Raw genomic sequence first — 56,996 nt, forward strand, 5'->3', positions numbered from 1 at the left:
GAGGTGGAAGCGTGGCGACACGTGGAGCTGACGAATACTAATCGATCGAGGACTTAACCAAAACGCCGTATGGCGTAAAGCAACAAACCATGGCACGGTATTGCCGGTTACTGACACATATTATCCAGTTTTGAAAGAACAAAAAAAGCTTGCCAAACAAGAATTTTTTGTTATAATAGTAAATGTCTTGAATAGTCTGGTGGCGATAGCGAAGAGGTCACACCCGTTCCCATCCCGAACACGGAAGTTAAGCTCTTCAGCGCCGATGGTAGTGAGGGGCTTCCCCTTGTGAGAGTAGGACGCTGCCAGGCGAATCAAAACATTTATTTTTTAATGAATAAGTTGTATATCTGCAGCTAGAATAATTATTCCGCAGTAGCTCAGTGGTAGAGCAATCGGCTGTTAACCGATCGGTCGCAAGTTCGAATCTTGCCTGCGGAGCCATGCTTCCATAGCTCAGCAGGTAGAGCACTTCCATGGTAAGGAAGAGGTCACCGGTTCGAGCCCGGTTGGAAGCTTACTATTTTTCAAGAATGGCCCCTTGGTCAAGCGGTTAAGACACCGCCCTTTCACGGCGGTAACACGGGTTCGAATCCCGTAGGGGTCACCATCATATGGAGGATTAGCTCAGCTGGGAGAGCACCTGCCTTACAAGCAGGGGGTCGGCGGTTCGATCCCGTCATCCTCCACCATTATTGATATATGCCGGTGTAGCTCAATTGGTAGAGCAACTGACTTGTAATCAGTAGGTTGGGGGTTCAAGTCCTCTTGCCGGCACCAGTTTCATATGGAGGGGTAGCGAAGTGGCTAAACGCGGCGGACTGTAAATCCGCTCCCTCTGGGTTCGGCGGTTCGAATCCGTCCCCCTCCACCAGTTTTATGAATAAAACCAATGAAAGCCGGACATATTAAAAATGTCCTTTTTATTTCGTTGACACCTACATTGGGCTATAGCCAAGCGGTAAGGCAACGGACTTTGACTCCGTCATGCGCTGGTTCGAATCCAGCTAGCCCAGCCACAACGAGCCATTAGCTCAGTTGGTAGAGCATCTGACTTTTAATCAGAGGGTCGAAGGTTCGAGTCCTTCATGGCTCACTCTTTAAAAAAGCTGAATTCATTTAATGGACACGCCATTAAATGAATTCAGCTTTTTTTACGTTTGTTCTTCTGTAAGAGCGCACAATTTTGTATAAATCCTTTCTTTTTAGAAAACTGTGAATAATTATCCACAAAAGTGTCCAGTTGAGTCAACTTCTTTCTTTCGGGTAAAATAAGGCGAGCAACATGAAAGGGGAATTCTTATGACGAATGAAAAGAAAATAGCTATTATCGGAGTACCGATGGATTTAGGACAATTACGACGCGGGGTAGATATGGGACCCAGCGCGATCCGCTATGCAGGCATAACTGACCGCCTTGAAGCTTTGCATTATGAGGTAGAGGACTGCGGCGATGTTGAAATCAATAAAAAGCATGCTGTTCATAGCGAAAATACAAATTTAAAGAACTTGAAAGCGGTTGCTGAAGCAAGCCATAAACTTGCAGAAAAAGTGGACAACGTCATTGAAGCGGGCAGCTTTCCGCTCGTGCTTGGCGGTGATCACAGCATCGCCATTGGAACATTGGCAGGCGTAGCTAAGCACTACAGCAACTTGGGTGTCATTTGGTATGATGCGCACGGTGACTTAAATACTGCTGAAACTTCTCCTACAGGCAATATCCATGGCATGCCTTTAGCTGTCAGCCTTGGTCTTGGCCATGAAGAGCTTACAGGCATTTACGGCAAGTCTCCAAAAGTGAAGCCGGAAAACATTGTAATTATCGGGGCACGCGACCTTGATGAAGGAGAAAAAGCGCTTATTAAAGAAAAAGGAATCAAAGTATATACCATGCATGAAGTGGACCGCTTGGGCATGACAAAGGTCATTGAAGAAACCATTGAATACTTGCAAGAAAAAACGGACGGTGTTCACTTATCTTTAGACCTTGACGGATTAGATCCAAATGATGCGCCGGGAGTCGGTACGCCTGTTATTGGCGGAATTAGCTATCGGGAAAGCCATTTGGCCATGGAGATGCTGGCGGAAAGCGGACTGATTACATCAGCGGAATTTGTTGAAGTTAACCCGATTCTTGATGAGAAGAATAAGACGGCTTCGGTAGCAGTCGCATTAATGGCCTCTTTATTCGGAAGCAAGCTGTTATAGGATTGAGTTTGTCTATACAGAAGCCAAGCCTTTTTATTTGCACTCTTACAAATTTGCCTTCATAAAAAATAACCGGAATTCCTGGCTCTCAGCCAGCTTCCGGTTATTTTAATTGCTCCAGTTGATTCAATAATTGATCAAGCTGCACGCTGATTTCGACGACTTTTTGATCAGAAAAAGACGTTTGCATGGCTAATGCCACCATTGTGTTCCGGTGATTTTCAATCTCTTCTAGCAGATGTGCTGCAGCCATCATCAATCTCAACTCCCACCATCGTATCATTTATATTCACCTTACCCTTTTACAAAAATCTGTAAACATGTTTACGTAATTTGGTATGATAGAATTGTGCTTTTTTTTTGAAACCTTTTAAGCGGACAATCGTATGAAAAGATACCTGCTAGGGCAGGAGGTAAAAATGATGGAGTTAATTATCCAAAGAAGGATAAAGCAAGTTTTAAAGGGTGACCAAAATGCTTTTGGTGAAATTGTAGAGATTTACAAGGACAAAGTGTACCAAATATGTTTCCGGATGCTGTGGGATCGCCATGAGGCGGAAGACGCAGCTCAGGAGGCTTTTATTAAAGCGTTTGTTAATATTCATACGTACGACCCAGAAAAGAAATTTGCCACCTGGCTATATAGGATTGCAACCAACCTTTGTATTGACCGGATTCGCAAAAAAAAGCCGGATTATCATTTGGATGCTGAAATTTCCGGTACAGAAGGCTTGAATATGTACTCGCAAATTGCATCCGCGGAAGAGCTTCCAGAAGAAGCGGTGGAAAATTCAGAGCTGCAGGAGATTATCCAGTCAGCGATCTTTAAGCTTCCGGAAAAGTATCGGTCAGTCATTATCTTAAAGTACCTCGAAGAGCTGCAGCTGCAAGAAATTGCGGATATTTTGGAACTGCCCCTTGGGACGGTAAAAACACGTGTACATAGAGGGCGGGAAGCACTTCGTAAGTATTTGCGGAATATGTGAGAAGGGATGTGTGAAATGATGGCTTCTTGTCAAAAAGAGATCGTTCGCTTGATGCATAATTATTTAGATGGGGAGCTTATTTCAGGAGAACAGCGCAAACTAAAAGCACATCTGCAGAAATGTGAGAATTGCCGTCAGCACTTTTTCGAATTGAAAAAAACGATTGCGCTTGTGCAAAGCATGTCCCAAGTAAGAGCTCCTGAAGGATTCACGGAAAAAGTTTTGTTCTCTCTGCCGAAGGAAGCAAGAATGAGCAGCATTCAGCGCTGGATACGGAAACATCCGTTTTTTATGGCCGCTTCCTTGTTTCTCGTTTTAACAACGGGCGGTTTTTTATCCTCATGGCAGCAGGAAACAGATCACTTTGCTTTTACGAAGCATGAAAATCTGCATGTGGAAAATGACACGGTGGTCGTTCCGGCCGGAGAGAGGGTGAAAGGAGACATCGTTGTAAGGAACGGCGATATTCGGATTGAAGGGGAAGTAGAAGGTGACGTGACGGTTATCAATGGGGAGAAGTATATGGCCTCAGCCGGAAATGTTACAGGTGATATCGAAGAAATTGATGAGGCATTCGGCTGGTTATGGTATAAATTGAAAAAAACCGTAGCGGGAGTGTTTGATTAACAGCCGGAAACACGCTGTTTTCTTAAACCATCTTTCCTTTCTCCCTTTTAGTTCTGACTTTTCGGTAGACTATGTTATAATATGCTGGTTAAGTAAAAATAAAGCCTCTGTGCGGCTGGAGTCATTACATTATTGGAGGATGTAATATGCCGTTTTCAAACTACTTCGCACATTTTACAGTACTGGATTACTTATCCAATGCTCTTGATATATTGCTTGTTTGGTTTGTTGTTTATAAGCTTTTAATGGTTATAAGAGGCACGAAAGCCGTTCAGCTCGTTAAAGGTATTTTTGTTATTATGGCCGCACGGGGTTTAAGCGGGCTGTTTGGGCTTGATACACTAAGCTGGATTATGGAACAAGCATTAACTTGGGGATTCCTGGCTGTCATCATTATTTTTCAGCCTGAGGTGCGCCGGGCGCTGGAGCAGCTCGGACGAGGAAGGTTTTTCTCAAGAAACGTTATGCAGGAAGATAAAGAGCAGCGGGATTTAATAGAAGCGCTCACCAAGTCGGTCAGCTACATGGCAAAACGGCGGATCGGGGCGTTGATCTCAATAGAGAAAGAAACAGGCATGAACGATTACATCGAAACAGGCATCCCGCTGCATTCAGCTGTATCATCAGAATTGCTTATCAATATTTTCATTCCTAATACCCCTCTTCACGATGGGGCAGTTATTATCCAGAAAAACCAAATAGCTGCAGCGGCCTGCTATTTGCCTTTATCCGAAAGCCCGTTCATTTCAAAAGAACTGGGCACGCGGCATAGGGCAGCCTTGGGCATCAGTGAAGTGACAGACAGTATCACGATTATTGTCTCTGAGGAAACCGGTGCCGTGTCTGTTACCAAAAACGGTGACTTGTTCCGTGACTTATCTGCTGAAGATTTTGAAAAGCTGTTAACTCATGAACTGCTGACGAAAGAAAGTGATTCCTCAAACCGGTGGATCTGGAGGGGGAGAAAAAGCGATGGATAAATTTGTAGAAAGCGCCTGGTTTGTGCGCATCGTTGCTTTACTTCTCACTGTTTTGCTTTATATATCTGTGAACTTTAGCGATTTTCAGTTGCTCCAAAAGGCGGATAAGTCTTCGCAAAACAACAGTGAAGTAATTACCGATGTTCCGGTTCAGGTGTATTATGACACAGAAAACCTATTCGTTTCCGGGGTTCCGGATAAAGTCAAAGTAGAGCTTTCAGGTCCGAAGAGTCTGATTGAGTCGGCAAAACGGCTCAGGGATTTTGAGCTGTTTATTGACTTAACTAACGTCAGCATCGGCAAACACCGTGTGCCGATTAAGTACAAGCAGATTTCCGACAAATTGAAAGTGACGGTCCTCCCGGAAGCGGTGGATGTCACGATCGAGGAGAAGGTATCTGATTACTTTGTGGTCAGTCCGGAATTCAATGATAATATGCTGGCCGAAGGATACCAGGAAGAGGCTGTTTCCGTTGATCCGAAACGAGTAAAGGTCACCGGTTCGAAATCGGCGCTCAATAAGATTGTGTATGTGAAAGCCACGCTGGATGTGAAAGAAAAGGTGGATAAAGAAACGACTGGTACAGCCAAGGTTCAGGTGCTTGACAGTGAATTGAACAAGCTGGATGTGAAGGTGGAGCCTGAAACCGTTCAAGTATCTATCTCGGTTAAAAATCCAAGCAAAAAAATAGCCTTGAGAATGTTTCCAAAAGGCACGCCGCCTGATGGCATCAAAATTAAATCCATTAAGCCTGAAACGGAAGAGATCACCATTTACGGCAAAGAATCTATCCTGAAAGAAATGGAAGAATTAGTGGTGCCAGTGGAAGTAGACGGCATTAAAAAAGACACTACATTGACCGTTCCGATTGAGATTGGTGAAGGCTTAAACTTTGTTTCTCCGCAAATGATAAAGGTAAAAGTGACAGTTGAAGGAAATCCGGAAAGTGAACCAGAAGAGGACAGCGGCGCATAAAGCTGCTTGAACAGAAGGTAAAACAAAGGAGAGAATCGATAAATGGGAAAGTATTTTGGAACTGATGGAGTAAGAGGAGTAGCGAATACGGAGTTAACACCGGAGCTCGCCTTTAAATTGGGCAGATTCGGAGGCTATGTGTTAACGAAGAACGCAGAGCGCCCAAAAGTGGTGGTAGGCCGTGATACGCGTATTTCCGGCCACATGCTGGAGGGAGCTCTAGTTGCCGGCCTCTTATCCATTGGGGCAGAAGTAATGCGTCTCGGAGTGATTTCTACACCAGGCGTTGCTTATTTAACGAAGGTGATGGATGCTCAAACAGGCGTAATGATCTCAGCTTCTCATAATCCGGTGGGAGACAATGGAATCAAATTCTTCGGTCCGGACGGCTTTAAATTGTCTGATGAACAGGAAGCAGAAATCGAAGCCCTCCTTGAGCAAGAAATGGATCATTTGCCGCGGCCAACCGGCGCCGATCTCGGCCAGGTGAGCGATTATTTTGAAGGCGGCCAAAAGTACATTCAGTACCTGAAGCAATCAGTGGATGAAGATTTCTCTGGTATCCACATTGCGCTTGACTGTGCACATGGAGCGACTTCCTCGCTGGCCACTCATTTGTTTGCAGATTTAGAGGCAGATATTTCAACGATGGGAACATCCCCTAACGGCCTAAACATTAATGATGGGGTAGGGTCTACTCATCCGGAAGCACTGGCAGCGTTCTTGCTGGAGAAAAAAGCAGATGTCGGTTTATCATTTGACGGAGATGGCGACCGTTTAATTGCCATTGATGAAAAAGGAAACATTGTAGACGGCGATCAAATTATGTTCATTTGTGCCAAGTACATGCATGCACATGGCCAGCTGAACCAATCAGTGGTTGTCTCCACAGTTATGAGCAACCTTGGCTTTTACAAAGGGCTAGAAGCTCTCGGCATTCGAAGCGTGCAGACAGCGGTTGGTGACCGTTATGTCGTAGAAGCAATGAAGAAGAATCAATACAATCTGGGCGGAGAGCAGTCCGGCCATATCGTCTTCCTTGACTACAATACGACAGGCGATGGATTGTTAACGGGCTTGCAGCTTGTTAACATCATGAAAATGACGAAAAAGCCATTATCCGAACTGGCAGCGGAAATGAAGAAATTCCCGCAAATCTTAAAAAATGTACGGGTAACTGATAAATATAAAGTAACCGAGAACGAAAAGGTGAAAGCCGTCATTGAGGCAGTAGAAGCTGAAATGAACGGAAACGGCCGTGTGCTCGTTCGTCCATCCGGCACAGAACCGCTTGTGCGCGTCATGGTAGAAGCGCAGACGGAAGAGCAGTGCCAGGTGTTTGTTGACCGGATTGCGACTGTAGTGGACGCAGAAATGGGTTTGAATGAATAAAATCACGTTTTAATCACCCGATAGATGGGAACGAAAGAAGAGGCGCACATTGGCGTCTCTTTCTTCATATAAATGTAATAATATGGCCGTTATATTAAAAAAGAAAATATCAGTTGACGGCAAGAAATTGAGTAGTGTATGATAATCCTGTTTTACAAAAACAGTCAAGAAAGGAGAAGAAGTTATTCTGGACCATTTGCTTCATAAAGCGCCTGAACTAGCGGGAGAGAGCCCGGCTAGTTGACGAGGAGGAGGTTTATCGAAATGTTCGGCGGATGCCTCCCGGTTGATTCCTGCACAATCGTTAGTCCTTCCTTAAATCGCAAGGGTAACCTGGCGGACAAAGGGAATGGAAATGCGGAAAGTCGAAAAGAATAGAAAAGAAAAAGAAGAGCGGCAAATAAGCGCTCTGCTTTTGCCTGCCTTCTTTATAGGAGGAACATTGTATGTGCGGAATTGTTGGTTATATCGGCTATAAGGATGCCAAAGAAATCTTGCTGAACGGCTTAGAAAAGCTGGAATACCGGGGCTACGACTCTGCCGGTATTGCGGTGAGAGACGCGCAAGATGTGAAGGTGTTTAAAGAAAAAGGACGAATCGCTGATCTGCGCAAAATCGTGGACGAAAAGATAAGCACAGTAACAGGGATCGGCCATACGCGCTGGGCGACTCATGGAGTGCCTAGCAGAGAGAATGCACATCCTCACCAAAGTCAGTCCGGCCGGTTTACACTCGTTCATAATGGTGTCATCGAAAACTATGAGCAGCTGACGAAGGACTATTTATTCGATGTGCCGCTCAAAAGCGATACTGATACAGAAGTCATCGTTCAGCTCATCGAACTATTTGCCAGCGAAGGCTTGGAGACAGAAGCAGCCTTTCGTAAAACGCTGCAGCTGCTGAAAGGCTCTTATGCGATCGGTTTGCTGGATAGAGAAGATCCGGATACGATCTTTGCGGCCAAAAATAAAAGCCCGCTGCTTGTCGGCTTGGGAGAAGGATTTAACGTCATCGCCTCCGATGCCATGGCAATGATTCAAGTAACTGACCAATTTGTAGAGTTAATGGACAAAGAGGTCGTGATCCTGACAAACGAAAAAGTGATCATCGAAAACCTGAACGGTGAAGAAATCAAACGCGCACCGTACACAGCGGAACTGGATGCCAGTGATATCGAAAAAGGCACCTACCCGCATTATATGCTGAAAGAAATTGACGAGCAGCCGCTTGTCATGAGAAAAATTATTCAAGCCTACCAAAATGAACAAGAGCAGCTCGCTGTTGATCCAGAAATTGTGGAGGCCCTAAAAGCGGCTGACCGTTTATATATCATTGCATGCGGAACGAGCTACCATGCCGGACTCGTTGGCAAACAATATTTAGAATCACTTGCGAAAATCCCGACGGAAGTGCATGTGGCCAGTGAATTTGTTTATAACATGCCGCTTCTTTCGAAAAACCCGCTGTTTATTTTCATTTCTCAGAGCGGCGAAACAGCTGACAGCCGTGCGGTGCTTGTGAAAGTAAAAGAAATGGGATATCAGGCATTAACGATTACCAATGTGCAAGGCTCTACTCTTTCCCGTGAAGCGGATTACACACTCTTGCTTCATGCTGGCCCTGAAATCGCTGTTGCGTCCACGAAGGCCTATACAGCCCAAGTGTCTGTACTCGCGATCCTGGCTCATGCTGCGGCCGAAGCGCTGGGCATGAAAACAAACCTGAACCTGGTTCATGAGCTAGGCATTGTCGCAAATGCCATGGAAATGCTTTGCGATGCCAAAGATGAGTTCGAACAAATCGCGAGAGACTATTTGACAACGACTCGCAACTGCTTCTTCATTGGCCGTGCCATTGATTATTATGTAGGTCTTGAGGGTGCCTTAAAGCTGAAGGAGATCTCCTACATTCAGGCGGAAGGCTTTGCCGGAGGAGAGCTAAAACACGGCACAATCGCTTTAATCGAAGACGGTACGCCGGTCATGGCATTGGCTACTCAGGAAAAAGTCAACTTAAGCATCCGCGGAAACGTGAAGGAAGTGGCAGCCCGCGGCGCTAACCCTTGCATTATCTCAATGAAAGGGCTGGAAAGCGAAGACGACCGCTTCGTCATCCCAGCGGTCCACGAACTGCTCACACCGCTTGTCTCTGTCGTGCCTCTGCAGCTGATTGCTTACTATGCCGCTCTGCACCGCGACTGCGACGTTGACAAGCCGCGCAACCTGGCGAAGAGTGTGACAGTTGAGTAAGCAAAGCTAGGGCAGCGTGCAGCTGTGATGTGGCTTTGAAGAACGTTTGCGACGTTTATAAAAAAGATGAACCGGAATTTCCTCTTTCTATAAAGAAGGGATTCCGGTTCTTTTTGTGGATTAAGAACCTATTAAGTGATAACCAAGTTATTTCATGAAAGGGTCAGATTGTTGAGGTGTAGACTTCAAAGAGAGTTTGATGCCATTATGCTGATAATCCGTTTTTTTTTTACACTTAACAATCTTGGTCATTTTGCGGAGTAAACTTTAGATTAAGCATTTAAGTTGCGCAAAGAACTTATTTCCTATAAAGTAATAATTATCAAAAATCTTGTCATTTTAAGAGAGAGGAGTGTTCACCCATGAAGAAAAAATCACTTAATTTTTTAGCTGACGGATATGGATACTCCACTGCTGTTTTTTTCTAGAAATCTTTCCAAGGGTGAAGTGTGTCTAAATTTAACTTTCTAGGCAAAACTGCAGAAAAATCTTTTAAATGACGAGGTAAATAAATGGAAAACGAAAAAATCACAAGAAAAACTCCAGCAAGTATGCCTGCACCAGTTGGCAATTACACACATATTACAAAAATTCCAAGGAATGCAGAGTTATACGTGACATCAGGTCAAATCGGTGTAGATCGACATGGACAATTTCCACAAACTATGAATGAACAAGTAAGTAATACGTTTGTCAATATAAAAGCAGTGCTGGATTCTGAGGATCTAAGCGCTGAAAACATTATAAAAGTGAACATATGGGCTACTGAGCAAATTGATTGGGACTTTTTTGATTCAGAGTGGGATCAATTATTTAGCAAGGAGTATCCAGCAATGACGATTGGATATCTTGCTGAGTTGGGTTTACCTGAGATAAAAATCGAAATAGAAATTTGGGCAGCTAAAGTATAACGTTCAAACACACTTCATCAAAACCATGGAACTCCTAAATCTAGGTGGTTCCATGGTTTTTAATAGGAGCACATCTTCAGCCATCAGGCTCGATTGTGAAAGAGGGGAGAAAATGATCAACCTTTTTAAAAACGGCTTCTTTTTATTTGCCCTAAACTAAATGGCTGCTTTCAAGACATTTAGTTTATAGTTGATTCTCTTGATCATAAAAATCGAGGACAGCCCTTGCCATATCATATATATCCTGCTTTAAAGTGTCAGGTCTTACGATTTTTATCTGATTGCTGAAGCCTAGAATATATTCTTTTGCTTCTTGTTCCGTGTCAAAACGCAGCTTTATGGGGGTCCACCCACTTTCTGTGGGGGATTCAATTTTTAATATTTGTACAAATCGTCCAGTGAACTTTATTCTTGGAAGGATAGAAGGAGATACTTCAACATCCACCTCATATTTTGGGAGGTTTTGAATAAATTCTTGTGTAGAGCTATCCCAATATTGAGCTAAATTAAATTCCTCTGGCCGGATAAATGTTTCACTCATGAGTAGCGCAGATTTGACTCTGGATACTCGATAATTTCGAATTTGTTCGTTTGATCCGGCGATTAAATACCACGTGCTGCCTTTAGCAACCAATCCTAAGGGGTTAACAACCCGTTCAACACACTTCCCATCTGCCCGTTCATAGTTCAATTGTAGTTTCCGATCTTCCCGAAGGGCTTGTTGCAAAACTTTGAATGACTCCATTTTTTCAGTTGACTGCTTCCAAGCACTTGTATCAATATGGATTCGGTTCCATAGATCATCGGCGTTTTTCTGGAAGGAGCTTGGAATCGAAGCAAGGATTTTCTGGCGTGCTTCATGCCAATCTTTTGTTAATCCCAAGTCAGTAAGCAACTGGAATGAAGGAGAAATAAGCAAAGATTCAATTTCATTGGCTTTCAAGCCAGTTAGATTTGTTCGATATTGTTTAAGCAATCTCCACCCTCCTGCCTTACCGCGTTCAGCCACAACAGGAATACCTGCTGCACTCAATGCGTCCATATCACGATGAATGGTACGTTCAGTTACCTCTAACTCCTTAGCTAATTCTCTGGTTGTCAGTTTTCCCTTATGTTGCAGCAGAAGCAAAATGGAAATGAGCCTATCAGCGCGCATAACTACCCACCTAACATAATTATTTAAAAGATATTTAATTATGACAATAGATGTCATCATTAGGTATTATACTAGGTATCTGTGTAGGGATGGAACTGATATACGCAACAAGTGGCAGCGGATATAAACACCTGATTTTTATGCTCACCGGTTTATTGATAGTAATTAAGGGATCTGATTACGTTAGATGAATGAAGATAAAGTCAAAATGGCTCCCTTGTATGCAGGGGTCCCGGCCGTAGCCATCGATGTTCACTAGTGCTTTTTCTCGTTTTTAATGTTCGCTAATGAGTAACGTACTATTTGGTTGCATTACTACACACAGACCATAGCTATTTGATGAAAGGGGAGGAAGAAGTATGTCCGAAAACATAGGGCCAAGAAGAATAATTTTAGATTTAGCAGTAACTTTAGATGGATTTATTGAGGGGAAAAATGGGGAAGTTGATTGGTGTATCATGGACCCTGAGATGGGTTTTACTAAGTTCTTAAATCAAATTGATACTATTTTATATGGCAGAAAAAGTTACGACGAATGGGGACAATATATCCCGAAAGCCGAAGACCCTGATAGCGACAAGGAAGTATGGGATCTGGTTCATAGTAAAGAAAAATACGTGTTTTCCAAAACGCAAAAAGGGATAGATGAGAAAGCTGTATTCATAAATGATCATATTTTTGAAGAAGTAAATAAACTAAAGAATAAGCCGGGGAAAGACATCTGGCTATATGGTGGAGCAAGTCTTATAACAACTTTTATTAATTTAGGGCTTGTTGATGAATTTCGATTATCTGTTCATCCTGTTATTTTAGGAGAAGGAAAACCGATGTTTATTGATATCAATCAGAGAGTTCATTTAAAAATGGTTAACGCAAGAACGTTTTCCTCTGGCGTTGTGCAACTCATCTATCATTTGAATAAGAATGAATAATAAAACACATTTCTTCCACAATTGGGCGCTTTAGTGACATAAGGAGCACTGAAACAATCAAACTTTTTTATAAAAGCTTCATACTTAGCTAAAACGAAAAACATCCATTTTGATCAATCTTTTTTCAAAATGGATGTTTTCGTTTAGGTTAAAAAAGGGGCCGTCTAATCAGTCTCTGACATAACAACAGGCCGGCCCCTTGCTTCGTGCTGCAACCAGTTTTTATACCCGTTCATAATAACTTCTTTTCGACCTGTCGGATACAATAAAATTAATCATTAATCCCAATATTAAAAAAGCAAAGGAGCCTATGATATATATTGGACGAATGTCAAACAGTTCCGCCGATAACCCGATGATGACTGTACATACTATTATTAAACAAGCCTCCAAAATCCCTAAGATACTGGAGAATCTACCCATAATATCTACGGGTACATTGTTTTGATAGAAAGTTAAAAAGCCTGTATTAGCGAATGATAAGAAAAACGTTAAAGTGAAGAATCCAATAGATGCCCCGATGAAATCATTTGAAAAAGCAAAAATGATATAGCCAATAGGAGTGAAGAACGCGCCAAGTCCGATTAAAGTAGTTAGTTTTAATTGATTGGCGAATACAGCATTTACTAATGAACCGCCAATTATGCCAACGCCTGCAATACTAACAAGAAAGCCGTAGGTACTTTCAGATAAAGTTAGAACTTCTGTGGCAAATGCAGCCTCCAAAGAATCTAGGGCAGTCATAAACACTGTCATTACGCTAAATAAAAGATAAACTAAGGTCACATGCATATTTGTGCGACTAAATTTAAGGATACTTTTCCAGTCGTTATAAATGAGTGATAGCTTCATTTTTTCTGATAGGATCCTTCCTTTCTGGATCTCTGCATTTGGAAGGAGCAGAAGAACTATTGCTGATAAAAATAGCGCAATCGAATTCATCTGAATAGCCAGGTAAGGAGAACCAATAATAAAAAGGAAGCCTGCAATAGAAGGCCCTAATATAAACCCGCAGGAATGAATGAAGTTCCTCATTGCATTGAATCTTTGTCGATCCGTTTTGGAAATTAACTTCGTCATGTAGACCATTGAAGCCGGCTCAAATATAGAGCTAGCTATATTAATGATAAAGACCACGAAGTAAATCAGGAAAAGAGAATCTAGAAATGGCAATGTGAAGATGAATAACGCTCTAATGAAGTCCAGAAAAATCATTAGGTTTCTTGCATTTAATCGATCAATAAAAGTGCCGGACCAAACATTTGTAAATAAGGCTGCGAGAGGCAAAAGAATATATAGTATGGATACGGCCAAAGGTGAACCTGTCATATCTAATATAATTAAGTTTAAAGCAATCAAATAAACCCATGCCCCGACATTCGATATTCCGATTCCAACTAAAAGTAAAAGGGGGTTTTTCCATTTCATCTTATCCCTCCTAAATATAAGGTTTGCAAACGATAAAAAAGTCTCACCTCCAAGGATATGATCCTTGGGGACGAGACTCCTTATATTTAGAAGTTCGCGGTACCACCCCAGTTTATTTCTGTGTTGCCACAGAAACCTTTTCGAGTACGACAAAACCCAATTGCCATGTGTATACTCTATCTCTATAACGGGAGAAACCGTCACATCATCAATCTCTGGATCGAAATATCCTATGCGCTGCTCCAAGACTTGATTCGGTGTGCCTTTACATCCTCCATTTTCAGCGACAGGAGTTCTCTGTTATGCTTGAACACACTTACTCTTCTCTTCATTGCATTGATTAAAGGTGATTATACAATAATGAACAGAATAAAAGAAGTATGAGAAAAACTAAAAGTAAGGTTCTTTTCCATTAGGCTGATCAACGAATTATTCGAATGTTTGATTAGGCGGGAGCTGTACATTAGCACAGCGTTTTTTCAACTCGCTGATAAACTGCATTTTATCTTTTGGCAAAATTTTTATACTGCCATGAACATCTCGTTGATAAAACAATTCAAGTCCCTTATCAGCTGCTGAAATTCGATACCCAGTCAGCTTATCTGACGTTGGAGCCACCCTTCGTATACTTTCATAAGGTATTTTATTTTGGAAAGGTCCACCTTTAATTAATAGATCATCCTCGCAAAAAACATACTGAATAGAAACTGTGTACCACCATATAAAAATGGCTGAGATCACAAAAATGGCAAACATAATGATTCCGATAGCAAATGATGTGATGAAGGGAACCAAGGATACAACACCCATTATCCAGATCAATAAGAAGATAGATAGTATAGAAAAAACATCAGGCTTTGAATGATAAACCATAAAGTTCATCCTTCTCTTTAAAAATTTATACAATTATTCCAAAAAACTCTATTTAAATTATAAAGCATATTGTAGAGAATGATCAGTTATTCATTATTAATCGCAAGCAAAAAGCGAATGAAGTGAATGAAAATGACACACTCTATAGGAGTACGACATTACAATTGGAGGTTTTTAACATGTTACAAGGCAGAAATAACGAAGATAATGATCAGCTTACGAATACAGCCGGGGCTTTTCAATCGGATGGCCGGGATGTTGAATTCTCACCAGAGCTTGCTGATCGGGATGATCTAGTTGCTCAAGAACGTTCAAAAGCTGCAGATCAACGAGCGAAAGCAAGAAAAAACAATAAATAGGAAGATTTCTCTCACGAAAGCACAGCATGCTTAAATAATCGTATGCTGTGCTTTATCTATTCGAAATATTTTCTGAATTATTATATAATGATGATAAATTCAGAGGGTTAGGCTTATTTTACCTGTTAGGAATAGCCTGCATCGCCATGTACGGTTTATATAAATTGATCTAATAATTGTTAATCAGGAGGGATTAAGTGATTACATTAAAACCGATGAATAAAGAAGAATTTCAATTATACAGTTCTAATGCCATTGCGAACTATGCCAAAAACAAAGTTGTTTCAGGAAACTGGAGGGAAGAGGAAGCTATCCATCTGTCTAAGAAAGAATTTTCTAGACTGTTACCTCAGGATGAGAAAACAGAGCTTAATTACTTGTACTCTATTTTTCAAGATCAGCAATTAGTCGGAATGATTTGGATGGCCCAGACATCAGCTGAAAAACCAGACGAAGGCTTTATTTTTGATTTTAAAATCTATGAGCCGCACCAAGGACAAGGATACGGCAAGCAAGCAATGAAGGAAATTGAAATGATTGCTAAAGAATTGGGAATGAATAAAATTGGTCTTCATGTTTTTGGGCATAACAAAATTGCACGGGAGCTATATGAAAAATTAGGGTATGAAATTACCAATATAAATATGATGAAGACCCTTTAGCCGCTCAAAGTAACAGTACAGGCAATGGGCGGCTTGCGATGAATAAGGTGAATCTGAAACAACTACAGCGCGATATTTGAGAATATCGCGCTGTTTTGCCCCTTTGGATAAGAGTATCTAAAGGGGTCTTCTTATAGTGAAAGGCAAGTCACCGATTCACATTTGGGACGAGGTGTGTACTGGTCTTTGACGTCTGGAATGCTTCATTATCTCAGCCGCTCAATATCATTGGCGGTCATTTTATTTCCAGTTTCATTGGCCTGTCCCTCTATCACTTGTTTGGGAATAAACCTTGGACCATTGCCTTGGCAGTAAGCCTGGCGATTGGCCTGATGATGCTGACAAAAACTACGCATCCTCCGGCAGGGGCCGATCCGATTGTGGTTATTTTAGGGGCAAACAGCTGGAGCTACTTAATGACATCAGTGCTCATCGGGTCCGTTGTTATTGTCGTTATCGCTTTATTCATTCATAACCTATGAAGCAACCGAAATTATCCAGCTTTTTGGAGATGATTTTTTCTGATTTTGAGCGGTCGGTCATCGTTTAGGATATGGTATATTTTAGTAGATTCGTGTGAAGATAGTGATACGTGAACTTTAAAGGAGCTGATCGATTTGCTGCGTGGAAAAAAATCCTGTGACGAGATGTCTGTTCATGAATTGATGGCAGAACTGAGAAACCTAAATAAAAAAAGCGGCTTCAAGCCGCGAAAGCTGAAATCCGATGCAAACGGCACACTTTTGTTGGACCGCGAAAATAAAGAGGACCAGGATTGGTACGATAACGATGAGGATTATGGTGTCCTCAAGCCATAACGAGGGAATGAGCGGGGCGCCGCTTGTCTGGCATGCAGCGCGCGTCATGGAACAGAAGTAGAGGGATAAGTTTCACAGCAGCAGGAAGGCCGCCTATAATAAAAGATAAGCGGCTATTTCTATGAGCATAAGCATGTATCCTTTTTCTAGCACTTCTCCAAGCAATCCATGAATGAATTAACTCCAATAATACCAGCTGTGTTTACATAAGCCTATCAAGGCGTTCCAATAGTTGCTGGCACTCCTGCAGTACAGCTTACCCGGATAAAACACCCTAGTAAGCCAATTGCCCAAATCGTCATCCCTTTGCCAGCCAGGCATTTTTACGTGCAATTGGTCCATCCATAAGGCTGAATGTCCCCGCTGCTTTCATTAAATTAGGAAATATCCAAAACCCCATCCTCTTGTCCTTTACCGTTCATCCAATATTGAACGGAAGCCTTCTATGGGCAATCAAGAGCCGCTTCTTGCGTTCCTTTACAGGAAGGATGAAGAAACCAGCAAGTAACTAACGCCTCGGCGGCTGCTGTTTTCTGTTCTATTATGCGAGTTTTTGTTACCTTAAATCCAGATTCTTTCATTTGGATAGCGAATCAATTTTATTCTTAATAGGGGGCACATTCTCTAGCAGATGCTTAAGAAGTAAGCTCTCGTCAGCTCAAGAACCGCCATAAATAGGAGGGTTAAAATATGATATGGGATAAATTACTGCGCTTCCAGAAAAAGAATAGTGAAGCAGAAGCAATCGTAGAGGTATTTTTTCTTGATCCTTCGGAAGATAAATGGGAGCGTGAAAATATCAACGAAGATCAATTAGATTTTTCACTAGAAAGTTTAAAGCTAATTGATGAGTTTATCCAACACATCATATCTACAGAATACTATAAGCGCTTTGTTATGACCTATTCCTCTCGAATCGGCACCTATGTGGGCGAGGTCATTCGCAGAAAAACGGGTTCCTTATACGATTGGTATGAGTATGTTGATTTAATTCTTGTTCTCAGCGAGGAAGAATTAGAGTCCCATAGCCGTTTCTACGATGTATATACCTATCAGGAATTACTCTATAGTCGAAAAACGAAAGAAACGTTAATGCCCTTATATGTGGCTTTTCAAATGATCATTCAAGAACCCGCTAACTATCAGAGCATGTACCAATATGCGGATGAAGTGATTCAAAAACAAAAGCTTTGAACAAGCAATGTGTTGATTTATGAAGTGCCTGCTTGTCTTGTCAGCTGCTGAATAATCAGGTTGTCTTAAAAAGTAATTTTGATTGCCAGCCATGTCGCCAGAAGATGAATCGCCTATTCAATCTTATGGTTTGTTTTATACATTACTAATTGGGAGCTTCACTGTTTTAATGTGGTACGGGCTGGGAAGCCTTAGCAAATGGGATATTAGTTAGCTGTCGGGACCGATTTTCCATGGGAAGCGAAAATCGGTCTTTTTTAGGATGAAAAGTCCAAACCGGTTTATAGAACCTTGTTTTGATGTTCAGATAGGACAATGTTTGTAGACGGTGTTCCGTACGGCATGGATTGATCGATAAAGTGTTCCAGCGTTTCCACCGACTGCGTGGCCACCTTGGCGATATAGCTGATTTCGCCGGCTACCCGGTAGCATTCAAGAACATCAGGGTGGTTATAGCAAAATTGCGCCAGTTTTTTGCAGTCACTTGATTTAAAGAGAACAAGCGCGACAATCGGGCGGTCGAGTTTTTTTAAATCGAATGACGCTTGATAGCCTGTAATAATTTGCTGGTCTTCTAATTTTTTAATCCGCTCAGCTGCAGCCGGCGGAGATAAGTGTACCTGGGCAGCAATTTCTTTTGTGGTGCTTTTGGCATTATGCTCAAGCTGTTTTAAGATTTCATAATCAATGTGATCCATAGTTTCTCCTTATTAAATAAAGTGCTTATATGAATTATCCATAAAAACAAAAGTAAATTCAACGAAAGACGATCTATATGTTATTCAGCGGGCGATAAAAATTCATTACACTTAAGTCAAAAGGTGAGGAGGAATTTTCTATGAAAAAGATCTTATTGCTGCTGGCCGATGGTTTTGAGGCCTATGAGGCCAGTGTATTTACAGACGTGCTTGGCTGGAACCAATTAGAGGGGGATGGCTCGACGAGGGTTATTTCAGCGGGGCTTCGCCCGCAGCTGCAGGCGACATGGAACTTCAAAGTCACACCGGAAAAGCTATTGGAAGAGATTGATTTACATGAGTTCGATGCCTTAGCGATTCCGGGCGGATTTGAAGAAGCCAATTTTTATGAGGATGCTTTCAGCGAAGCATTCCAAGCTGTGATCCAGCATTTCGATAGCTATAAAAAGCCAATTGCCTCCATTTGTGTAGCTTCCTTGGCTCTCGCCCACAGCGGCATATTGCATAATCGCCGGGCAACCACCTATAGCCACCCGGAAAGCAAACGGCTGGGGCAGCTGGCGTCATACGGCGTTCAAATTTCACATGATCGGATTGTTGCAGACGGCCATGTGATTACTTCATCGAATCCCGGCACAGCCTTGGAGGTGGCCTTTATGCTTCTCGAAATGCTCACTTCCAAAGAAAATGCAGAGAAAATCAAAGAGTTAATGGGGTGTTCATGAGTACGTAGCCGCTGCTGCCATAGTCAAAAGAAAAGCTCACTATTTTAGCGGCACGCAAATTTCACAATCATGATTGGACAGCATCTGTTCCCTATATCTCTCAAACACGGGGCGACGGTCGATCTGATAACCGCGGTTGGACAGATCAGCAAAAATGGCGCCCCATGCTTGTTGAATGGCCTCCGCTGTGTGCTTCACTTGGTAAATCGCATACTTGCCGCCGGGAAGCTCGCTTTCGGCAACGAAACCGTCTGTTGGCTCATTGTCCGCAAGAACCAGGCCCGCATCGTAACGGCAGCTTTCAGGAGGAGTAGTTTCAGGATCATCATATGACACTCCCAGGACGATGGAGGCTGGGGAAAGCAGGTTTTTTGCCGCCGCCCATTCCTTTAGTTTTCGCATTGTCTGCTCGTTGGCGGAGCCGTATGGACCCACTTGACGGATGCAGGCCATGCGGTACCTTGGGAGAATCTCAATCTTCATGTTCATCTTTCCTCTACCTTTCTTTTTTTTCTATTCGCTACCTGCCAAATGCTACCACCATATAAAAATAGAATCACTGATTTTTTTAAAAATTAGGAATGTATCATTCTTCTTTACTGGCAAGGGAGGTCTAGCGCACGTTTTTGCATTTGATCAAAGCACCGGTCATTTTGTGGTTTAAATTGGAATATTTGGTTGGTTATTTCTTTTTTTGTTATAGTAAAAGAAAGGATATTTTGGCAAACGCTCATTGAGATGGATCCAAACAAAAGGAGAAACGACTATTGAAAAAGCTATTCTGTTTATTATTGTTCGCAGTGTCTGTTCTAACAGCTTGCTATTCATCCGCGTTAAGCTTCAGTGAAGTCGAAAGTGTGCCAAGTGACGTGCAGCAGTCTATCCATTCAGATTATAGACTTCAATTAATAAATGACGGTGAGAATAGGTCTTACCTTGTTTTTCATTCAAAAGGAAAAGCTACTGCGGATATGGAAGCGCAAGGCGACACAATAACTATCAAGCTAGAAGAGGCTAATCAGCCAGATGGCGCAATTGAACAGCACGTTTATAAATTAACGAAAGATCCGGAACATGAAGTGATCGATGTGCACATTAATGGAGAGTCTGCATCGATCGATAACGTGACTGGCTTATAAACAGAGGAGGATGTATGCCATTGCTTGTTGAAGGCAAGAAAGCCGCGTGAAAAAGGTATATTCATCCTGCTTGACCTTGGAGTTTACTCCAATGTTATGGTTAGTGCGGGGGGATGAAGATGCGGATTAAAGAGTTTGCGAATAAATATCAACTACAGGCGGATACCCTTCGCTATTATGAGAAACAGGGGCTGCTTCAGCCGAACAGGCGGGAGAATGGCTACCGCGAGTATGATGAAAAGTGTGAAAAGCAGTTGCAGCTTCTGATTGTGCTCAAGCAGCTAGGGTTTACTTTGAAAGAGGTTCAGCAGCTGATCACGTTGAACGACCAACCTGTATCAGCTGAATGCAATGAGGCAGCGGTTGAATTATTTGCACAAAAGTTAAGGGCGCTTGAAGAGAAAATTCAGTTTTATCAGCTGGCACTGAATACGCTGCAAACAGTGAAAGAACTAGTAAGCGGCGGAAAGTATCAAGAAAATGAGGCAGTTATAGAAGAAATGGTGCTGAACATGTTTAAAAATAGCCGCGGGAGAGGAAATAATGATGATTAAGCCGTTTATTCGTTTGGAAAATGGTCTCGGTTTTGCTGCTTGTCTTTATGTTTATGTACAGCTCGGTTTTCCGCTGTGGCTATTTTTTCTTTTGCTGCTGGCTCCGGATATCACGATGATCGGCTATCTATTGAATACACGAACAGGGGCCCTTCTATACAATTGGGGGCACAGCTTTGTTCTGCCTCTTCTTTTGGCAGCGGGATACATGTATGCTTCAAACGAGTATTTATTAATGATTTCAATTATTTGGGCCGCTCATATATGTGTGGACCGGCTGTTAGGCTATGGATTAAAATATCACGATTCTTTTAAAATCACCCATTTGCAAAGAGTATAATGGCGGTTCATCTGAATCATCTATCTATTACAAAAAAGCCGATGCTCTGCAGTTGAGCACCGGTTTTTGCTTTAGTATTTAACGCTGTCGAAATAAATCCAGGCAGCAGTTAGCAGCGGTTAGTTATCGTGCATTTCTGTGGTTCCAAATGTGTAGTCTACAATGGTTGTGTGCTTCAACGCGTTATTTTCTCTAGCCATGTAATAATGAAGCCGGGCATCGGCCATCACGGCCAGTTGACCGTCATCGTCATATCCGCCAATCGGACCGTGAGAAATAGCAAGCATTATGCAGCCTTCAGGAGAGGTAAAAGGTTCGTGAACATTACCCGCTGCCTCGCATGTATAATAGCCTGGGTGTCCTTTATCTTCACCTTCCTCGTAATAAAAACTGCCTTCAAGAATGAAAGCTTCTGTATTATGGAGGTGCCAATGAACAGAAGCTTTCGTGCCGGGATCGACTTTTAAAAGCAAGGTAAAGTTGCCGGAGACAAGATCACAAAATAATAGCTTAAACTGCGTTCCGGGCATTAACCAGTCTGTCCATGGCATCCAGTCAGGGTTGATGAAATCAAGTCGATCTCCCTTTGGCGTATTCCCTGGGCTTTTCATCCAAAAAGTAGGTGAGAAATGTTTGATTGGATTAGATTGTTTAGCCATGCATAATTGCCTCCTTAAAAGTGAATGGATATTTTTTCATGCAAATCACACCTTTACTGTAAGCCTCCTACCTTACTGCAACCTTACTGAAGTTGAGAGAAGAAATTTTTTGCTATATAATATCAGAAAATTCTAAACAGACAGGGGTGTAATAATTGACTATACGATCTATGAGAATGCCGCAAACTGAGAGTTTAATGGATAGAAAACAATTGTTTTCCCTTCTTTTATCACGTCCGCATAAAAAAATAGCAACAGTAGTAGCAGGAGCAGGGTATGGGAAGACGTCGTTACTGACCGCGTTTTTCCATAAATATCCTATGCTCGGAGGATGGGTGACACTCACGCAGCCCGTCTATACCTTTGATCAACTAGCTGGACTTCTCCCTTCTGTGACCGGAAAAGAACCGTTTTGGATCGTCGTGGATCAATCTGAAAACCTAAAGCTTGATGAACCGGAAACAAGCCGCTTGGTCGCATGGGTCGAACAACTCCCCTTCTCTGTGACACTCGTATTATCCGGCCGTAAAATTCCCAAAAAACTTCCGGTCAGCCGTTGGAAAGTGAGGGGATTAGCCGTTGCCATTGACCAAAAAAATTTAGCTTTCACACTGGAAGAAACAAGCCAACTGCTGGACACAGTGTATAAAATTAACTTAACTAGCCAGGAAGTTCGCCATTTGCTAACGGTTTTAGAAGGCTGGCCCGCTGGACTGATGTTATTTAATGAGGCAGTAACGGGGGCGAATTTAGATTCGGGGCTGAAACATTTTTTAAACAGATTTTACTTAAATGAAGATGTTCATCAGTATGTAGCAAGCGAAGTAATGGCTGATTTGCCTGCTGATGTACAGACATTTCTGCTGCATGCTTCCTTGTTTCGTGAGCTGGATGAAGGATTGTTAAGCTTATATAAGCCTGATTGGCCGATTCGCGATTATATAGAAAATATCCGCCATATTCAACCATTCTTATTAGTGGATGAGCCAGGTCGTTTTCGGATACATGAATTGTTTAGAAGACTTTTTTATCAATTGGCTGAACGGGAATGGGGAGGAGAAAAGGTTAAGCATCGTCATGGTGAACTAGCCATTTTATGCCGGGCGAATTATCGGTTTTTTGAGGCCATATTACAAGCTTTAGCAGCCGGTAACGACCGGCTGGTGGCAGGGATTATGAAAGATATAGCTGAACGCTATGAGCCGGAAGAATTTCTGCGATTAATTGATGGTTGGCTTGAGCAGCTTTCTCCTTCCCTTCATCTATCCAGAACGAGCTTATTATTGTTTCGCTGCATACCTGTGGAACTGGCAAAGCAGCTTATAGCACCTCTTGAATTAATTGCCCATCGATACAAAAATGAAGTTTCACCTGGTTATGCGGACTTGTACCATCGCCTAGCAACGATCTACTTTTACCAGGGAGAACTAACAAAAGCGGTTCAGCTTTATGAAGCAAGCCTGGAGTTATCTTATAAAAATGAAGATGAGCCGATGGCAGCGCTGAACACAAGCTTACTGGCACAAATGTATCGTTTCATGAATGACACTGAAAAAGCATTTGTTCTTTCCCGCCGGGCACTGGCTAAGGCGGAGGCGCACGGATTTAAGCAAGTGCAGATGCATGCGCTTTGGAATGCAGCAGAACTGCTGATAGAAAAGGGGCATTTGGAGAAAGCCCGCCGTTTGGCTGAACAGTCCATTCATGTAGCGAGGGAGTGTGATGAGTCCTCGATTATTTATCCGTTGTGTACCATCAGCAGCTATTTTCGTGCGAAGGGGGAACTGGAGGAGGCTCTCCAATGGGCACATAAGGCGCTGGAACAAGCTGATGGCCTCGGAATTCGACCGGATCGGGGGTGGGCAAGTGCAGCCGTGGCTCTGTGTTATCAAGAGCTTGGCAACTTAAGGGAAGCGAGGAGATTGATGGAGGAAGCTGCACGGCTCTTTAAGGGATTTCGTCATCACTCTTGTATTATTCAAAAGAAATTGACTTTGATTTTATCTAAACAGGGTCATATGGAAGAAGCCTATGCCCTCCAGAAAGAAGTAGATAGCATAGCAAGAGAATCCTCCTATACATGGCTTCAAAAGAAAGAAAAGATAGACAATAAGCCGTTGCTCAGTCTGCAAATGCTGGGTCCATTGTCCATCCGGCTGGGAGAGGAACCTATTCAAATCAAACGGAAATCCAGTCTGAGGCTTCTGCTCCTTCTTGCCTCGGGCAGCAAAAGAAGATGGTCAAGGGATGAATTAATCGGACGGCTGTTCCCTGAAGAAACGGAGGAGGCCGCCTCCAATCAATTTTATGTAGGGCTGTCTACCTTGCGCAAGCTACTGGAACCGGATCTGAAAAAAGGGAGGAATTCCAGGTTCATTGCTTATGACGGCTCTCATTATTATTTTCGCTTTGAAGAAGTAAAGATAGATGTTGAAGAACTAAAGCAGCTGCTCCTTTATCCATACAGTCCAGAAGTGTTTGCTCAGGCTAGCCGCCTTTATAAGGGCGATCTGTTACATGAATACCTGTATGAAGAATGGCTGGAGGAAAGCCGTGCCATGATTCGCAAGCAATACTTAAAAGCGCTGGAGAAGTGGGCTGCACAATGTCAAGAGGAGGGGAAAATAAAGGAGGCTGCTGAGATATTAGAAGTCATGGTCGCATTAGAGCCTTATGAGGAAAGCTTTCAAATGCATTATGTACGCCTCTTGCTTAAAAACGGTAAGCTTGGCAAAGCGCGCAAATCAGCTGATAACGCCATTATGCTGATGGAAAAGGAACTGGGCTTAAGCATGAAGGAGGAATTTAATCAATTATTTTATCTTCAAGAATATAAATCTGTAAGGCTGGAGTAAGCGTCTCCGGATAACATGAAAGCGTTACCATGTTAAGCGAAGGAGAGATAAATATGGCAAAGATGACTGGCCAAACGGCACTTGTAACTGGATCAGCCAACGGAATCGGCAAAGCAATAGCTAAAAAACTTGCAAGTGAAGGTGCTTATGTATGGATCACGGATATTGATGAAGAAGCAGGAAACCAGGCAGTCCAGGAAATCGTTGAATCTAGTGGAAAGGCAAGCTTTCTGCGGCTGGATGTCCGGTCTGCCCAAGAAGTGGCCGCTGCTATCCGGCAAATCTATACGGAAACCGGGCGGATGGACATTCTCGTCAATAATGCAGGTATTTCGGGGAATCTAGTTCCTGTTGATCAAATGAGCGATGATGAGTGGAAAGTTTTGCTGGATATTCATGTGAACGGCTCGTTTTATTGTCTCAGAGAAGCAGCCCGTTACATGAAGAAGCAAGGATACGGCCGAATTATTAATATGTCGTCACTGGCCTCAGAAACAGCTCTTCGAGGATTTGTTCATTATGCTACGGCTAAATACGCACTGGTTGGTTTAACCGAGAGCAGTGCTAAAGATTTGGCTCCCTATGGAATTACTGTGAATGTCTTGAAGCCGGGCATTATTCGCTCGGCATTAACAGGAGGGGTGTTGCAGGCGGCAGAAGAGCGGCTGGCTCGTTCTACGCCAGTTAGAAGCATCGGTTCAGCGGAGGATGTAGCCATGGCAGCCGCTTTTCTTGCTTCACCGGATAGCCGCTTTCTTACAGGTATTTCTATTGTTGTAGATGGAGGTTTCCGTTTAGTGAGTGAGATGGATAAGGTGACGGGAGAAATGATAGCAGCTATGCAAGCTTAATAGTTTTCTGGCTTTGCAGGAACATTGGCAGTGCGGTGTGAAGAAAATCAATATGGATCTATTACAAAAAAGCGGGTGCTCTGCAGTTGAGTACCCGCTTTTTTTTATGAGGCAGCCATTGCTTCATTTGAGGGATGAATGACTACCCAATCATTGGTAAAATCAAAAGAGGAGGTGCAATGGTCATGAGGCTTCATCGATTAGTTGTTCTCCACATGATTGCAGTCTGATAGAAACGGTGAATCATTGTATAATCATGATAGAAAAGGAAAAATATACTTTTTATTGGCAGGAGGCAGAGGGGAAATGAGTAAAAGATGTGCATGGGTGACGAAGGAGCCGCTTTACATCGACTACCATGACCGGGAGTGGGGTGTGCCGGTTTATGGTGACCGCAAGCTGTTTGAAATGCTCTGTTTAGAAGGGGCGCAGGCAGGACTTAGCTGGTGGACGATTTTGCAAAAAAGGGAAAATTATCGAAAGGCTTTTGATCACTTTGAAGCAGAGAAGATTGTGAAGTATACGGACGAGAAATTGCAGCTTCTTATAGAAGATAAGGGAATTGTCCGGAATAAACTGAAAATCAAAAGTGTGGTGACGAATGCCAAGGCCTTCTTGAACATTCGGGAACAATATGGCTCATTTGCTCAGTATATTTGGGGATTCGTGGATCATGAGCCGATCATTAACCAATGGACATCAGAAAAAGAAGTCCCTGCTTTCAATGCGCTTAGCGATCAGATGAGCAAGCAATTAAAAAAAGCCGGCTTTTCGTTCGTGGGCAGTACGATCTGTTATTCTTACATGCAGGCGGTAGGAATGATTAATGACCATACGATCGAATGCTTTTGTCATCCTTCTCATCAAAGGCAGGAATCATCGACCAGTCTTTAAAAAGGAGAGGGGAGGACAAGATCATGACTCAACTGCAGTTTATGCTGACAGATTATACGGTCAAACTCGGCAGTGAGCAGATTTCTTTATTAAGGAAGGAATACTATTTGCTGCAGTACTTATATGAACATGCCAACCAGGCTTTTTCCCGGGAACAGCTTTTAAACGCTGTCTGGCCTCTTGAAGCGCCCTCCGAACGAACGGTCGATGATCATATTTACCGGTTAAGAAAGAAGCTCAAACGGTGGGATGGGGAGCTGACGATTGAGACGATTAAAGGGTTCGGCTATCAACTGGTTTGTGAAAAGCCGCATCACAAGGTTTTGCCGGTAATGAAAGATCAGGAGTTTCGGCAATTGCTGGAAAGCGTCCTTAAAAAATATCATCTTTACGGCCAGGGAGACTCTATTGCTGCTTTTATCAGCGAAAAGAACATAGGGTTTGAGATTCCGGCTGCATATGAGATTATCCTGGCTTATATGAAGGGTGATTTTTGGTGGTTTATCCGCGAAAACAAGTACCCTATGACAGATAAACTTTTCTTTTTAATTCATATTTTTCAAACACTTTCCAAGGATTACACCCGGTCAATCGTGTATATCCAGCACGGCATTAAGCGGGATGTTTTCCCGAAGCACCATCGATATGAAGCGGAAACGATTGGCCTGCTGCTGGCGTACACAGCGAACCGTGAATTTGAGAAGGCCACTCAATATGTGGATGATTTTATCAACCAGCGCACTCCGGAAATTACAAAGCCTGACCATGGTTTCTATCCTTTTTTACAAAATATAAGGCTGCTGATCGCCATTGGTCGGGAGCGTTTCGATGAGTTTGCGGAGATTTGCGCGCAAATGGAGAGATTTTACCTGGAAAAGCCTTATCAGCGCGAGCTGGGGATTTTTACAATAATCAAAGGCGCCTGTCAGGTCCGCAATCACGAGGCGGAGCAGGGAATAGCGGAGATTGAGCGGGGCTTTGACATTGTGAAACGCACACACTTCAAGTCTCACCTATTTCCGGCGCTGGACATGGCAATGCTCTTATTGGCGCCTGATTTCTCGAATACTATAGTGTACGAAAAGTTAAAGGAGAGACGGGAACAGCTTGAACAGGAATATCATCCTGCTGAACTTCTTTCACAAGTGCGGGCAATTTTGGATCAATATTTAGCTTGAGAGTGAAATCGGCCAATGGCGGAAATGAAAATGAAGAAGGAGATTTGATGCTCCTCTGACATTGGTTCTTTATCATGTGGATAAAAGAGGAGGTGATTCAGCCTCCTTTGTTCATATGAGAAAGGATGAGAGCCATGTCTGGCCTAAAGGAAGCCAGCCCTTCTATCTGGAAAAATGGCATGTTTGTGAGGATGTTTGCGGCATACTCCGTGTCGATCATGGGCAATTATTTTGACATGATGGCGCTTATGATTTTATTTGGTTACGTCTGGAAGGCAGAGCCAATGCTGATCGCCTTGATTCCGGTGGCTATTGCCCTGCCGCAAGCTCTGCTCAGTCAATTTACCGGTGTTTTGGCAGATAAAGTGGATAAAGTGAAGCTTATGATGGTCTCTGATTTGCTGACAGCTCTGTTGACGCTTCTTCTGCTGGCGGCGCTTCACCCCAGATGGGCGCTCTTTATTATCGCTATGCGTTCTGTTGCCAATGTTGTTCATTTCCCGGCCCAGCAAGGCTTGATTAAGCAGGTGGTGGCAGAAGAACATTTATTAAAAGCTGTTTCTTTGAATGGAATGGTCATGCAGCTGTCAAAGATTATCGCCCCTTTGCTCGGCGGGCTGATCGTAAGCGCAGCCTCCCCGCAAGTATGTATTCTAATGAATGCGGCTGCTTTTTCGCTGTCTGCCTTGATTTTGCTGAATATGTTAAAGCAAAAGCGGCTTGAATCGTCCCGTTCCCTTCCGGAGGAGCCAGTGCCAGGCGAACAGAAACTGACATTTTGGCAATCTTGGAGACAGGGCTGGGCCGTTATTGCCCAAAGCCGTATTCTTTGGATCAGCTTTCTTACTTCCTCTGTAGGGATTCTTTTTATTCAAATGATTGATGTGCAATATACCACTTGGCTGCGGGAAACTGCTCCCGACCGGCCTGAAATCATGGGCTGGCTTTTCGCAGCTTCCGGCTTCGGTGCAGTTGTCATGATGATGTTTTTAAATCGATTTGAAAGGTTGCGGGGATACGGCTGGCTGTTGGGCGGAAGCCTCGTGTGCATCGGTGCAGGCTTTGGAGGGGTCGGGCTTTTGCGAAGCGGCTTCTCGGTCCCGCTGCTGCTCGTATACGGAACGATTCTTGGGATCGGTGTTGCCTTGTACTCGATTGGTTTTCCATACATTATCCAGAAGCATACATCCCCTGACACGGTGAGCCGCGTCTCCGGCATCAGCAATTCGATTGCAAGCCTATGTGTAGTCGTGGCTCCGCCTATCGGAGGCCTGCTCGTTCAGATGCTCGGGGCCGGCCCAGTATTTGTAAGCGTAGGCGCTTTGTGTACCGCTATCGGGATTCTGGCTATTGTTTTCCAAAAGCTATTGTGGAGGGAAGCGGCAGCTGATTTTCATACACGGCTTGATCAGCCTTCGTAATACCGGAAGAAAAAACGCATTTCGTGAAAAGATCAAGTTCATCATATAATCAATCGAAGGGAATACAGACGATGATTTCTTTAGAGGTGTCCCAGTATGCAAAGATGGAACCGATGCCCTGCTATGTACCGCTTTTTGTTCATGGTGTGCTCAATCAAACCATTCCCGGAACCGTATACACCGATGAGGATAGCCAGCAAGCTTTTCTCATCGGGACACAGTCGGGCTTATTTTTTGTCATGGGCAATCCGGCTCGCCGGGCTTTTAACCAAGCCCTGTTAAGCCTGTACCGCGACCGGATCAGACGGGGGGACAGATTTACTTTATTCTCCCCTTCTGTCCGATGGGATCAGGCAATAGCAGCCGTATTTAACAAGGAAGTAATCAAGGTCAGCAGGTATTCCTTTACGTTCAATCAGGACACATACTTGCAGATGAGCCGGATATTTCCCGAGAAATTTGTGAAGCAAAAGATAAATGAACCCCTTATCCGCCAGTCTGTGAATTTTAACGAGAACTATTACGATCAATATTGGGGGTCAGCTGCAAATTTTCTTGAGAAAGGCTTCGGTTATTGCCTGCTTCATAACGGCCGCATTGTGAGCGAGTGCACCTCGATCTTTAAGGCCAATCAATGGGCTGAAATCGATATTGCGACAGCCAGTGAATGGAGGGGAAAGGGCTTAGCCTTACCGGCCGCCCAGGCATTTATCGATCATTGTATCGACCATCAGATGATCCCGCGCTGGGAATGTAATATTCATCATTCAGCTTCCATTAAACTGGGGAATAAACTAGGGTTTGAAGATCCAAGGGAGTATTCCATCTTTGTGAAAGCCAGGTGATACAGGTTAAACGTGCCGCTGTTGCCGGCAGCAGTTCAGCTTATAAATATAGTATAGAATTTGAGATCCTCGCTAGTGCCTGAGGATCTTTTTTTCTTTTCAGCCACTCAGCTCCGGGGAACTAACCATAATAAATGCCATTATGTGAGGAAGTGACGGCAGCAGCCATTCTGCGTATGCCCATGCCGCCCTTTATGAAAGAGTATTTTCAACGTATATCTAACGCCAACTTCCTTGCTCTCCCTTTATCTTCGGGGGCAGCTGCTAAATAGCTATTCAGCTTCTAGGAGGGAAGTAGCTTATGCAAGCTGGACGAATGATCTAATAGATAAATCTATGAAGCAGTATCTGTAAGGAAAATGTATTATTTTACTTATTTTATCTTGAAAGGAAATAAATTCATGTGCTATCTTTATTTGGGTTTTGAGGCATGAACGTTTAGCGTGTATAGATCTATTTGCCGATGACCAAATTCAACGGACTGAATGGAGAGATTGATATAAAGAGGGCAATCGTTTTAGCAGCTTTTACGCTTACTTTGGCAGCAGCCTATTATTTCATCTCGAAAGATCGCACAGAGAGTGCCGGTTCCAAAGAATTGGTTGTGATTTCCGAGACAGATGCGGAAGATATCGATGTCTCTAAACGCGAGTACTCAAGTTGGGCTTATAGAGCGTTAATGGACGGTTTTACATTAAAAAAAGACATAGATTACAGTTTGAAAATTGCTATTTTAGATAGCGGGATTGACGGAGCGCATCCTGATTTAGCCGGCCGAGTTAAGAAGGAATACAATGCGCTGGATGACGGTGCCGGCGTAAGAGACGAATTTGGCCATGGAACAGCTGTCGCCGGAGTGATAGCGGCCAGCCACAATGATGCAGGGATTAAAGGAATGAATCCGTTAGCGGATATTTATTCAGTAAAAGTATCAAACGACAAGGGGGTGAGTGAAGTTGCTTCACTAGTAAAAGGGATTGAATGGTGCGTGAAAGAAAAGGTTGATCTTATGAATATTAGCCTGGGACTATCCCGCAATAGTGAAGAATTAGAAAGAGCCGTAAATCAAGCGATCGATGCGGGCATAGTCATCGTGGCCGCTGCGGGCAATAATTATATGACGGGGACTGACTATCCTGCTCAGTATCCGAAGGTCCTCTCTGTCAATGCGGTCACACATGATTACGCTGCGGATGAGGCTTATGCCGGGTATGGAAAAATAGATGCAGCAGCACCGGGGGAGTCCATTTTGACCACTGTTCCTGGAGGCGGCTATAAGGTGTTTTCGGGAACCTCTATGGCAGCAGCCTACACAACCGGAATGGTGTCCTTAATTATGTCGGAGAATAAATCCAGTTTAAGGTTGATGAACGGCGAGTCAAGGGTCGATGAAACGTTCTCTTTATTAAAGCGCAAGGCGATCCCGCTCGGAGATGAAAAGTCTTATGGGATGGGGTTTATAAAATATTGATTGGGGGAGGAAACAGTGAAAAAAGCAGGCAGTTTATTTTTAATTCTTGTCTTCACATTCTTTAGTGTATTTTGCTCTTCTGTAGACACGACTCATGCAGCAGCCAATGGGGACATGCAAGTTCAGAAATTGAAGCAGCGAGGTTTTAAAAGTCCTAAGTTTCATAAAGACGCAAAAAAGACTCAATTCAAAGCTCAAAAGCAGCACAAGAATGTAGAGTATGATGTGGTGGCTACGATGAATGAGGATACGAAGGATGTGGTTCTTGAAGTAGAAAGTACAGAGAAGAGCCAGCCGGAAGTTTATCAGGTAGATATCCATGAAGCGGATGGCGACTTATTAGTAGCTACGTTTACTGATAAAGCGACAGGGAAGAAATATGAGGTAGACAATACAAAAGCAAAATCAAATTTTGCTTTTGTCATTCCTATCGGGATCGTCATAGGAGAAGCCCTTGTTGCCCACCTGTTGGCGGCGTCATTGGCGATTGTTGTAGCGGGCGTCACTTATGTGGCTGCTACTGAAATTGCTTCTAAATTAAGAAAAGAGAAGCGGTATGAGCATTATGCAGCTACTCTGAATAAAGCAAAGACAGGGATGTATATCGGTCCTTCTTTAACTTATAAGCAAGCCAAGTCTAAATTAAAGAAGGGTGACGTGTGGTCAATCTCTAAGAGCTTAGCAAGAAAGGTTGCTCAAGGAGCAGGAGGAAACAGAATTCCGATCGGTCCGGAAATTCATAATAAAGATAAAAACGGAAAAGTGAAAAGCGGAAAATATTATTACCATTACCACACCTACAATAGAGCAGGCGGGCACTCCTTTTATTAAAGCATGATGGCAATCTTTATAGGGGGCAGCCATTAAAATGTTGTCATCACATTGTATTATAAATATAGTGTGGTGACTTTTTCTTATGAATGAGGCATTTATATTTTTAAAAGGGAGGTTCTTTCTATGAAGGATGATGATAACGCTTATGAAGATGTGCTTAATAAATACAAAAAATCAGAAACAAGGAAAGAGTATAGTTTATCGGAAATTGTCGGCATATTAAAAAACGAATTTGGCATGGCGGAGTTCAATAAAAAAGAAGTGTCAGATTTAAAAAGAGATGAATGCGTCAGCTTTAAGGATATTCAATATTGTTTGTATACAGAAGATAAGGAAGCTTTACAAAGGCTCCAAGTCGAACAAGATGCCGGCATAGAGGAGCCGGAAAAGGAGCTATATAGAAATGAGAAAGAGTTTGCGAGAGCTATAATGTATTACAAAATACAAAAGGGCGATCGAATAAATGTGATTTTGGAAGGAAAAAAAGACCGCCTGGCAAATTATACAGTACAGGGAGAATCGGAATATATATATAAACTCTTAGATTTGCTTAGAGGAGCGGAAGAAGAGTTTGGACTGTAAGGAGGAATTGGCAGTTTTAGCTTTTTGGCTCTGTTAGTCGTTAATGTTGATTGGATAAGTGTCCATGTGCTGGGACGAACGACGCGGCTTTGATCGAGCCTGATTGTTGATTAATAGCTAAGGAATGGGTGAAAAAAATGACGCAATTCTACTATCTATCTGCCAAACAGCCTTTAGATACAGGTACGTTCGGCGAGGTGAAGAAGCTGTCCAACAAAGGAAACTATACGTTTGAGACAGCTGTTGATGAAGCATCCATCACTATTGAAAAGCTCCAGGACGGCACCGTTCCGAATTTGTCTTACCCTTATCAATATGAGGTTATGGCGCATTTGGGCGATTTTGGAGTGAATAAGGACCACATCAATGAACTTGATAGAAAGTGTCTGCAAACGTTATTCCATTATTTAAAAGCGGCGCTGGACAAAAGCTTTATACTGGAGTTTTACACAGCGTGGGCAGGGGAAGAGGAACTAGAGGCGGCAGAGGTGAAGGAGCTAACGATGGATGAGTTAGCTGCTCCTGACCAATTAAAGCTGAAAAACAGGAGCAAGCTCGTTATCTACCGTCAGAGATACTAGTCATAAAGCTGCAAAGGAGGCATTGGAGATGAATGGATTACAAGGAAAGACAGCTATTATCACAGGAGCGAGCAGCGGAATCGGCCTGGCCATTGCTAAAGAACTGGCAGGTGAAGGGGTCAACGTCGTTTTGGCGGCCCGCCGTGCAGAACAGCTGGAAGAGTTGGCAAGTGAAATAAATCAAATGGGAACAGCCAAGGCCCTTGCTGTTCAAACAGACATGACAAATAAGGCGGACGTGGAGCAGCTGGTCCAAAAAGCAAAAGCTGCCTTTGAACATGTGGATATCTTTGTGAACAATGCCGGCCAAATGCTTTCAGCGACCGTTCGTTCAGGGAAAGTGGAGGAATGGGAGCAAATGATTGATGTGAATATTAAAGGGGTGCTGTATGGCATTCATGCGGTGCTGCCGTCCATGCTTGAGCGGTCGAGCGGCCATATCATTAACATTGCTTCCGTCTCGGGGCTCGAAGTAACAAAGATGAGCACCGTCTACAGTGCCACTAAATATGCTGTCCGCGCCATTTCCGCAGGGCTGGAAAAAGAGCTGGCCCGGACTGGCGTTCGTGTAACGAATATTTCTCCCGGCATGGTCGACACACCTTTAAGCAGTGCCAGCGGCCGGAGCAATGACCGCAAAAAGCTGGAAGCCGCTGATATTGCTAAAGCAGTCGCCTATGCAGCTGCCCAGCCGGATTACGTCAATGTCAACGAAATTACTGTCCGTCCGGTTTAAAACAGAATCACTGAAAGCATGAACAGAAAAACGGCTGACCATTCGCCAATGGGCCAGCCGTTTTTTCCTTGCTGCCGGGATGCGGGTATCAGTCCCTGTTAAGAACGATAAAAGAAGATAAAAAATAGTATTTCCGGCCATTCTTTTAGTGGTACAATATCATTCAAAACCATGTTTGGAGGTGCAGGATGGTTAATGAAGACAGCAACTTAAAGTTTGTCGTGGCAGGCCTTCTTCTCGGCATTTTGATGGCAGCGATGGATAATACAATTGTGGCGACTGCTATGGGCACGATTGTAGCTGATTTGGGCGGATTCGAAAAATTTGTCTGGGTAACATCAGCTTATATGGTTACTGTTATGGCCGGAATGCCTATTTTCGGGAAGCTGTCTGATATGTACGGCCGGAAGCGCTTTTTTATTTTTGGATTAGCGATCTTTTTGATCGGCTCCGCTCTATGCGGCATCGCCCAGAGTATGGAGCAGCTGATTATTTACCGTGCTATTCAGGGAGTTGGCGGGGGAGCGTTGATGCCGATTGCGTTCACGATTGTGTTCGATATTTTCCCGCCCGAGAAACGCGGGAAAATGACCGGATTGCTCGGCGCCGTGTTTGGGACGTCCAGTGTGCTGGGACCGCTGTTAGGTGCATATATTACCGATTGGTTCAGCTGGCATTGGGTTTTCTACATTAATGTGCCGATTGGGCTGGTTTCCGTCTTTTTCATTATTAAATATTATCACGAGTCTACTCAGCACCAAAAGCAGCGCATTGACTGGGCTGGAGCGATTACGCTTGTAGCCGCTGTAGTCTGCCTCATGTTTGCTCTTGAGCTGGGAGGCAAGGAGTATTCATGGAGCTCCATGCAGATTCTCGGTTTATTTGCCGGGTTTTTAGTCTTTTTTATTAGCTTTTTATGGGCAGAAACAAAGGCGCAGGAGCCGATTATTTCATTTTGGATGTTTAAACGGCGGCTGTTTGCTACGTCGCAGATTCTTGCCTTCTTATATGGCGGCACATTCATTATTCTAGCTGTATTTATCCCGATTTTTGTGCAGGCGGTTTACGGAGGCTCGGCAAAGAATGCAGGCTTGATTTTAACGCCGATGATGCTTGGTTCTGTTGCCGGCAGTGCGATGGGCGGGATTTTTCAAACGAAAACGAGCTATCGGAATTTAATGGTCATTTCTGTTATTTCTTATTTCATCGGCATGTTCTTGCTTGGAAATATGACTCCCGACACGGCGCGCTGGACATTGACGATTTACATGATCATCGCCGGCTTCGGCATGGGCTTCTCTTTTTCCTTGCTGCCGACGGCATCCATTCACAATTTGGACCCGCGTTACCGGGGGTCAGCCAATTCAACCAATTCTTTTTTGCGTTCATTAGGCATGACGCTTGGAGTAACGATCTTTGGAATTATCCAGCAAAATGTGTTTACGGACAAATTGGCCGACGCATTTAAGGGAATGGGCGGAGGCGCCCAGGCTGGCGGTCCGGGCTTTGAAATGAAGGACCCGCAGCAGCTGTTTGAAGCCGGTCAGCGTGCCAATATTCCGGAATTTATTTTGGATAAAATTGTTTTGGCCATGTCGGATTCCATTGCGTTCATTTTCATGCTAGCTCTCATTCCTATTGCTTTGTCTGCCATAACCATTTTGTTCATGGGGAATGAGCGGGTGGAGATCAACAAGGAAATCAAAAAAGCGTAAAGAAAGCCAGGACTTATTGTCCGGCTTTTTTTTGCGGCTTCTCTTTTTTGAATTCGTCCGCTTTTTCGCTACAATGAAAGAAAATAGTGAAGAAATGAGGCGGCTGGATATGAGGAAAATCTTAGTGGTAGATGATGATAAACATATATTGGAGCTCGTAAGCATTCATTTAACTTATGCAGGTTATCACGTGATGAAGGCCAGCAACGGAATACAAGCGCTGGGTGTTTTGCAAACGGAATTTCCCGACTTAGCGATTGTCGATGTGATGATGCCTGGGATGGACGGCTTTGAGTTAACGAAGAAGATACGGGAAAATCAAGACATTCCTGTCTTGCTGCTGACGGCAAAGGGAGAGCTGGAGGATAAGGAGCAGGGCTTTCTGGCCGGTTCGGATGATTATATGGTGAAGCCCTTTGAGCCGAAAGAGCTGCTCTTTCGCATCGCCGCCATTTTAAGGCGCTATGATAAGCCGGCGGATTCCATTTTGCAGATAGGCTCCGTGACAATTAACCGCAAAAGCTTCGAGGTGACAGCAGGCTCGAATACATTAATTATGCCGTTAAAGGAATTTGAAGTGCTTGCTCTGCTTGCTTCCCGGCCTAATCAAGTGTTTCAGCGCGCCGCTATTATGGAGAGCGTCTGGGGGTATGATTATGAGGGGGATGAGCAAACATTAAACACCCATATTAAACGGATTCGCGAGCGGCTTGCGCAAATTGCCAAGGATGTTGAAATCGTCACTGTCCGCGGAATCGGTTATAAATTAGAGGTGCGTGCTTCATGAAGTCTCTGTACGGGAAATTTGTGCTGATGACAGCTTTAATCATGCTGTTCAGCACCTTGTTCGGCTTTTTGCTGACAAATACGTATTATCACCGCGTCATGAAAGAGCGCAATGATCAAAAGAATGTGGAAATTGCCAAGACGATCACGAATCATATTGAACAAACGCCGCCGCTGGATCTGCATGAATATTTAACAACAATTGGAGGGATCGGCTACCAATTATATATTGTCGATGAAAATGGCAAGTCCGCTTTTTATGGCGGCAAATACCGTGCGAAAAATCTGGAGAAATCAGCCATAGATAACGTGTTGCAGGGGGAAGTGTACCACGGCATGCGGGATTTTCCGCGTGAAACATTCGTAACGGGCTTCTTCGCCAATGAGATGTCGAATACAATTGGTGTTCCATTCAAGTATGGCAGCAAGCAATACGCTTTGTTTATGCGCCCCGATATTAAATTGTTATTCAGTGAGATTCATACCATGATGGGCGGCATGGTGATAGCAACAGCGCTTTTCAGCTTGCTCGCTATGCTTTTCGTGGCAAAGATGCTGATCGTGCCGATCACCCAGTTAACGGGAGCCACCAAGCGGATTGCCAGTGAAAATTACGATGTGGAACTGAATATTGACCGGAAGGATGAGATCGGCCAACTGGCGGCAAGCTTTACGACGATGATGGAACAGCTTCAGGAAAATGATAAGATCCGCAAGGAATTTATTAGCAACGTTTCACATGACTTTCAATCTCCCTTATTGAATATCCAAGGGTATGCCGGCCTGCTGAAAGCGGATCACCTTTCCGATGCCGATCGCCAAAACTATGCAGCCATCATTCAATCGGAAACAAGCCGGTTGTCGAGGCTGACGCGCCAGCTGCTGCTTCTGACCTCTCTCGACCAGTCTTCCCGTCCGGTGAAATTTAAGGAGTACCGGCTGGATGAACAGCTAAAAGCATGCATTAATAAATATCGATGGTGGCTTGAAGAGGAGCATATTCACTTGCACCTGACCATGGAGCCGACCATGTACCGGGGGGATGAAGCCCTATTTGAAAATGTGTGGGATAATTTGATAACCAATGCCATTAAATATAATCGTCCAAAAGGCGAGATTCGCATTGCTCTGGAGCGAAAGGAACACGGTATGGAGGTCATTGTGCAGGATACAGGGATCGGCATCTCGAAAGCGGAGCAGGCACAGCTGTTTAACCGTTTTTACCGGGCGGATGCTTCACGCACGAAAGAAGGAACCGGGCTCGGATTGTCGATCGTTAAGCAAATCATTGAGCTGCACAAGGGAGAAATCCAGGTGGAAAGTGCACCGGATGAAGGAACGATGTTTACAATTAAACTGCCGAATTTGTAATACGGAGTTCATATAGAGTTTATATTGACAGCATAAGATCTATTCCATAGAGATCAAACGACAGGATATGGAGGTTGTATAGATATGGAGAAAAAGTGGAGTCTACGATTGATTCGGCTCGCAGCCATCTTTGGCTTATTAGGGGCCGTATTAGGTTCGCATATGGCAGGTTCCGGCAGCTACCAGTTCCGCCCTATTCACGCCCACATTTTAGTAGTTGGCTGGTTATCAATATTCGCTTGGGGAATTTTTTACCGCATTTACACAGTGAAATCAGCTAAATTAGTATCTATCCATGGCTGGACGGCCGTGATCGGTTCCATTGGTTTAACAGCCGGCATGTGGCTCAATACATTAAAACCATTTAACGTCAATGAAACGTTCGCCTTAGTCTTTTACATTGTTGGCGGTACGATCTTATTAATAAGCTTCGGCATTTTCGTCATTACAACCTTTATGATTGCTGATAAAGAAGGCAAGTAAAACGTGAAAAAATCAGATGAAGACGGCAGCCTCGATATCAGGCTGCCGTCTTTTTTTATGCGCCTTCAGCAGGAAGAGCGGTTTTTTAAGCTGTTTAATGTCCTAGGCTTGCGAAGCAGATCGAACGCCTCGGTAATAAAAATGCCTCCTAAAATAAATACAATCCCGGTTACAGTATGAACCGTTAATGTCTCTCCCCACAAAAGCCACGACAGCAGGAACGCAAAGACCGATTCAAGCGACAGCAGCAGGCTCACGTGTGTAGGCGGAGAGTATTGCTGGGCTTTGATTTGCACGATGTAAGCAAGCAGTGTTCCAATCAATAAGTCGAATGTATAAGCGTACCAGCCGTAAGCAGAAAGCGGGGACGGGAACGGCTCCAGCCAGAAGGCAAACGGCAAGCTGAACAGGCCGACAATAAACAGCTGAACCGCGATAAAGCTGAGAGAGTCAATGGAGCGCTCGCGCTGATAAGCACGATCCACTAACAAAACGTGCACAGCGAAAAAGAAAGCGCAAAGGAAGACTAACACATCTCCGGTATTAATCCCTGTCCAGCCGCCGTCCCATGAAAGAATAGCAAGCCCGAAGAAGGTAAGAAGGCTTCCTAAGAAGGCGCCTCTTTGAATCCCTGTTTTTGACCAGAAAAAGTATAAGAATGGAACAATGACTACCATCGTTCCGGTCAGGACACCGGCCTTGCCCGGAGTGGTCAGCTCAATTCCTACAGTCTGCAGGACAAACCCTCCCCATAAAGCAGTTCCGGCAAAAATGCCATATTTCCATACTTGCTTCGGAAGGCGCTTAATAGATTTCCATTTAAATAACAACAGAAGGAGCGCAGCAAGGAAAAATCTAGTGCCAATAAAATATAAAGGGGTCATTTCGTTTAACAAGTCCTTTGTCAGGACAAAGCTGTACCCCCAGCCAATGGAGATGCCCACCAATGAAAAGTCGGCTATGAGAACTTTCTTTTTCGACGACAAACTATCCCTCCTAAAATACGGCTCCACGAAGAGCTGTATATGCTCCAATGCAAGAATCGCACCAAAGCGAAATGAAGAGAGGAAAGCGAGGGCAATGGCTAGATGTATGTTTGGCCGATGAAGAGTGCAGCTAAAGGTTTTTATAGGGAGATATTCAAGAAAACATAATTTATTCAGAAGAGAATAGGCGGAACGGCAACAAATAGAAGAGCAGGGGAGCGGCTCCTGCTCTCAGGCTGTTAGCGGCGGCTTTTTAGGCTATAGATCACCTTCCAGGCTTTCACACGTCACTGGCAAGGGCTGCTTTCTTTTTTCCGCCCATAGCGGCAAGCTGACACCAACCAGCGTCAGTATCCCTCCGAACAAGGAAAGCCAAGAGGGCACTTCTCCAAGGGCAGCCCATGAAATAATTAAAGCGGCCGCAGGGGTTAAATAAAGGGAGCTTGTCGCTTCAGCAGCTCCTGCCTTTGAAATAACGTAAGCAAGAGCGAAATAAGGAAGAATGGTTGGAAATAGCCCTAAGTAGATGACCGCATAGGTTGAAGCGGGAGAGGCCTGCTTCATTTCCGTCCATGTGCCCGGCAGGAAAAACAGCATGAACAAGGCTCCGGCTAAAATAGTATAAATGGTAAATGGAATAAATCCATACTTATTTAAATACTTTGCTTGAAAAACGAAGTAACAGCTTTCCCCCGCCGCTGCCACCAGGATCAAAAGGATGCCCGCCGCAACTGCAGATAGCGAATGGCTGCTTCCAAGCGAAATAAGAGCCACACCCGAGAAGGCAATGGCCGAACCGATCCAGCCTGCTTTAGACACCCGCTCCTTCAAGAAAATCGCTGCCAATACGGCGGAGAAAACAGGCGCCACGGATATTAGCAAGCTTGCCGCTCCGGCGCTGACGGTTTTTTCCCCTGCACTTAGAGCCCCGTGATAAACTGTAAACCCTAAAAAGCCGAGCAGTAAAATAACAGGCAGATCTTTTCTTTCGGGCATGTTTATTTTTTTAATCACGGCAAAAACGACTAGCACAACTGCGCCGATAAGCAGCCGAAGCAAGGCAAGATGTTCAGGGCTGTAAGACTGAAGCACGATTTTAATTCCCGGGAAAGCGGACCCCCAGACGATAATGGTCGTACTATAGGCGATAGCGGTCTTCCAATTCATCGTACTCCCCATTTCTCTTATTTATTAAAAGTCTTTGTGAACTTATAATAAAAGGAACGATAATGGAAATCGCCAACCAATTGATTAGAAAAAAAACCAACAAAAGCACGAACACATACAGGGAGGAGACGGTCATTTGGGAAAGACGCCCCGCTACTTGCAAATTGTTCATTTGATCCGGGAGAAAATAGAGAAGGGAGAATGGGTAGTCGGCAGCAAGATACCTACTCAGCGGGCGATTGCCGAGCAATTTCACGTGAACCGGAGTACAGTCGTTACAGCGATTGAAATATTAAAAGCGGAAGGCCTGCTTGAAGGGCGGGCAGGCAGCGGTGTGTATATCGTCAATAATCAATGGTCGCTTTCAGCTGCTATCTCCCCGCCAAATTGGGATGATTTGGCCCAGTGGTCGCTGCAGCCTCCAAGCAACCATACTGTGCAATTGATTAATGAGCTCGAAAACAGAAAGGACTTGATTCAGTTAAGCAAAGGCGAACTTGGGCCTGATTTGTTTCCTCAGTCTGAAATTTCCGAAGCTCTGGCGAAGGTTTCCGGGCAGCTGCACGGCTTCGGCTACGGGAACGGGCTTGGGGACAGCGGATTAAGGGCTGAGATTAGCAAGCATATGGAAAAGTACGGCTTGTCCATCGCCCCGGAAAGTATTCTGATTGTGTCAGGAGCTTTGCAAGCGTTGACGCTGATTACTATCGGCATATTGAAAAAAGGATCTGCCGTCTTTTTAGAAACCCCTTCCTATTTGCATTCCGTTAATTTATTCCGTACGGCCGACATCACGATAAAGCCCATTGCAGTCACTAAGAATGGCTTGGATATGAAAGAACTTTTTCAGCAAAAAATAACTAAAGGGGCATCAGCTCTCTATGTTAATCCGACCTATCAAAATCCTACAGGCACAACGATGTCCACAGAGCAGAGACAGCAACTAATGGAGAAATGCCGCTATTTTCAATTGCCTGTAATCGAAGATGATATATTCAGAGATTTATGGATAGATGAACCGGCCCCGGCTCCGCTGAAAACATTCGACCAGGCAGGACAAGTTTTATATGTCGGCAGCTTTTCAAAAACCATTGCCCCCGGCTTGCGCATCGGCTGGCTCGCCGGCCCGGAAGATGTCATTCACCGTCTCAGTGATGTGAGGATGCAGACAGATTACGGCTCCAGTTATTTGTCTCAAGTTCTCATTAGGGAACTGCTTCGGTCGGGGTTGTACGAACAGCATCTGCAGAAAGTGAGGAGCCGTTTGAAGGAAAGAAGGGCGTTCCTTCTTCAGGCATTAACGCTTCATTTAAGCGAATATGCTACATGGCACGCTGCTTCGGGGGGATTCTTCATATGGGTGACATTAAAAAAGAAAATCAATATGTATCAATTGTTTAAAGCATGCTTGAGCAGCGGGGTACTGATTAATCCCGGCTTTATTTACAATGAAAGCGGCCCGTCCATCCGCCTATCCTATGCCTATGAGGAGATAGAAAAAATGGAAGCCGGCATTATAAAACTGAAGGATGTTTTAAAGGACCACCTGAATCGCTAGCAACGGCTGCTGCCGGTTTATGCTGTCCAGCGAAGAAAGCAGGAGGCAGCACCTCCTGCTTTCCGGTTTACGACTCTCTTGTTCTTTCGCTGGATGCCTTCATTCGTTCCTGCGGGTGTGTGTTCGTTGTTCCGTTTGCCCGCTTGGATGCATACCGCGCTTTTGCTCTGGCTTTTTCGCCTTCTCCAGTCATATTATCATCGGGAAAGTCTTTGGCTTTGTTTCTCATTTTTCTCCTCCAAATACAGAGTTAACATGCATGTGTCCACGCTTTATTAGTATGGGTCAGAAGGAGAGGAATATCATAAAGAGCCCGATGCAATTTATGGGAGTGGGGTTCAGGGCTGCTCCTCCAGGTTTATGACGCCTTCACAAGTGAAGCGCACAGTTGTCGCAATAAAGTTTTTTTCACCCGTTTCTACGTAAATGACACCGCCCGGCTGGTGAACTGTCAATGGGCGTTTTTCCCCCAAGTAAACGCCGAGAGCCAATGTGCCGGAGCCGCAAGCCCGCTCGAAAAATTGGCTGCCGGTTTCTTTTACATAGACGAATGGGCGGATTTCATAAGCTTCATCGGTTAATTTCCGGTATGGAATAATGCCGATCGCCTTGTCGTTAATGTTTCCGATCAGCTGTTTGAGAACTGGCTCAAATTCCTCCTCGTTCAGCCAGCAGCTGGTCAGAAAGTGGGTGATTCCATCGAGGCGCACGAGATGGCCGGCAACTGCCCGGCTGTCTGCGTGAACCGTCAAAGCTTCAACCGAAAGCGGAGCCGGCATTTCAGCTTTCGCTTCAAAGAAAGAAGACGACTTTTTCGTTACTTCACAAGCCAGCGGCTGGTTTGCGCCGGAAGATTCCAATAAAAAGCAGCCATTCACTGTTATTCCTTTATAAAGACAGTAAGCAGCGGCCGTTAACACCGCATTGCCGCAAAACTCTCCTCCTGACATTTCCAAGCGAAGCACAGCATCGGCTGTCTGGGGAGAAACAAGGAATCCAACCTGTTCCGCGTGGGCATACTCATAGCTCATCACCGTATTCGCAATAGCTGCATACCGGGCTGCGGGCGGATGGTTGGTGATTAACACTGTCATATTTTGCGCAGGGCTAGCCTTGACAAAATCAAGCTTCATGATGAAAACTCCTATTCTACACTCATTTTTACAGACGGACGGTTTCGTTTCTGTCTTGAACCTGCTCTTGATCAGCGGGACGAACCTGTCCTTTTTCGAGAAAGAGAATCGTATCTCCAAGCTTTTCCGCTTCGTCCCGATCATGGGTGACGATCACAAATGGAATTCGCCATAGATCATGAAGACGCAGCAGCTCATTTTGGCACTCGATCCGTGTTTCCTGGTCTAAAGCAGAAAGCGGCTCATCCAGCAGCAACATAGAAGGCTCGGTAGCCAATGCACGGGCAAGCGCGACTCTTTGTTTTTCTCCCCCTGAAATTTGATGGGGGTACTTGTTGAGCAGGTGGCCAATTCCAAGAACATCCAGCAGCTGCTCAATGAGCAGGGCTGAGCGGCCTTGTGCTTTTTTAGGGACGCCATAATGGATATTCTTTTCCACAGTCATATGCGGGAACAGAGCATAGTCCTGAAAAAGATAGCCGATCTTCCTTTGCTGGGGAGGAAGGCTGCCCTGCTGTTCATCAAAAAAGACGCGGCCATTTAAGTGGATGGAGCCCGAATCAGGCGAGTCCAGCCCGGCAAGGATGTTTAATATCGTTGTTTTTCCTGACCCGGACGGACCGAACAGCACAAAAACCTCCTCCTCCATCTGCCATTGGATATTCAAAGAAAAATGGGCCAGCTTTTTCTTGATTTGCACTTCAAGCATGTCCTTCTCCTCCTATGTTTCTTTCGCGAAGCGCCGGACATTCCGTTTTGTCCACCAATTCAGCCACATAATCGTGCTGAAACCGAGCGCAACAATAATAATGACCCAAAAGGTTGCTTTTTCCATATGACCAGCTTCCACAGCGAAATAGATAGCCATCGGAATCGTATCGGTTTTTCCCGGAATATAGCCTGCCAGCATTAAAGTAGCGCCGAATTCTCCTAGTCCTCTGGCGAAAGAAAGCACTAAGCCAGCGAGCAGCCCAGGCCAGGCCAGCGGAAAAGAAACAGTCCAAAATACCTTCCATTCTGATGCGCCCATTGTTCGGGCTGCATTTTCCAACCTTGGATCGAGGCTTTCAAAAGAGGCGGCGGCGCTTTGGTACATCAGCGGGAAGGAAACAACAACAGAAGCGATCACCGCGCCGATCCAGGAAAAAACAACCTGGACGTCAAACCAAGATAAAAGCCAGCTGCCGATCGGCCCGTTTTTGCCAAAAAGAACAAGCAAACCGAAGCCGACAACAGTTGGCGGCAGAACGAGGGGAAGGAGAAAGAGCGATTCAACAAAACTCTTTCCAAAGAAATTCCGCCGGGCAAGAAGATAAGCGAACAACACTCCGGCTAGAAAGACAATGGAAGTAGAGATGGCTGCCACTTTTAATGATAAAAACAAGGGTGTATAGCTCAAGGTACTCATGGCGCGCTCCTTTCCTGCCCCAATTTAGTTAAATCCATAGGTTTTTAATATTTTCTTCCCCTGCTCGCTGGTGAGATAGTCTAAAAAGGCTTGTGCTGCCTGTGGATGTTCAGAGCTGGCGACGACAGCTCCAGGATACACGATTGGTTCATGCCATTCTGGCTTGGCTTCGGCGATCACTTTTACTTTATCTGACATTTGGGCATCACTCGAATAGACGATCCCCAGATCGGCATTGTTTGACTCCACATAGGTCAGCACCTGGCGCACATCGGAGCCCAGCACTAGCTTGCTTTGGAGCGGCGCCCATAACTGGAGATGTTCAAGTGTCTCTTTTGTATATCTTCCAGCAGGTACACTTTCCGGCTCTCCGACAGCCAGGTGTGTAATTTGCTTGGGATCGATTTTCTCAAAGGAAGAAACATCAGGGGAATGATCTTTGTTCGCAATCAGAACGAGCGTGTTTTTGGCAAACTCCTGCCGGGAATCTGTTTGGATGAGCTTTTTCTCCTGCAGAGTATGCATGTCCTGCTGGCTGGCCGATAAAAAAACATCCGCTGGAGCCCCTTGCTTAATTTGCTGGGCTAGTTTGCCGGAACCGCCGAAATTAAAAGTTAACGTCACCTCCGGATGTTGACTTTCATACGAGGTTTTCAGCTGCTCCAGCGCATCTGTTAAGCTGGCGGCAGCAGAAATGAATAGTTCTGTTCGTTCCTTCGGAGCAGCAGCCGAGTCATCAGCTGTTTGCTTGCTGCCGGAGCATCCAGGAGCCGCGAGGAGCAGCAAGCAGGCGGCGATCAGCAGCCATATTTTTTGAAACATTGTAAACCCTCCATTCTTTTTTGATGAAACGATCTTCTCATTTCCCCCATTATATAAAACTTGCTGGTGGTAACCAAGCTGTCCCTGTAAACCTTGCTGCAAGGAATAAAAGACCAATAAACTGATTATAAAGAAAAATGCAAAGAATTTGAACGGAATAAAAGAAAGAACACTGGCTTCGCAGACAAGTTGTGATTTTTCCGTTATATAATATTTTTAGGGATAAAGCCGATTATTTTGCTTTTTAACGGACACTAGTTCCAGAACACGGAGGAAAAACGTTAAAAATGGAGAGGAACGGATCATGAATATTCATTTAGTAGCAAAGGATGAACTAGAAGCACAAGGCATCCGCTGGACCATTGAGTCTCACCTGACTGGGGTCCGGCTGCTTGTATGGAAGACAGTTCAAGAGTTTGAAGAGGCTTTAGAGAGAGAGTCTGCTGCTCTGGCTATTTTAAATATGGATAGCTGGACCGATAAACAGTCGCAGCTTGGAGAAACGTTAAGAAAAAAAGGCGTTCGCTGGCTTGGCATTTCCTCAGAGAGAATCTTCCAGACCGCTTATCGGGCGCTGCGTTACCGTGCAGAAGATGTGTTGTTTCGCCCTTTCTCTCCGCTGGAAATGATTAAATGCATCCAGCAGCTGCGGTATGAGCAGCGCAACCAGCTGGTCTCTCTGACGGGCGTCCCAAAGGAAGACTGCAGCCTGGTTGATTATCCCGCCCTTTTTTTATTGGACCGGCCAGTTCCCCAACCGATCATGATGTCCGCTTTTCTAACACCGCAGCAAGCGAAGCTGCCGCTCGTGTATGAGCAGCTTCGGAATCATCCCTTCAGCGGCGGGCATCAGGTATTCGCCTTGTCCGGCTTTATTTTGTGTGTACAGGAGGTGGGGGAGGAAGCGGTTTGTAAAGAGGAGTATCAAGCTTTCTTTGCTGAATGGAAAGAGAGCACGGAAGAACCGCTTGCTATTGTTATTCAAGCCGCGTCCTCCGGGGAAACGTTCAAGGCGGTCTATCAGAAAACACGCGAGCTGACGAGACAGATTTTCTTTGAAGGCTACGATGTTATTTTAGAGGGAGAGGGAACAACTAATTCCCGGGAAATAGATCCGTTCTTAACCCCGCTCGAACAGCGGCAGTGGGTTGAAATGCTGGAAAAGGGAGAATCAAAAGTGATTCGCGACTGGATGGAGAGCGCTTTTCTGACAGTTGCTCCGCCTTATCCTGATCCGGAAATGATCCGCATTCGTTTGACGAGTATTTTGGCGCAGGTGCGCAGGCATATGAAGTCCCATGAGCTCCAAAGCCCTTCTATGGAATCCGGCTATCATACTGTCTTTCAAGAGATTATCCATGAGCCGGTCATGTACAAAATTATCGAAGCCTTCCTGTCTTTTATTGACCGCTTGCTTCTTCAGGAGCACGGGAAATTAAAAGGAGGGGGGCGCTCGCTTGCAGAGAAGACGAGAGAGCTAATGGAAGCCAACTATTGGGAGGCAGGCTGGAGCCTAGCTGCATGTGCAGAAGCATTAGGCATCAATAAAAGCACACTTAGCCGCCGCTTTGCTGCCGAGTCGGGCCAGACGTTCCGCGATACTTTGCACCAAGTGCGTTTAAGAGAAGCTAAACGGCTCTTAAAAGAAACGGATTTAACACTGGCGGAAGTGGCCCAGTTAACAGGATATAGCCATCAGACGTACTTCAATGCTAAATTTAAGCTCTATGAATCCATTACGCCATCAGCTTATCGGTCAGGTTATGGGCCTTATGAAAAATAGAAAAGTGGAACTCTGTCTTAATGGACAAGTGTAGCGATTCAGTGCCTGCTGAATCGCTTTTATTTTTCAAAAAAAAAAGAAAAGTTCTGAAACAAAATGTAAAAAACGAGAGAAATATAAATTTCTTTTCAACCAATCATAAAATGATCATCAAATTATAAATAAATAACAGAATTTTCTATATAAAATAAATATAACGAATAAAGGGGGCTGAGAAAATGAATGTAATGTCGAATGAGAAAGTCAAGCGCTATCGGGGAACGGATTTGCATACGAAGGGCTGGCAGCAAGAAGCGATGCTGCGCATGTTAATGAATAATCTCGACCCTGATGTAGCCGAGCACCCGGAACAGCTTGTTGTTTACGGAGGGATCGGAAAGGCAGCACGCAACTGGGAAGCCTTTGATGCGATTGTGAAAACATTAAAGCATTTAGAGTCGGATGAAACGATGCTCATTCAATCGGGAAAGCCGGTGGCCGTTTTTAAAACACATCCGGATGCGCCGCGCGCCTTGATTGCCAATTCGAATATTGTGCCCGCTTATGCCAATTGGGAGACCTTTCATGAGCTTGATCGGAAAGGGCTGATGATGTACGGACAAATGACGGCAGGCAGCTGGATTTATATTGGCTCCCAAGGAATTGTCCAAGGCACATACGAAACATTTGCCGAGCTGGCGAAGCAGCATTTCAGCGGCACACTCAAAGGAACATTGACAGTCACCGCCGGCCTTGGCGGCATGGGAGGGGCGCAGCCGCTGGCGGTAACAATGAATGGCGGAGTGTGCATTGCCATGGATGTCGATGAAACGCGAATCGACCGCCGGATTGAAACCCGCTACACAGACGTGAAAACAAACTCTCTTGAAGAAGCTATTCAATTGGCAGAAGAGGCAAAAAGGATGGGGAAACCATTATCCATTGGATTGCTGGGAAATGCCGCCTCTCTTCTGCCGGAGATGCTGGAAAGGGGATTTATTCCGGATATCTTAACGGACCAAACGTCTGCTCATGACCCGCTGAACGGCTACATTCCTTCGAACATGTCGATAGAGAAAGCTGCTGAACTTCGGCAGGCCGACCCGGAAGAATATGTGAAGCTTTCTAAAGCTTCGATGGCCGTCCATGTGAAAGCCATGCTTGCTATGATGGAACAGGGGGCTGTTACGTTTGACTACGGCAACAATATCCGTCAAGTGGCAAAGGATGAAGGAGTAGAAAAGGCGTTTGCCTTTCCCGGCTTTGTGCCTGCTTATATCCGTCCTCAGTTCTGTGAAGGAAAAGGACCTTTCCGCTGGGTAGCCTTATCAGGTGACCCGGAAGATATTTATAAAACAGATGAGGCTATTCTGCGTGAATTTGCCGGCAACGAGCATTTATGCAACTGGATTCGCATGGCCCAGAAGAAAATCGAGTTTCAGGGGCTGCCTGCGCGGATATGCTGGCTCGGCTATGGGGAACGAGCCCGTTTCGGAAAAATTTTAAATGACATGGTAGCGAATGGAGAACTAAAAGCACCGATTGTTATTGGGCGTGACCACTTGGACTCGGGCTCAGTGGCTTCTCCCAATCGCGAAACGGAAGCGATGAAGGATGGCTCGGATACTGTATCTGACTGGCCGCTTTTGAATGCGATGGTCAACGCCGTTGGAGGAGCCACCTGGGTTTCGCTTCATCATGGCGGCGGTGTAGGCATGGGATATTCTCAGCATTCCGGAGTCGTCATTGTGGCGGATGGAACCAAAGCAGCAGAAGCACGGCTAGCACGCGTATTGACCACTGATCCGGGGATGGGTGTCGTCCGCCATGCGGATGCCGGCTATGAGCTTGCCAAGAAGACGGCCCGTGAGAAAGGAATTAAGATGCCGATGCTTGAGGAGGGAGACCAATAATGACGAAACCGCTTTGGATTAAACATGCTGCGCAACTGGCAACGCTCGCTTCTGATATCAAGGGGGCACGTTCGAAAGAAGCGATGTCAGAGCTCGGTGTAATTGAAGATGGCAGTTTATGGATAGAGGACGGGAAAATCAAAGCGGCCGGGACAACGGCAGAAGTAGAGAAACGCTATAAAGACCGATTAAGCGAAGCGGAGGTTGTTGATGCTTCCGGCCGTTTAGTGACACCAGGGCTAGTTGATCCGCATACCCACGTGGTATACGGGGGAAGCCGGGCACGCGAATTTGAAATGCGTCTTGAAGGTGCGTCTTACATGGACATTATGAACGCGGGGGGAGGCATTCACGCGACTGCCCGCATGACGCGGGAAGCACCAGAAGCAGAATTGATTGAGCAAACCGCCCGCCGTCTAGATTCTTTTTTAGCCCATGGAGTGACGGCAGTAGAAGGAAAAAGCGGTTATGGCATGAATATAGAAACGGAAATAAAGCAGCTGCGGGTCATGAAGCAATTGCAGCAGCGGCACCCTATCGATCTGGTGCCGACATTTATGGGCGCTCATGCTGTCCCGCCGGAATTCAAAGGGCGGGAAGATGAGTTCGTGGAGCATCTAATTGCCGATATGCTGCCTGTGATTGCGAAGGAAGGGCTGGCGGAATTCAACGATGTCTTTTGCGAAAAAGGAGTATTTACCCCTGAGCAGTCAGAGCGGATTTTACAAGCGGGAAAGACATATGGATTAATCCCGAAAATACATGCCGATGAAATTGAACCGTACGGCGGTGCCGAGCTCGCGGCTAAGGTAGGCGCTATCTCGGCGGAGCACTTGCTTAAAGCGTCGGACGAAGGCATCGAAGCGATGGCCAAGGCCGGAACGATTGCCTGTCTTTTGCCAGCTACCGCTCTATATTTAAGAGAAGAGGCGGCAAAAGGAAGAAAAATGATTGATGCTGGAGTTCCGGTAGCTATATCGACTGACTGCAATCCCGGTTCCTCGCCAACTACTTCGATGCCGCTTGTAATGAATTTAGCCTGTATCTCCATGAGAATGACTCCGGCAGAAGCGCTAACAGCCGCCACCTATAATGCTGCTTGCGCGATAAACCGCGAAATGCAAATTGGTTCATTAGAGGCTGGCAAGCAGGCAGATATCGTCTTATGGAATGTACGAAGCTATCAGGAGCTGCAATATTTATTTGGTGTTAATCACGTTCACTCGGTCTGGAAAAAGGGAAAGGAAGTCGTCAATCATGCCAAACAGCTGTCTCCTGCCAATACGCAAGCGCTGACAAAGTAAGACAAATGTTTTCACGTGAAACATTTTGAAGAGGAGAGCCTTTCAAAAAGCTTAGCTTTAATGAGAGGCTTTTTTTGATGGGCAAATGTGCAGTTGAACAATAGGACAGCAAGACCGGCTGTTGAAATTGTCAGCTGTAAAAATTTCTCTTGTGTTATAATCTTTCTGTAATATTTTAACTAGAGTAATAGAGGAGAATCATTATGCGAAAAATTGTAGGGAGTTTGGCGGCTTTGCTCTTTATATTGGCCTTTGCTTTCCCTGCTTCTGCCCAGCCCCTGAAGGATATAGAGAATCATTGGGCAAAGAAGGAAATTGAATGGCTCACTAGCAAAGAAATTGTTAGCGGTTTCGAGGATGGAACGTTCCGGCCGTATACCCAGGTGACCCGGGGCCAATTTGTTGCTTATCTGGCCCGTTCGCTGGAGTTGCCGGCCGGTGACTCAGCATTTCCGGATGTTCCGGCCAGCAGCCGTTTGTATAAAGAAATAGCGGCGGCTAAAAAGGCTGGATTGATTACTGGAAATGATAAAGGATTGGCTCTTGCCGATGCGCCTGTCACGCGGTCAGACGTGGCTGCTATGCTTGACCGGGCTATGCAGTTAAAGGGAGACTACACAAAGAGGCAGCCGCTCACCTATGCGGATGCATCAAAAATTGGGAAATACGCCTACCTGTCTGTAGAAAGAATGAGTTATTACGGCTTGATCAAAGGAACGGCCGATAATAAATTCGAACCGCAAAAAATAGCTACACGGGGAGAAGCGGCTGTATTCATCTATCGAATGCTGGAAAAGCTCGGAATGGTCGATAGCGGGAATGAGCCCGGGCAAACAGGCAGCCAGGAGGCAGAAATTCCGATTGCCGATCAGCAGTCTGTAAAGGTGCGCATGAATACGAAAGGCGTGCCGCTGACGTATAACAAAAAGAAAACGGACGCCCATATTCTTTCGACCGATGTGCATTATTATTATCATGTAGGGAAGGCATCCGATCCGCTCGGCTCCCTGCAAGTCACCCTGCGCAAGCTCGACAATGGCGATACATTTGTTTTTACAAAGTTTGTACATAACGGTACGGACACTTACTCCGCTTCTGTCATTCTGCCGTTTGAACAGGCGGATAGCTACTCATTAGCCAAATATTCCTCCTTCGGGACGGTGAACCAACAGCACCATGGTGTGTTTGGGGTAGATAAAACCTCTCATCCGATCGGAATTTTATCTGTAAAAAAGGATTCAGCTATTCAAAATGAAGTGATGCTGGGCAAAAACTATCTTTCTGTTCAACGGCAAACGAATTACCCGAATGGGCAGCGGTCCGTTATTCGTGAACTGCTGGAAGAAAAAGAGAGCTATGAAGTCGGAAAAGATCCAGACAGGCAAACAATGACCGCCCGGATAGATATGGAGGTACGAGGAAAAGCGGTTTCCGAATCTTGGATGCTGATCTCCGGAAAGCCGCTCTTTGCTCATGCTACGCACAGAGATGATTGGTTTAAACGCACGATTACTGATTATATTTCTATCAATAATTGGCTGACAGCGGACGGAGCTTACACTAAATTGCCATGGTCGATTGAGCCCTCCCATCAAATGGGGTATGGACGCAATGTAGGCCGCCTGCAAGGGGGCGTTTACTTAACGGCCTACAAGGAAAACAAGGAACGCTATCTTCGTGATCTTGTTGTGAATGCGCTGGCCGATTTAGATACACTTTCGGAGGGAGGCCTGACAGCCGGCCGAAATCCTATGTTTGAAACAGAGTATACAAGCTCCGGATTGAAATCCCAATATGGTCTGACAGCACCCTATATTGATACACGCCATAATGAAAATGCCGCTCTGTTCTTAAAGAATACAGCTGAGATATTAAATATTCCAAGTTTGAAAGCCGCTAATCTGCGCTACGCTGATTTTCTGGTATCACAAAAAGGGCTCGGCAATATTATTCCAGTCACCGCATCCAGTTATTTAATTGCTGATTATTATAAAGCAGACGGACCAAAAGTAAGAACTCACGCTTCCTTGAACCATACCCTTGGTGAAATGAGGTTTTTGCTGGAGACTTATAAGCAAACGCAAAATGCTGTTTATTTGACAACCGCCCGTCAGCTAAAAGCTGGTGTGGAGAACTTAAACTGGGTACGACCGAATGGGGATTTATGGTACCAATATAACGGCAATCAAGTATTTAAAGGCAACGATTATGAGAATTTAACCTTGATGGATCTGTTATTAAGTCAAAACATCTTTGCGGAAACAGGCATTCCGCGCAGTAAAGCCTTTGACGCCATGATCAAGCAAAAAACCCAATACCTTGTTGACAATGAGAGACCGATAATTCCGGCAGTCATCCAGCTTCTTCGCGAGCAGGGCTTTGGTGATATGATTAATCAAGCTTATCCTGCAAGCACGAGAAAAGCGGACGTAGAAGAACGTCCGAAAGATGCGCTTGATTTGCTTGCTGAATAAAAAAAGCTGTCCCAGCCAAATTTGATTGGCCGCGGGACAGCTTTTTTTATTTTTTAATGGGCCATCTTTCTCGACTGGCTAGTGTAGAAGCGATATAACATAAAAGCGATAATAGACAAGAGAATGCCAGAAATATATGGCAGACCGATCGCGAGCGAGAACAGCCAGCCGCCTAACGGAGGGCCGGCGATCCGGCCAAGTGAATCAAAGGATGACAGCAGGCCTGTCGCACTGCCATGTCCGCTCTTTGCTGTTTTTGTCAGCAGGGCAGAGACTCCCGGACGAATCATGCCGTTGCCAATTCCGAAGATCGTAAGGAAAATAGCGGCAGTGGCAAAATTGTTAGTGAGCAGGATCAGGCCGAAGCCAATTGCTGAAATCGCGATGCCCAGCTGAATGACGAATCCTTCACTGAACTTCTTCGTCAGTCTGCCAACGAGCCCTCCCTGCACAATTGCGCTGGCAAAGCCCATAATCATAAAGATATAGCCTAAATTGACGCTTTCAAGCCCGGCTTTTTTGGCGCCATAGTAAGCAAACGTCGCCTCTAGGCCAGATAATGACAACGAAATGAATAACTGCAGCACCAACAGGATAGAGACAGGACCGCGCATGGCCCGGCGAAGCGGTTCCCTTTCGCTGTGTGTCCCGTGCCGGTTTTCAGGTGCCAATGATTCTTTCAGCACGAAGAGAACGAGAAAGAAAGTGAACAATGAAGACGCTCCAGCAATATAAAAAGGCATGCTCAAGCTTTCTTTTGAGAACACTCCGCCGATAGCCGGGCCGAAAATGAAGCCGAGCCCGGTAGCTGCGCCGATCACTCCCATCCCTTTGCCGCGTTCCTCCGGCGTAGTGATGTCAGCCGCATAGGCCATTACTGTAGGCATATTGGCAGCAGATAAGATACCGCCAATAATCCTTGCTGCAAACAGCATCCATAGCGAAGAAGAAATCCCCATCAGGAAAAAAGAAAGGGCAAGGCCGAAAATTCCAATCATGATAACCGGTTTTCTGCCAATACGGTCAGATACCCGGCCCCACATCGGCGCGAACAGCAGCTGCATTAATGAATAGACAGCCATAAGGAGGCCGAGCTGTGTAGGCGAAGCGCCGATGTTTTCGGCGTAAAACGGCAGCACAGGAATAATGATCCCGAAGCCGACCATAACAAGAAACATGACAATAAATAAAATAGGCAAGGCTTTTTTCGTTTCCGGCATGACCATTCCTCCAATTTTGTTAAATAATCAAACATGCTGTTTAGAAGTGATGCTGGGAAGTAAGTATGAATACAATAAATGAGCCAGCTTAATTAGTTTAACAACAAAATATAGAAAAGAAAACTAGGGGAGCCTTTATTTGGGGAATGAGCAATCTCTAATACCGGCTATTGAGCGTTCCGGCTTCTTTTATAAGCGGAATTGGTCATTTTATGCGCGGATAAGCTGGATTTATGCGCGATCCAGGCCAATTTATGCACGAAAATGATAAAAAGATGCGCGCTGCTCTCTTTCTCTCAGGGAAGTCTGATGTTTTTGCGGCTGTCTGCAGATGGAGTATAATGAAATGGAATTCTATTAGCAAAGGTGGGTTTTGCCGATGACGAACGAGAAGGACAATACTAATTTGCCTCCGAAAACATGCACGATTGAACGTTTAGTGACGCTTCCGGCAGATGTTGAAAAGGTGCTTAACGGACACAAAACGGCTACGCGCCGCAATGGAAGATACGCTGATATTGGCGAGATTATGACGCTGCAAGGGAAAGACTTTGTCGTAGAGCGTGTATATTCCCAGTCGCTTGGCGAGCTGACCGATGAGCAAGCGAAGCAAGAGGGATATGAAAGCTTGGAAAAATATAAGGAATCGATTCTATCCATACATCCGGGCATGCCTTGGCTGCCCAGCATGAAAGTATGGGTGCATGAATTTCAGCCTGTAAAGAAATAACGTAACAGTAAGGACGGACTATGTATTATCAACTTCTTGTGTATACACATATTGTTAGCGCCGTTGCGTCAATCGGCCCGTTTTTCGTGCTGCTCGCAGTGATGAAAAAAATGCGGGCAGCCGGAGCCGAGGCGCAACGGGCTTATATTCATGTATTCACTGTCTCTGTCAGAGTGGTGAAGCACGCGGGCCATGTGTTGGTGGCCTCCGGTATTTTGCTTCTTATAGATGGGCCGTGGCCGTGGATGACATCCTGGGTGGTCATGACAGTGATCATAATGTTCAGCTCGGTATTTTTTCTCGCCCGGGCGTTTTCACCGACATTGCGAAGATTTGAGGCGCCCGGTGTAAATAAACAAGTGCTTATGGACAAGCTTCACCGTTCTGTGTGGATATATATTTTTTTATTGTTGCTCATGCTCTGGTTTATGACCGTGAAGCCGAATGTATGGTAATGGCATCGGCTCAATCTGTGAGAAGAGAAAGACGAAGGGAAGGCGTGCCTATTGAGGCTGCCTTCCCTTAACTGTTTTTTGATCTTAGGCAAAGCTCTTTACTCTGATAACATGGTAATATACTAAAATTTTCCAAATAATAATTGACGAGTATTTTCAGCTGCGATTATAATAAGTATAAGTAATGAAAGTTTTTTATTTTCAGACTTTGGTGGTGGTTATATGTCACAGACAATAAAAATCGGCAAAATTGCCACCTTGCTGGCCATGTTAAGCGATGAGGAGTGCCGCTTGTTTGACGAGCTGCTTGATCAAGTATCCTTCTGTCAGGGCAAAGTAGGCTCCATGAACACACAGAAGGTGATTTCAGCTGTAGAGACAGCGGTGAAAAGGCATCAGCTCATTGAAGAGAATAGATACAGGGAGACGCATGCCTTGTATCATGCTATTCTTGAAGCGCTTGAAGGAGTGACGAGAGGGCAGCTGGCCATAGGCGAGATGATGAGAACCGTAGGGCTCCGCTTTGCTGTGGTGCGGGGAAAGCCGTACAAAGAAGCAGGCGAGGGAGAATGGCTGGCGGTTGCTTTTTATGGGACGATCGGCGCACCAGTAAAAGGATTGGAGCATGAGGCGCTTGGTCTCGGCGTTAATCATATTTAAAGAGCTTATAACAGAGGCCGCCTATAGAGGCAGCGATGCGGGCAACTAGTTGCATCGACCTTGAATGCCGGCCGTATCAAGCAACGAGTCAACTGAATAGAATAAATCATGACCTATAGTAACGAGATGTTAGGAGGTGATGATGGCTTATTTAAATAGGCCATTATCGCCTCCTTTTCTATTGTCAGAAACAAAGCGGCAAGACCGGCGTTTCAGGCAACAGATTTACACAGAAAAAAGGGGGAGCAGGAAATGGTTGAGTTAACGGGAGGATCTTTAACGGTTGAACAGGTAAAACGAATTTGCTTTGAGCAAGAGAAAGTTGTTATTTCCAAGGAGAGTATGGAACGGGTACTCAAAAGCCGGCGGGCAGTGGAACAAATTGTTAAAGAGAAAAAGACCATCTATGGCATTACAACAGGCTTTGGAAAATTCAGTGATGTAGTCATCAACGAAGAAGATGTCCAGGAGCTGCAGCTCAATTTAATCCGCTCGCATGCCTGCGGAATCGGACATCCCTTTCCTGAAGTTGTTTCTCGCGCCATGATGGTGCTGCGCTTAAATGCTTTGTTGAAAGGTTTTTCCGGCGTTCGCCCGGCAGTAGTGGAAACGTTGGCAGCGCTGATCAATGAAGCTGTGCATCCGTACATTCCCCAGCAAGGCTCGCTCGGAGCATCGGGGGATTTGGCCCCGCTTTCGCACCTTGCCCTTGTGTTGATCGGTGAAGGCAAGGTGCATGGGGAGAACGGCGAACCGATAGAGTGTGCATCTGTGCTTCAGGAAAAAGGAATTGAGCCGATTGTTTTGCAGGCAAAAGAAGGGCTGGCTCTTATTAACGGCACACAAGCGATGACCGCGATGGGAGTTGTCAACTATTTGGAAGCAGAGCAGCTGGCCTATGACAGTGAATGGATTGCTGCTTTGACGATGGAAGG

Annotated in this window: 56 protein-coding genes, 8 tRNA genes, 1 rRNA gene, 1 pseudogene and 1 other annotated feature (1 of these 67 running past the window's edge); of the genes and pseudogenes, 51 read left to right on the forward strand and 15 right to left on the reverse strand. The window is 44.9% G+C overall.

The window, feature by feature from the left end:
- The first annotated feature begins 195 nt into the window (after window positions 1-195).
- From rrf to rocF, 10 genes are all read left to right on the forward strand, one after another.
- Window positions 196-311 (forward strand): 5S ribosomal RNA (gene rrf / locus B1A98_RS10585).
- Between the two features lie 58 nt (window positions 312-369).
- Window positions 370-444 (forward strand) — tRNA-Asn (locus B1A98_RS10590).
- A 1-nt stretch (window position 445) separates the two neighbouring features.
- Window positions 446-518 (forward strand) — tRNA-Thr (locus B1A98_RS10595).
- Window positions 519-535: 17 nt separating this feature from the next.
- Window positions 536-610 (forward strand) — tRNA-Glu (locus B1A98_RS10600).
- Between the two features lie 6 nt (window positions 611-616).
- A tRNA-Val gene (locus B1A98_RS10605) sits at window positions 617-692 on the forward strand.
- A gap of 12 nt (window positions 693-704) precedes the next feature.
- Window positions 705-780, forward strand: a tRNA-Thr gene (locus B1A98_RS10610).
- Window positions 781-789: 9 nt separating this feature from the next.
- Window positions 790-874, forward strand: a tRNA-Tyr gene (locus B1A98_RS10615).
- Window positions 875-944: 70 nt separating this feature from the next.
- Window positions 945-1,019, forward strand: a tRNA-Gln gene (locus B1A98_RS10620).
- A gap of 4 nt (window positions 1,020-1,023) precedes the next feature.
- Window positions 1,024-1,096, forward strand: a tRNA-Lys gene (locus B1A98_RS10625).
- 206 nt (window positions 1,097-1,302) lie between these two features.
- Entirely contained in the window at window positions 1,303-2,208 is a 906-nt protein-coding gene (gene rocF / locus B1A98_RS10630) for an arginase (protein ID WP_063385895.1), read from the forward strand.
- A 103-nt stretch (window positions 2,209-2,311) separates the two neighbouring features.
- Here rocF and B1A98_RS10635 read toward each other — a convergent pair whose 3' ends face one another.
- Window positions 2,312-2,464: an aspartyl-phosphate phosphatase Spo0E family protein gene (locus B1A98_RS10635; protein ID WP_223662463.1), complete on the reverse strand. Its 153-nt coding sequence runs from the start codon at window positions 2,462-2,464 to the stop codon at window positions 2,312-2,314.
- A 166-nt stretch (window positions 2,465-2,630) separates the two neighbouring features.
- On the opposite strand from B1A98_RS10635, the gene sigW reads away from it, so the two are divergent.
- The 7 genes from sigW to B1A98_RS10670 all read left to right on the forward strand — a co-directional run bounded on the left by sigW (window position 2,631) and on the right by B1A98_RS10670 (window position 10,329).
- Window positions 2,631-3,194: an RNA polymerase sigma factor SigW gene (gene sigW, locus B1A98_RS10640; protein ID WP_041100395.1), complete on the forward strand. Its 564-nt coding sequence runs from the start codon at window positions 2,631-2,633 to the stop codon at window positions 3,192-3,194.
- Window positions 3,195-3,212: 18 nt separating this feature from the next.
- Window positions 3,213-3,821, forward strand: a complete 609-nt coding sequence (locus B1A98_RS10645; RefSeq protein WP_170808536.1) for an anti-sigma factor family protein — start codon at window positions 3,213-3,215, stop codon at window positions 3,819-3,821.
- Window positions 3,822-3,967: 146 nt separating this feature from the next.
- Window positions 3,968-4,801: a diadenylate cyclase CdaA gene (cdaA, locus tag B1A98_RS10650; protein WP_063385897.1), complete on the forward strand. Its 834-nt coding sequence runs from the start codon at window positions 3,968-3,970 to the stop codon at window positions 4,799-4,801.
- Window positions 4,794-5,777 carry a CdaR family protein gene (locus B1A98_RS10655; RefSeq protein WP_052475286.1) on the forward strand — a complete coding sequence of 328 codons (984 nt, stop codon included), beginning with the start codon at window positions 4,794-4,796 and terminating at the stop codon, window positions 5,775-5,777. The genes cdaA and B1A98_RS10655 overlap by 8 nt, the downstream gene beginning before the upstream one ends.
- Before the next feature lie 42 nt (window positions 5,778-5,819).
- On the forward strand, window positions 5,820-7,169 hold the full coding sequence (glmM, locus tag B1A98_RS10660; RefSeq protein WP_063385898.1) for a phosphoglucosamine mutase: 1,350 nt from the start codon (window positions 5,820-5,822) through the stop codon (window positions 7,167-7,169).
- Between the two features lie 446 nt (window positions 7,170-7,615).
- The gene (gene glmS / locus B1A98_RS10665) at window positions 7,616-9,418 is read left to right on the forward strand and encodes a glutamine--fructose-6-phosphate transaminase (isomerizing) (protein ID WP_063385899.1); all 1,803 of its coding nucleotides are present in this window, start codon (window positions 7,616-7,618) and stop codon (window positions 9,416-9,418) included.
- Window positions 9,419-9,930: 512 nt separating this feature from the next.
- The gene (locus B1A98_RS10670) at window positions 9,931-10,329 is read left to right on the forward strand and encodes a RidA family protein (RefSeq protein WP_063385900.1); all 399 of its coding nucleotides are present in this window, start codon (window positions 9,931-9,933) and stop codon (window positions 10,327-10,329) included.
- A 184-nt stretch (window positions 10,330-10,513) separates the two neighbouring features.
- Here the strand turns inward: B1A98_RS10670 and B1A98_RS10675 are convergent, their stop codons facing one another.
- A complete protein-coding gene (locus B1A98_RS10675) occupies window positions 10,514-11,485 on the reverse strand; it encodes a helix-turn-helix transcriptional regulator (RefSeq protein ID WP_063385901.1) in 972 nt (323 codons plus the stop codon).
- Between the two features lie 359 nt (window positions 11,486-11,844).
- Between B1A98_RS10675 and B1A98_RS10680 the strand changes: the two genes are divergently transcribed.
- Window positions 11,845-12,417, forward strand: coding sequence for a dihydrofolate reductase family protein (locus tag B1A98_RS10680; RefSeq protein WP_063385902.1), 573 nt, complete (start codon window positions 11,845-11,847; stop codon window positions 12,415-12,417).
- A gap of 222 nt (window positions 12,418-12,639) precedes the next feature.
- Here the strand turns inward: B1A98_RS10680 and B1A98_RS10685 are convergent, their stop codons facing one another.
- A complete protein-coding gene (locus B1A98_RS10685) occupies window positions 12,640-13,845 on the reverse strand; it encodes an MFS transporter (RefSeq protein ID WP_063386014.1) in 1,206 nt (401 codons plus the stop codon).
- A gap of 63 nt (window positions 13,846-13,908) precedes the next feature.
- Window positions 13,909-14,186, reverse strand: a binding site (T-box leader).
- An 88-nt stretch (window positions 14,187-14,274) separates the two neighbouring features.
- On the reverse strand, window positions 14,275-14,718 hold the full coding sequence (locus B1A98_RS10690) for a PH domain-containing protein (RefSeq protein WP_063385903.1): 444 nt from the start codon (window positions 14,716-14,718) through the stop codon (window positions 14,275-14,277).
- Window positions 14,719-14,897: 179 nt separating this feature from the next.
- Between B1A98_RS10690 and B1A98_RS10695 the strand changes: the two genes are divergently transcribed.
- The 5 genes and pseudogenes from B1A98_RS10695 to B1A98_RS10715 all read left to right on the forward strand — a co-directional run bounded on the left by B1A98_RS10695 (window position 14,898) and on the right by B1A98_RS10715 (window position 17,751).
- Window positions 14,898-15,077 carry a YfhD family protein gene (locus tag B1A98_RS10695; RefSeq protein ID WP_063385904.1) on the forward strand — a complete coding sequence of 60 codons (180 nt, stop codon included), beginning with the start codon at window positions 14,898-14,900 and terminating at the stop codon, window positions 15,075-15,077.
- A gap of 197 nt (window positions 15,078-15,274) precedes the next feature.
- Window positions 15,275-15,739: a GNAT family N-acetyltransferase gene (locus B1A98_RS10700; RefSeq protein ID WP_063385905.1), complete on the forward strand. Its 465-nt coding sequence runs from the start codon at window positions 15,275-15,277 to the stop codon at window positions 15,737-15,739.
- Between the two features lie 161 nt (window positions 15,740-15,900).
- A pseudogene (locus B1A98_RS10705) lies at window positions 15,901-16,221 on the forward strand (HPP family protein); the annotation flags it as partial.
- A gap of 135 nt (window positions 16,222-16,356) precedes the next feature.
- Window positions 16,357-16,557 (forward strand): hypothetical protein, encoded by a 201-nt coding sequence (locus B1A98_RS10710; RefSeq protein ID WP_063385906.1) that lies wholly within the window; start codon window positions 16,357-16,359, stop codon window positions 16,555-16,557.
- 690 nt (window positions 16,558-17,247) lie between these two features.
- Window positions 17,248-17,751, forward strand: a complete 504-nt coding sequence (locus B1A98_RS10715) for a hypothetical protein (RefSeq protein WP_063385907.1) — start codon at window positions 17,248-17,250, stop codon at window positions 17,749-17,751.
- A gap of 281 nt (window positions 17,752-18,032) precedes the next feature.
- Here B1A98_RS10715 and B1A98_RS10720 read toward each other — a convergent pair whose 3' ends face one another.
- On the reverse strand, window positions 18,033-18,449 hold the full coding sequence (locus B1A98_RS10720) for an Lrp/AsnC family transcriptional regulator (RefSeq protein ID WP_063385908.1): 417 nt from the start codon (window positions 18,447-18,449) through the stop codon (window positions 18,033-18,035).
- Between the two features lie 140 nt (window positions 18,450-18,589).
- On the opposite strand from B1A98_RS10720, the gene B1A98_RS10725 reads away from it, so the two are divergent.
- The gene (locus B1A98_RS10725; protein WP_063385909.1) at window positions 18,590-19,174 is read left to right on the forward strand and encodes a DJ-1/PfpI family protein; all 585 of its coding nucleotides are present in this window, start codon (window positions 18,590-18,592) and stop codon (window positions 19,172-19,174) included.
- A gap of 39 nt (window positions 19,175-19,213) precedes the next feature.
- On the opposite strand, the gene B1A98_RS10730 is transcribed toward B1A98_RS10725, so the two are convergent.
- Window positions 19,214-19,657 carry an AraC family transcriptional regulator gene (locus tag B1A98_RS10730; protein ID WP_305954912.1) on the reverse strand — a complete coding sequence of 148 codons (444 nt, stop codon included), beginning with the start codon at window positions 19,655-19,657 and terminating at the stop codon, window positions 19,214-19,216.
- 374 nt (window positions 19,658-20,031) lie between these two features.
- Here B1A98_RS10730 and B1A98_RS10735 point away from each other — a divergent pair, with 374 nt between their 5' ends.
- The 3 genes from B1A98_RS10735 (at window position 20,032) to B1A98_RS10745 (ending at window position 21,207) form a co-directional block, all read left to right on the forward strand.
- Window positions 20,032-20,313 (forward strand): hypothetical protein, encoded by a 282-nt coding sequence (locus B1A98_RS10735; protein ID WP_125474393.1) that lies wholly within the window; start codon window positions 20,032-20,034, stop codon window positions 20,311-20,313.
- A 119-nt stretch (window positions 20,314-20,432) separates the two neighbouring features.
- Window positions 20,433-20,867: a MerR family transcriptional regulator gene (locus B1A98_RS10740; RefSeq protein ID WP_063385912.1), complete on the forward strand. Its 435-nt coding sequence runs from the start codon at window positions 20,433-20,435 to the stop codon at window positions 20,865-20,867.
- Entirely contained in the window at window positions 20,857-21,207 is a 351-nt protein-coding gene (locus B1A98_RS10745; protein ID WP_063385913.1) for a DUF4260 domain-containing protein, read from the forward strand. Before B1A98_RS10740 ends, B1A98_RS10745 begins: the two co-directional genes overlap by 11 nt.
- A 119-nt stretch (window positions 21,208-21,326) precedes the next feature.
- Here the strand turns inward: B1A98_RS10745 and B1A98_RS10750 are convergent, their stop codons facing one another.
- Window positions 21,327-21,866 (reverse strand): 2,4'-dihydroxyacetophenone dioxygenase family protein, encoded by a 540-nt coding sequence (locus B1A98_RS10750; protein ID WP_063385914.1) that lies wholly within the window; start codon window positions 21,864-21,866, stop codon window positions 21,327-21,329.
- A gap of 155 nt (window positions 21,867-22,021) precedes the next feature.
- Here B1A98_RS10750 and B1A98_RS10755 point away from each other — a divergent pair, with 155 nt between their 5' ends.
- From B1A98_RS10755 to B1A98_RS10825, 15 genes are all read left to right on the forward strand, one after another.
- Window positions 22,022-24,721 (forward strand): AfsR/SARP family transcriptional regulator, encoded by a 2,700-nt coding sequence (locus tag B1A98_RS10755; RefSeq protein WP_125474394.1) that lies wholly within the window; start codon window positions 22,022-22,024, stop codon window positions 24,719-24,721.
- A 53-nt stretch (window positions 24,722-24,774) separates the two neighbouring features.
- On the forward strand, window positions 24,775-25,572 hold the full coding sequence (locus tag B1A98_RS10760) for an SDR family NAD(P)-dependent oxidoreductase (RefSeq protein ID WP_158286030.1): 798 nt from the start codon (window positions 24,775-24,777) through the stop codon (window positions 25,570-25,572).
- A 306-nt stretch (window positions 25,573-25,878) separates the two neighbouring features.
- Entirely contained in the window at window positions 25,879-26,466 is a 588-nt protein-coding gene (locus B1A98_RS10765) for a DNA-3-methyladenine glycosylase I (protein WP_063385916.1), read from the forward strand.
- A 23-nt stretch (window positions 26,467-26,489) separates the two neighbouring features.
- Window positions 26,490-27,644, forward strand: coding sequence for a winged helix-turn-helix domain-containing protein (locus B1A98_RS10770; protein WP_063385917.1), 1,155 nt, complete (start codon window positions 26,490-26,492; stop codon window positions 27,642-27,644).
- Between the two features lie 134 nt (window positions 27,645-27,778).
- The gene (locus tag B1A98_RS10775) at window positions 27,779-29,065 is read left to right on the forward strand and encodes an MFS transporter (RefSeq protein ID WP_063386016.1); all 1,287 of its coding nucleotides are present in this window, start codon (window positions 27,779-27,781) and stop codon (window positions 29,063-29,065) included.
- 71 nt (window positions 29,066-29,136) lie between these two features.
- Window positions 29,137-29,910, forward strand: coding sequence for a GNAT family N-acetyltransferase (locus tag B1A98_RS10780; RefSeq protein WP_063385918.1), 774 nt, complete (start codon window positions 29,137-29,139; stop codon window positions 29,908-29,910).
- Between the two features lie 463 nt (window positions 29,911-30,373).
- Window positions 30,374-31,381 (forward strand): S8 family serine peptidase, encoded by a 1,008-nt coding sequence (locus tag B1A98_RS10785; protein WP_082821836.1) that lies wholly within the window; start codon window positions 30,374-30,376, stop codon window positions 31,379-31,381.
- Window positions 31,382-31,396: 15 nt separating this feature from the next.
- A complete protein-coding gene (locus B1A98_RS10790) occupies window positions 31,397-32,212 on the forward strand; it encodes an SAR2788 family putative toxin (RefSeq protein WP_063385919.1) in 816 nt (271 codons plus the stop codon).
- A gap of 126 nt (window positions 32,213-32,338) precedes the next feature.
- Window positions 32,339-32,797 (forward strand): hypothetical protein, encoded by a 459-nt coding sequence (locus tag B1A98_RS10795; protein WP_063385920.1) that lies wholly within the window; start codon window positions 32,339-32,341, stop codon window positions 32,795-32,797.
- A 137-nt stretch (window positions 32,798-32,934) separates the two neighbouring features.
- A complete protein-coding gene (locus B1A98_RS10800) occupies window positions 32,935-33,378 on the forward strand; it encodes a hypothetical protein (protein WP_063385921.1) in 444 nt (147 codons plus the stop codon).
- 28 nt (window positions 33,379-33,406) lie between these two features.
- On the forward strand, window positions 33,407-34,114 hold the full coding sequence (locus tag B1A98_RS10805; RefSeq protein ID WP_063385922.1) for an SDR family oxidoreductase: 708 nt from the start codon (window positions 33,407-33,409) through the stop codon (window positions 34,112-34,114).
- Window positions 34,115-34,302: 188 nt separating this feature from the next.
- Entirely contained in the window at window positions 34,303-35,829 is a 1,527-nt protein-coding gene (locus B1A98_RS10810) for an MDR family MFS transporter (RefSeq protein WP_063385923.1), read from the forward strand.
- Between the two features lie 109 nt (window positions 35,830-35,938).
- Entirely contained in the window at window positions 35,939-36,616 is a 678-nt protein-coding gene (locus tag B1A98_RS10815; RefSeq protein WP_063386018.1) for a response regulator transcription factor, read from the forward strand.
- On the forward strand, window positions 36,613-37,986 hold the full coding sequence (locus B1A98_RS10820) for a HAMP domain-containing sensor histidine kinase (protein WP_063385924.1): 1,374 nt from the start codon (window positions 36,613-36,615) through the stop codon (window positions 37,984-37,986). The genes B1A98_RS10815 and B1A98_RS10820 overlap by 4 nt, the downstream gene beginning before the upstream one ends.
- An 84-nt stretch (window positions 37,987-38,070) precedes the next feature.
- Window positions 38,071-38,469 (forward strand): hypothetical protein, encoded by a 399-nt coding sequence (locus B1A98_RS10825; RefSeq protein ID WP_063385925.1) that lies wholly within the window; start codon window positions 38,071-38,073, stop codon window positions 38,467-38,469.
- Between the two features lie 65 nt (window positions 38,470-38,534).
- On the opposite strand, the gene B1A98_RS10830 is transcribed toward B1A98_RS10825, so the two are convergent.
- On the reverse strand, window positions 38,535-39,455 hold the full coding sequence (locus B1A98_RS10830; protein WP_063385926.1) for a DMT family transporter: 921 nt from the start codon (window positions 39,453-39,455) through the stop codon (window positions 38,535-38,537).
- Window positions 39,456-39,713: 258 nt separating this feature from the next.
- Window positions 39,714-40,622, reverse strand: coding sequence for a DMT family transporter (locus B1A98_RS10835; protein WP_063385927.1), 909 nt, complete (start codon window positions 40,620-40,622; stop codon window positions 39,714-39,716).
- A gap of 136 nt (window positions 40,623-40,758) precedes the next feature.
- On the opposite strand from B1A98_RS10835, the gene B1A98_RS10840 reads away from it, so the two are divergent.
- Window positions 40,759-42,180, forward strand: a complete 1,422-nt coding sequence (locus B1A98_RS10840) for an aminotransferase-like domain-containing protein (RefSeq protein ID WP_082821838.1) — start codon at window positions 40,759-40,761, stop codon at window positions 42,178-42,180.
- 67 nt (window positions 42,181-42,247) lie between these two features.
- On the opposite strand, the gene sspK is transcribed toward B1A98_RS10840, so the two are convergent.
- From sspK to modA, 5 genes are all read right to left on the reverse strand, one after another.
- Window positions 42,248-42,409: a small, acid-soluble spore protein K gene (gene sspK / locus B1A98_RS10845; RefSeq protein WP_041100506.1), complete on the reverse strand. Its 162-nt coding sequence runs from the start codon at window positions 42,407-42,409 to the stop codon at window positions 42,248-42,250.
- 109 nt (window positions 42,410-42,518) lie between these two features.
- On the reverse strand, window positions 42,519-43,313 hold the full coding sequence (locus tag B1A98_RS10850; protein WP_063385929.1) for a histidine racemase CntK family protein: 795 nt from the start codon (window positions 43,311-43,313) through the stop codon (window positions 42,519-42,521).
- Window positions 43,314-43,341: 28 nt separating this feature from the next.
- Window positions 43,342-44,022: an ATP-binding cassette domain-containing protein gene (locus B1A98_RS10855; protein ID WP_063385930.1), complete on the reverse strand. Its 681-nt coding sequence runs from the start codon at window positions 44,020-44,022 to the stop codon at window positions 43,342-43,344.
- 12 nt (window positions 44,023-44,034) lie between these two features.
- Window positions 44,035-44,721: a molybdate ABC transporter permease subunit gene (gene modB / locus B1A98_RS10860; RefSeq protein WP_063385931.1), complete on the reverse strand. Its 687-nt coding sequence runs from the start codon at window positions 44,719-44,721 to the stop codon at window positions 44,035-44,037.
- Between the two features lie 24 nt (window positions 44,722-44,745).
- Entirely contained in the window at window positions 44,746-45,543 is a 798-nt protein-coding gene (modA, locus tag B1A98_RS10865) for a molybdate ABC transporter substrate-binding protein (RefSeq protein WP_063385932.1), read from the reverse strand.
- Between the two features lie 304 nt (window positions 45,544-45,847).
- On the opposite strand from modA, the gene B1A98_RS10870 reads away from it, so the two are divergent.
- The 4 genes from B1A98_RS10870 to B1A98_RS10885 all read left to right on the forward strand — a co-directional run bounded on the left by B1A98_RS10870 (window position 45,848) and on the right by B1A98_RS10885 (window position 52,996).
- Entirely contained in the window at window positions 45,848-47,326 is a 1,479-nt protein-coding gene (locus B1A98_RS10870) for a helix-turn-helix transcriptional regulator (RefSeq protein ID WP_063385933.1), read from the forward strand.
- A 218-nt stretch (window positions 47,327-47,544) separates the two neighbouring features.
- Window positions 47,545-49,218, forward strand: a complete 1,674-nt coding sequence (gene hutU / locus B1A98_RS10875; protein ID WP_063385934.1) for a urocanate hydratase — start codon at window positions 47,545-47,547, stop codon at window positions 49,216-49,218.
- The gene (hutI, locus tag B1A98_RS10880) at window positions 49,218-50,522 is read left to right on the forward strand and encodes an imidazolonepropionase (protein WP_063385935.1); all 1,305 of its coding nucleotides are present in this window, start codon (window positions 49,218-49,220) and stop codon (window positions 50,520-50,522) included. Before hutU ends, hutI begins: the two co-directional genes overlap by 1 nt.
- 203 nt (window positions 50,523-50,725) lie before the next feature.
- The gene (locus tag B1A98_RS10885; protein WP_063385936.1) at window positions 50,726-52,996 is read left to right on the forward strand and encodes an S-layer homology domain-containing protein; all 2,271 of its coding nucleotides are present in this window, start codon (window positions 50,726-50,728) and stop codon (window positions 52,994-52,996) included.
- Between the two features lie 53 nt (window positions 52,997-53,049).
- Here the strand turns inward: B1A98_RS10885 and B1A98_RS10890 are convergent, their stop codons facing one another.
- Entirely contained in the window at window positions 53,050-54,216 is a 1,167-nt protein-coding gene (locus tag B1A98_RS10890) for an MFS transporter (RefSeq protein WP_063385937.1), read from the reverse strand.
- A gap of 379 nt (window positions 54,217-54,595) precedes the next feature.
- Between B1A98_RS10890 and B1A98_RS10895 the strand changes: the two genes are divergently transcribed.
- The 4 genes from B1A98_RS10895 to hutH all read left to right on the forward strand — a co-directional run.
- A complete protein-coding gene (locus tag B1A98_RS10895) occupies window positions 54,596-54,946 on the forward strand; it encodes an ASCH domain-containing protein (protein WP_063385938.1) in 351 nt (116 codons plus the stop codon).
- 20 nt (window positions 54,947-54,966) lie between these two features.
- Window positions 54,967-55,401 (forward strand): hypothetical protein, encoded by a 435-nt coding sequence (locus B1A98_RS10900; RefSeq protein ID WP_063385939.1) that lies wholly within the window; start codon window positions 54,967-54,969, stop codon window positions 55,399-55,401.
- Window positions 55,402-55,623: 222 nt separating this feature from the next.
- Entirely contained in the window at window positions 55,624-56,061 is a 438-nt protein-coding gene (gene hutP, locus B1A98_RS10905) for a hut operon transcriptional regulator HutP (protein ID WP_063385940.1), read from the forward strand.
- A 252-nt stretch (window positions 56,062-56,313) separates the two neighbouring features.
- Window positions 56,314-56,996: the start of a histidine ammonia-lyase gene (hutH, locus tag B1A98_RS10910; protein WP_063385941.1), read on the forward strand. 838 nt of this gene lie beyond the right edge of the window; the window shows 683 of its 1,521 coding nt (coding positions 1-683); its start codon is at window positions 56,314-56,316; its stop codon lies beyond the right edge, outside the window.

This window comes from Pseudobacillus badius, from assembly GCF_002189605.1.
Lineage (GTDB): Bacteria > Bacillota > Bacilli > Bacillales > Domibacillaceae > Pseudobacillus > Pseudobacillus badius.

Bases quoted from the DNA above. Each gene is read 5' to 3' on its own strand.
- B1A98_RS10725 (WP_063385909.1), top strand. From the start codon at position 18,590: ATGAAAAAGATCTTATTGCTGCTGGCCGATGGTTTTGAGGCCTATGAG.
- B1A98_RS10745 (WP_063385913.1), top strand. From the start codon at position 20,857: ATGATGATTAAGCCGTTTATTCGTTTGGAAAATGGTCTCGGTTTTGCT.
- B1A98_RS10855 (WP_063385930.1), bottom strand. From the start codon at position 44,022: ATGCTTGAAGTGCAAATCAAGAAAAAGCTGGCCCATTTTTCTTTGAAT.
- B1A98_RS10810 (WP_063385923.1), top strand. From the start codon at position 34,303: ATGGTTAATGAAGACAGCAACTTAAAGTTTGTCGTGGCAGGCCTTCTT.
- B1A98_RS10635 (WP_223662463.1), bottom strand. From the start codon at position 2,464: ATGATGGCTGCAGCACATCTGCTAGAAGAGATTGAAAATCACCGGAAC.
- B1A98_RS10835 (WP_063385927.1), bottom strand. From the start codon at position 40,622: ATGAATTGGAAGACCGCTATCGCCTATAGTACGACCATTATCGTCTGG.
- B1A98_RS10750 (WP_063385914.1), bottom strand. From the start codon at position 21,866: ATGGCTAAACAATCTAATCCAATCAAACATTTCTCACCTACTTTTTGG.
- B1A98_RS10730 (WP_305954912.1), bottom strand. From the start codon at position 19,657: ATGAAGATTGAGATTCTCCCAAGGTACCGCATGGCCTGCATCCGTCAA.
- glmM (WP_063385898.1), top strand. From the start codon at position 5,820: ATGGGAAAGTATTTTGGAACTGATGGAGTAAGAGGAGTAGCGAATACG.
- B1A98_RS10795 (WP_063385920.1), top strand. From the start codon at position 32,339: ATGAAGGATGATGATAACGCTTATGAAGATGTGCTTAATAAATACAAA.
- B1A98_RS10720 (WP_063385908.1), bottom strand. From the start codon at position 18,449: ATGGATCACATTGATTATGAAATCTTAAAACAGCTTGAGCATAATGCC.
- B1A98_RS10760 (WP_158286030.1), top strand. From the start codon at position 24,775: ATGGCAAAGATGACTGGCCAAACGGCACTTGTAACTGGATCAGCCAAC.
- B1A98_RS10780 (WP_063385918.1), top strand. From the start codon at position 29,137: ATGATTTCTTTAGAGGTGTCCCAGTATGCAAAGATGGAACCGATGCCC.
- B1A98_RS10685 (WP_063386014.1), bottom strand. From the start codon at position 13,845: ATGAAATGGAAAAACCCCCTTTTACTTTTAGTTGGAATCGGAATATCG.
- rocF (WP_063385895.1), top strand. From the start codon at position 1,303: ATGACGAATGAAAAGAAAATAGCTATTATCGGAGTACCGATGGATTTA.
- B1A98_RS10715 (WP_063385907.1), top strand. From the start codon at position 17,248: ATGATATGGGATAAATTACTGCGCTTCCAGAAAAAGAATAGTGAAGCA.
- B1A98_RS10695 (WP_063385904.1), top strand. From the start codon at position 14,898: ATGTTACAAGGCAGAAATAACGAAGATAATGATCAGCTTACGAATACA.
- sspK (WP_041100506.1), bottom strand. From the start codon at position 42,409: ATGAGAAACAAAGCCAAAGACTTTCCCGATGATAATATGACTGGAGAA.
- B1A98_RS10765 (WP_063385916.1), top strand. From the start codon at position 25,879: ATGAGTAAAAGATGTGCATGGGTGACGAAGGAGCCGCTTTACATCGAC.
- B1A98_RS10885 (WP_063385936.1), top strand. From the start codon at position 50,726: ATGCGAAAAATTGTAGGGAGTTTGGCGGCTTTGCTCTTTATATTGGCC.
- modB (WP_063385931.1), bottom strand. From the start codon at position 44,721: ATGAGTACCTTGAGCTATACACCCTTGTTTTTATCATTAAAAGTGGCA.
- hutI (WP_063385935.1), top strand. From the start codon at position 49,218: ATGACGAAACCGCTTTGGATTAAACATGCTGCGCAACTGGCAACGCTC.
- B1A98_RS10645 (WP_170808536.1), top strand. From the start codon at position 3,213: ATGGCTTCTTGTCAAAAAGAGATCGTTCGCTTGATGCATAATTATTTA.
- B1A98_RS10805 (WP_063385922.1), top strand. From the start codon at position 33,407: ATGAATGGATTACAAGGAAAGACAGCTATTATCACAGGAGCGAGCAGC.
- B1A98_RS10675 (WP_063385901.1), bottom strand. From the start codon at position 11,485: ATGCGCGCTGATAGGCTCATTTCCATTTTGCTTCTGCTGCAACATAAG.
- hutU (WP_063385934.1), top strand. From the start codon at position 47,545: ATGAATGTAATGTCGAATGAGAAAGTCAAGCGCTATCGGGGAACGGAT.
- B1A98_RS10785 (WP_082821836.1), top strand. From the start codon at position 30,374: ATGACCAAATTCAACGGACTGAATGGAGAGATTGATATAAAGAGGGCA.
- B1A98_RS10890 (WP_063385937.1), bottom strand. From the start codon at position 54,216: ATGCCGGAAACGAAAAAAGCCTTGCCTATTTTATTTATTGTCATGTTT.
- B1A98_RS10770 (WP_063385917.1), top strand. From the start codon at position 26,490: ATGACTCAACTGCAGTTTATGCTGACAGATTATACGGTCAAACTCGGC.
- B1A98_RS10690 (WP_063385903.1), bottom strand. From the start codon at position 14,718: ATGGTTTATCATTCAAAGCCTGATGTTTTTTCTATACTATCTATCTTC.
- B1A98_RS10900 (WP_063385939.1), top strand. From the start codon at position 54,967: ATGTATTATCAACTTCTTGTGTATACACATATTGTTAGCGCCGTTGCG.
- sigW (WP_041100395.1), top strand. From the start codon at position 2,631: ATGGAGTTAATTATCCAAAGAAGGATAAAGCAAGTTTTAAAGGGTGAC.
- B1A98_RS10850 (WP_063385929.1), bottom strand. From the start codon at position 43,313: ATGAAGCTTGATTTTGTCAAGGCTAGCCCTGCGCAAAATATGACAGTG.
- modA (WP_063385932.1), bottom strand. From the start codon at position 45,543: ATGTTTCAAAAAATATGGCTGCTGATCGCCGCCTGCTTGCTGCTCCTC.
- B1A98_RS10655 (WP_052475286.1), top strand. From the start codon at position 4,794: ATGGATAAATTTGTAGAAAGCGCCTGGTTTGTGCGCATCGTTGCTTTA.
- B1A98_RS10820 (WP_063385924.1), top strand. From the start codon at position 36,613: ATGAAGTCTCTGTACGGGAAATTTGTGCTGATGACAGCTTTAATCATG.
- B1A98_RS10740 (WP_063385912.1), top strand. From the start codon at position 20,433: ATGCGGATTAAAGAGTTTGCGAATAAATATCAACTACAGGCGGATACC.
- B1A98_RS10870 (WP_063385933.1), top strand. From the start codon at position 45,848: ATGAATATTCATTTAGTAGCAAAGGATGAACTAGAAGCACAAGGCATC.
- B1A98_RS10825 (WP_063385925.1), top strand. From the start codon at position 38,071: ATGGAGAAAAAGTGGAGTCTACGATTGATTCGGCTCGCAGCCATCTTT.
- B1A98_RS10775 (WP_063386016.1), top strand. From the start codon at position 27,779: ATGTCTGGCCTAAAGGAAGCCAGCCCTTCTATCTGGAAAAATGGCATG.
- B1A98_RS10800 (WP_063385921.1), top strand. From the start codon at position 32,935: ATGACGCAATTCTACTATCTATCTGCCAAACAGCCTTTAGATACAGGT.
- B1A98_RS10895 (WP_063385938.1), top strand. From the start codon at position 54,596: ATGACGAACGAGAAGGACAATACTAATTTGCCTCCGAAAACATGCACG.
- glmS (WP_063385899.1), top strand. From the start codon at position 7,616: ATGTGCGGAATTGTTGGTTATATCGGCTATAAGGATGCCAAAGAAATC.
- B1A98_RS10670 (WP_063385900.1), top strand. From the start codon at position 9,931: ATGGAAAACGAAAAAATCACAAGAAAAACTCCAGCAAGTATGCCTGCA.
- B1A98_RS10680 (WP_063385902.1), top strand. From the start codon at position 11,845: ATGTCCGAAAACATAGGGCCAAGAAGAATAATTTTAGATTTAGCAGTA.
- B1A98_RS10815 (WP_063386018.1), top strand. From the start codon at position 35,939: ATGAGGAAAATCTTAGTGGTAGATGATGATAAACATATATTGGAGCTC.
- hutP (WP_063385940.1), top strand. From the start codon at position 55,624: ATGTCACAGACAATAAAAATCGGCAAAATTGCCACCTTGCTGGCCATG.
- cdaA (WP_063385897.1), top strand. From the start codon at position 3,968: ATGCCGTTTTCAAACTACTTCGCACATTTTACAGTACTGGATTACTTA.